Source organism: Chryseobacterium sp. A301 (genome assembly GCF_054489425.1).
Window position 1 is genome coordinate 1 of record NZ_JBTMWY010000003.1, and the last position, 57,671, is coordinate 57,671.

Below are 57,671 nucleotides of genomic sequence, written 5' to 3' on the forward strand. Positions count from 1 at the left end.
AAATCCTGGGAATCTCAAATTTGGAACATAGGATTTTATATCTCTTATTCAGAAGATTTGAGAAACATTTGACCTCCAATTCAAACACTAAATCATTTAATTACTTTCTGCTTCCTTTGTCATTTTAAAACTTTAATTCAATAAAATGAACAAAAAACAAATTTCAGAAGTCATTGGTCTGTGGAAAATAGACAAAAAGCAGTACGTAAAAAAATCGAGTTTCTCGGCTTATACGCTCTTAATTGAAAACCATCTACTACCTGTTTTTGGTGACAAATGTGCAATTGAAGAAGCCGATGTACAAAGCTTTGTATTCCAAAAACTGGAAACTGGTTTAAGTCATAAAACCATTAAGGATATTTTAATTGTCCTGAAAATGATTCTAAAATTTGGTGCGAAAAATAAATGGTTGGATTATACCCCTTTTGATATTCAGTTCCCAACTGAAAGAGAAAAGCATAATATCGAAGTTCTTACCAGAAATGATCAGAAAAAAATTATGAATTATATTCAGGAGCATTTTACATTCCGCAATTTAGGAGTTTATATTTGTTTGAGTGCTGGTATACGTATTGGGGAAGTATGTGCATTAACCTGGGAAGATGTTGATACAGATAATGGAGTTATTAGTGTTAATCAGACGATTCAACGTATATATGTGATAGATGAAGGAACTAGAAAAACGGAACTGATTCTTGACACTCCTAAAACTAAGAATTCTATCCGTGAGATCCCAATTAGCAAAGATTTGCTGAAGATATTGAAACCGTTTAAAAAAATAGTAAATCCTTCATTCTTTGTTTTAACAAATGATGCCAAACCGACAGAACCCAGAACTTATCGTAGCTATTACAAAAATCTAATGAAAGAGTTGAAAATGCCAGATCTTAAATTTCACGGGTTAAGACATAGTTTCGCTACCAGATGTATTGAAAGTAATTGTGATTACAAAACGGTAAGTGTATTATTAGGACACTCTAATATAAGTACAACCTTAAACTTATATGTTCATCCCAATATGGAGCAAAAGAAGAAAGCAATTGAACAAATGTTTAAAGCGTTGAGGTAGTTATGATTTATAACTTTTAAGTTTTCAAGCCCAAATAATTTATGCAATTCTAAAAAGTAAATTTATTTGGGCTTATTTTTATTATTTTAGCCATATAATCACATCGTATAGATAATGACCATAAAAGAGGCTATTTTAAAAAGTTTAGAGGATTTTAACACACTAGCAAATTCAATTGAAATCTGCAATCACATTCTTGAAAATAAATATTATGAATTTGCAGGTAAAACACCAGCTTCTACCGTTTCAGCTCAGTTAGGAGATTATATTCGTAATGGCGATACAAGGGTAAAGCGTCTTAAGCAAACAAATGGGACATATTCCTATTACCTGACAAAAAACGAGCAAAATATTGGTATTGATATTTTGAGTGGCGATATTGAAATGCAAAAAAATCCAGTTGTCAAAATTAAAAAGCCCAAAGTTTACGAAGAACGAGATTTACACAAGCTCCTGAGTAGTTATCTAAAAAATACAGATACTTATTCTAAGACAATTTTTCACGAACAGTCTAATGGTAAAGATAATAATCAAATCTGGACACATCCTGATATGGTTGGAATCAAATTTTTGCATTTACAGACTAGAGCCAGTCAGAATTTTTTAAAATCAATTAATCGTGTGGACACGTTCAAATTGAGTTCTTATGAATTAAAAAGAGAAATCAATAGTGACAGTGAGTTGAAAAAAGCTTTTTTTCAGGCAGTTTCAAATTCTAGTTGGGCAAACTATAGCTATTTAGTGGCATTTGAATTTAGTGATAGTTTGAATGAAGAAATGGCTAGACTTAATCAATCTTTTGGAATTGGAATTATCGAGCTTAACGGCAATCCATATCGAAGCAAGATATTATTTCCAGCTGTCTTTAGAGATTTGGATTTTAAAACTATTGACAAACTCTGTAAAATGAACAAAGAGTTTGAAAAATTTATCGAACAAACTGAAAAACTGATGACTGCAAGTGAAAAATATATTTCAGGAGCTGAAAAAGAACTTGATGAATTCTGTGACAGTTATTTTAATAACGATACGGAAGTTGAAACCTACTGTAATGAAAAATACATCCCTACCTACTAACGAAGGATAACAAGCATTTCTATTAACTACATTATACCTGATATTATTTTGAGCAAGCAGTCTGAACAAATTTTAGAAGAACAACTCGTTATCCAATTACAAAAATTGGGTTATAAATATATTACCATCACTGATGAAAAATCTTTGTTAGCAAACCTCAAAACTCAATTAGAAAAACACAACCATATACAATTCAGCGATAGTGAATTTGAAAAGGTATTAAACATTATCAATAAAGGTTCCGTATTTGAGAAGGCTAAAATATTACGGGAACAGAAACATCATATCATCCGAGATAATGGAGATAATCTATATTTTGAATTTCTTAATGTAGAACATTGGTGTCAGAATCAATATCAGGTAACTAATCAGATAACACAGGAAGGAAAATATCAAAATCGCTACGATGTTACTTTGTTGATTAATGGGCTACCACTTATACAAATAGAGCTAAAGCGAAGAGGTTTGGAAATGAAGGAAGCCTTCAACCAAATTAACCGTTATCAAAAACATAGTTTTGGTGCGGGAAAAGGTTTGTTCCATTTTGTACAGTTATTCATTATTAGTAATGGTGTCAATACCAAATATTTCAGCAATTTTGGAACACATAAACAGGAATATCTTCAAACTTTCCATTGGACAGACGAACAAAATAATCCGCTCAACAATATTCTGAATGGTTTCACAGATGCTTTTTTAGAACCCTGCCACATCAGTAAAATGATATGCAAATATATCGTACTGAACGAAACAGACAAACGCCTAATGGTGCTTCGTCCGTATCAGTACTATGCAGTAGAAAGCATTATCAAAAAGGTAACGGAAAATGAAATTTTGAACGGTTACAACATTGAAAAAAACGGATATATCTGGCATACCACTGGAAGTGGTAAAACGTTGACAAGCTTTAAAGCAAGTCAGATTTTATCTAAAATTCCGGCAATCAAAAAGGTAGTATTTGTAGTTGACCGAAAGGATCTGGATTACCAAACCAATCAGGAATACGACAAATTTAGCAAAGGTTCTGTCAGTTCTGCAACCAATACAGACGATTTAATTCGGAAATTCAATGACCCGAATGTTAGCATTATTGTTACGACCATTCAAAAGCTGAACAATGCTATTTCGGGCAGGAATTTAGTTAAAATGAAATCCATTCAAAACGAACGAATGGTCTTTATTTTTGATGAATGTCACCGTTCTCAGTTTGGAGATACGCATAAAAATATTATAAATTATTTCTCTAATATTCAATTATTTGGCTTTACAGGTACTCCAATTTTAGCTGAGAATGCAAATGGAGAAAAAACCACGGCAAGTTTGTTTGGCAAATGCTTGCATAAATATGTGATAACCGATGCGATAAGAGATGAAAATGTATTGAAATTTTCAATAGAGTACATTCAAACGTTCAAGAAAAAAGAACATATCATTGATTTGAAAATAGAACAAATCAACGAAACCGAAGTATTTGAAGCTCCTGAACGAAAAGAAGCGATCGTGGATTACATTATACAATACCATAATCAAAAAACACAATCCAAGAAGTTTTGTGCAATGATGTGCGTACAGGATATTGATGCAGTTATTCAATACTATGAAATTTTTAAACGTAAAAAATTAAATGGAGAGCATAATCTTAAAATAGCAACAATCTTCAGTTTTGCACAAAACGAGGAGGAAATGGAAGAATCAATTGTTTCTCAACTCAATATGGCTGCTGAACCTCAAGTAGCATACGGATATAAGCCTCATCGTAGAGAGTTATTGGAAAATTATGTACAAGACTTCAATGATTTATTTGGGGAGAAACAAAATATTAAAGACACCGAAAGTTTTTACAATTATTACAATGCAGTAGCGAAAAAATCCAAGCAGAATGAAACGGATATTCTATTGGTTGCTAATATGTTTTTGACAGGATTTGATAGTAAGTATCTAAACACCTTATACGTTGATAAGAATCTTCAATACCACGGGCTTATACAAGCTTTTAGCCGTACAAATCGTATTTTAGATAAGAATAAAACACAGGGAAATATTGTATGCTTTAGAAACCTCAAAGATAAAACAGATGAAGCTATTGCTTTGTTTAGCAACAAGGAGGCTATTGATGAAATTATTGTTGAACCTTATGAAACCTATGTTGAAAGATTCAATGAGACAACTCAAAAGTTATTAGAAATCGTTCCAAGGGTGGACGCTGTTGACAGTTTATATACCGAAGAAGATAAATTACAGTTTATCATAGCTTTTCGTGCTTTGATACGTTTGCATAAGAAGATGAGCCATTATTCGGAGTTCACATGGGATGATTTAGATATTGAAGAACAGCTTTTTGCAGATTATACTAGTAAATATTTAGATTTAAAAGATAGACTTGGGTCTGATCCTTCACCCGAAAAGACATCTATTTTGAATGATATAGATTTTGAATTAGAATTGATAAGACGTGATACTATCAATGTTACATATATTATTCAGTTGTTGATTAAATTCAAGTCAAAACACAGTGCGAAAGACAAAGAAAGTATTGAAAAAGAAATTGCCAACTTATTGAATACGGAAGTTTCATTAAGAAGTAAAAGAGAATTGATTGATAAATTTATTCAAGAGAGCCTACCAAATATTGAAGATACAGATACTATTCCCGAAGAATTTGAAAAATTCTGGAATATAGAGCAAGAAAAGGCACTCCAAGAATTAGTTAAAACTGAAAATCTGTCTGAAGAAAAAACAGAAAGATTGATCGAAAACTATCTTTTTACTGAACGTGAACCTTTGCGAAAAGAAATTTTAGCCCTTAGAGAAGAAGGAAGACCCAGTGTATTGAAATCTAAAGAAATCGGTGATCGAATCTTAAATAAAATCTTAGATTTTGTTGAGACTTTTGTAAACGGGATATCAGGAAATTGATGTTTCGATTCTCTCAGTTAATTAAACATTTTACAAAAATCAGAAATATCTAAGAATTATAAAAAGATAAGGATAGGAAATCTAAAACCTATCCTTTCATTTTTTTGTATATTTGTTATGAGCTAACGGAAACACGTTGAAAAACAAAGCAATAAGCACCGTTACTAAATCATTACCTGACTTCTTTGATTATCTCTATAAAAGCTTAGTACTAAACCGATACGGCTTTTCCCTGAAAACTTTAAAATAAAAAGAGAATGACCTACAAAATCACCCTAAGACTTCTAGTTGCAGTCTTTATGTGTCAATATGCAAGCGTTTTTGCATGGGGCACCACCGGGCACCGCATAGTTGCAGAAGTGGCCCAGAACAATTTAAAAGCTTCCACTAAGCATAAACTCAAAAAAATCCTGGGCAAACAAAAACTTGCCTACTGGGCCAACTGGCCTGATTTCATTAAGTCAGATACCACCGGACATTGGAAGCACACCGAGACTTGGCATTACGTCAATGTGAGTCCTCAAAGTTCTAAAGCGGATTTCATTCGCACCCTTGAGGCGCAAGAGGCTCCTACATTGTATACAGAAATCAAAGCAATCGCAAATCGATTAAAAAACGGCAACCTTTCCAAGGAGCAGAAAGAAATTGAACTTCGTTTTTTAATTCACATGGTGGGGGACTTAGCTCAACCCATGCATGCAGGCCGCGCAGAGGATCTTGGAGGCAACAAAGTTCGCATTAAATACTTTGGTCAGAACACCAATTTGCACTCCCTTTGGGATAGCAAACTCATTGATGCCAATCAATACAGCTATACAGAATATGCAGAAATCTTGGATGTAAAAACACGAAGAGAGAAAAAGAAGCTTATGAAAGGAAGTCTAGAGGACTGGCTCTATCAGTCGCACCAAGCGGCCAATTCGATTTATGCATACACCAAGCCAGATGAAAATTACTCCTATGGGTACCTCTATCGTTTTAATTCGCTTCTTGAAAAGCAACTTTATGAAGGAGGTCTTCATTTAGCGCAAGTTTTAAACGAGGTTCTATAAGAATTTTTGAGTAAGTAGGGCAAAGACCTTTTGGTCTACAGGCAATAGGAATGGATTTTCTTCTCGTAAGGAAATCCATTCTACTTTTTCGATGGAAGGCTCCTTAATTAATAGATCGGATTCGTTCGTAAGTTCACAGGTATAATAGACTGTAAAGAGCTGCTCATTCTTGCGAAATCGAGAAACCACAAATTCTTCTTGGGTGTAGAAATGCTCTATGCGATCAATCTTTAAATTCAGTTCTTCGAGAAATTCTCTTTCAAGACACTCGATACTCCCTTCTTTGAACTCAAGACCGCCTCCTGGCAATTTTAGTAACTTTTCTCCCGCATACATTTCATGAAGCGCCAAAAGATGACCATCTTTTAGGCAAAGTCCGTAAATGCGAATGTTAAATTGATTTGTCATACCTCTACTCAATTAAAGTTTACGCGCATTAATCATTTCTCTTTTGCCCGGAGGCCCAGGTTTCTTTTCTACTTCAAAGGATAAATCGAGTAGGGCACGTCTCAAACTGCCTTTGGAGCTGTAGGTGGTAAAGAGTCCACCGGCATTCATTTTGTTAGCGACCAGGGAAATTAGATCCATCTCCCAGAGTTCAGGCTGGACCCGCGCGCCAAAACAATCAAAGTAAACCAGGTCTATAGGCGGCATGGACAAAGACTTTAAGTCAAAAAAATCAGCTTCGATTTTCGTGACAAAAAAGTTCTCACAAACTTCCACTGCCTCACCCCAGGGCGCTTTGTGCAGCCTATCAAAATAGCCTGCAAGAAGCTTGTTTTCAAAAAGACTGGGGTACTCTAGCGCTACGAGCTCTTCAGGCAAAACGGGGAATTTTTCAAGACTAAAATAATTTACGACCTGATTTTGACCCGTTTTTAAAAATTCATCAATCGTAACCAAAACATTTAAACCTGTCCCGAATCCGAGTTCTAAAATATTAATTTCACAACGTTGTACGAGTTTGAACCCATTTTCTATAAATACGTATTTAGCCTCCTGCAAGGCGCCGTGCCCGGAGTGATAACCTTCATTTAATTCCTTGATAAACAAAGTTTTACTTCCATCTTCGGTGAACTTTACTTCTCTTTCCATAACAATATTTGTCAAATTTAAAATTAATATTTATATTTATCAATTAAATTCTATCGTAAAATATAAAAATATTTTTAATAAAATGATAATTCAAAAAACCACCAATTCAAAAATAGACTCCTTTGATACCGAAAACTATTCGTTTGGAGATCACTTTATCGACCACATGGTTCTATGTGAGTACGAGAATGGAAAATGGGGAGAGCCTAAATTAGTGCCTTACGGTCCTCTTTCTTTTTCTCCAGCCAACATGACGTTCAACTATGGACAGGCCTGTTTTGAAGGAATGAAAGCCTACAAAGACAAAGACGGACAGGTGTTTTTATTTAGACCGGAAAAGAATTTCACTAGAATAAACAAATCCGCTAGTCGTCTTGCGATGCCGGAAGTACCAGAAGAGGTGTTCATGGGAGGATTAAAAGCCTTAATTGACATTGACCGCGCTTGGGTTCCGTACGGAGAAGGGAAATCCCTCTACATTCGTCCCTTGATTTTTGCTACCGAAGAGGGATTAAAAGCAAGAGTTTCAAACAAATACATGTTTGCCATTGTAGCTTCTCCTGCGAAGAGCTATTACTCGGAGCCCGTATCTGTTAAAATTTCCGATTATTACTCTAGATCTGCCAGCGGAGGAGTTGGATTTGCAAAAGCCGCGGGAAACTACGCCGCTTCTTTCTACCCAACCCAACTAGCGAATAAGGAAGGGTATGAACAAATCATTTGGACCGACGACACCACGCATGAAAACTTTGAAGAGAGTGGTACTATGAACGTTTTTGTTCGCATCGGCGATACGATCTATACTCCTTCTACGTCTGAGAAAATTCTAGACGGAGTGACGCGTGATAGCTTTATCCAACTTGCGAAAAAAAGAAATTTAGAAGTAGTGATTGGAGATGTAAAAGTGAAAGACGTGATTAATGCTCATAAAGAGGGTACATTAAAAGAAGTTTGGGGAGTAGGAACCGCTGTGGTTACCTCTGCTTTCAAAGCGATTGGGTACGGAGAGGAGAAACTTGAGCTTCCCATCCTAAGCAAAGAAGACAGCTTCGCTCTTACCCTTCAAGACGATTTGGTTTCTATCCAATCCAACCAAAAGGAGGATCCTTTCGGATGGAGAGTTCTTGTGGAAGAAGGAATTGCAGATAAAATCTAAGACCTATTTTTGGACAAAACTAGCCGGGATTATTCTCGGTTATTTTGTTTCTGATAGTCATGAAAATTCATTAATTTCGCAAAACGTTTTCTTTAGCCTAAAGAAAACGGAAAACTTTCTCGCCACGGCATAAGAAAATTTAGAATGAAAATTAATAAAATCCTATTCGCATTAGCCGGTATCGTGCTAATAAATTGTACACCAATATATAAAAAAATGAACGTAGACAAAGAACTTTACGAAGGTCTAGACAATGGACTTTACGCAAACTTACAAACTTCAAAAGGAGCCATGCTCGTGAAATTAGAAGCGGACAAGTCGCCGGTAACGGTAGCCAATTTCGTGGGCTTAGCGCAAGGGAAAATTCAGAGCAACAAACCAAAAGGAACTCCATTTTACGATGGAACCATCTTTCACCGTGTGATTGAAAACTTCATGATCCAAGGGGGAGATCCTCAAGGAACTGGAATGGGAGATCCTGGGTATAAATTTGACGACGAAAAGAACGACCTACAACATACAGGGAAAGGAATCCTTTCTATGGCGAACTCAGGTCCTAACAGCAATGGATCTCAATTCTTCATTACGCAAGTGGCAACTCCTTGGTTAGATGGAAAACACACCATCTTTGGAAAAGTAGTAGAAGGGGAAAATGTAATCGATGAAATTTCTGAAGTAGAGAAAGGACATTCCGACAGACCTAAAACTGACATCGTTTTAGAAAAAGTGTCAATTTTCGGAAAAGGCGAACCTTACGAAAAATTTGATGCAGCGGAGGTGTTTGAAAATGGCAAAGCAAAAATTGCAGAAAACAACAAAGCATTCGAAGAAAAAAGAAAAGCAGAAGCGGAGAAAGAATTCGAAGCTTTAAAGGAAGGAATGCAAAAGACGGATTCGGGTCTTTACTACAAAATCACGAAAAAGGCAGAAGGCAAAAAAGCAGAAAAAGGGAACACCGTTTCTGTTCATTATGCTGGAAAACTTCTGGACGGGACTGAATTTGACAACTCTTTCAAAAGAGGAGAACCTATTGAATTCCCAGTGGGAACCGGAATGGTGATCCAAGGTTGGGACGAAGGAATCCTTCTTCTTAATGAAGGAGAGGAAGCGACCTTCCTAATTCCCCCTACATTAGGCTATGGAGCGCGTGGCGCTGGAGGCGTTATTCCTGCCAATGCATGGTTGTTATTTGACGTGCAACTTATTGAGGCAAAATAATTTCCCGCTCCTTACTCAATTAAAAAAGCAATTTCGTGAATTCACGAAATTGCTTTTTTTTAGGGTATAATAAAGAGGGAACTTCCTAAAAGGTTTACCAATTTTGGTCTACCATGTAAAGGAGTTGGGTCATGACCGTGGCTCCTATCAGAAGCTCTCTTCGGTTTACATTTTCAAAGACATCCTTCTCTGTATGGTGCAGATCAAAATAGCGCTGCGGATCTGGAGAAAGTCCGGCCAATGCCACGCCTACTTCTTTTAATGGACCTATGTCTACGCCACTATGCTCCTTTTCAAAATCATACACTCCGTAGGGCAAAAATAGGGGAGCCCAAGATTTAATTAGTGCTTTTTGTTCTGCTTTCATATCTAATGCAATTCCACGAGGGGAGAATCCTCCTGAATCGCTTTCAATGGCAAACAAATGAGGCTCTTTTGATTTCTTCACTTCTTCTAGGTATTTATATCCACCGCGAACTCCGTTCTCTTCGTTTGCATACAAAACCACCCGAATCGTATGGTTAGGCTTAATTCCTAGTTTCTTAAAGGTTCTTAGTGCCTCAATACTTTGGACCACTCCCGATCCATCGTCGTGTGCTCCTTCGCCCACATCCCAAGAATCCAGGTGTCCTGCCACCACAATCACAGACTTGTCCTTATTTCCGACAAGTTCTCCAATCACGGTAAAGGAACTTTTGTCTTCTTTCATCGTGCAATTGGAATTCAGTTTGGCCACCACTTTTTGAGTCTTCAAGGTTGCGGCAAGCTCATCAGCCGTTGTATTCCCAATGGCCACTCCTGGGATTTTTTTCGCATCGGAATCGTAGCGAAGCGATCCGGTATGAGGCACGGCATCAAAAGCGGACGAAAGGGATCGGATAATTACCGCCTTGGCTCCTTTCCGTGCTGCCTCGCTTGCGGTGGAGCGGCGGTAGATTCCTGCCTCGCCATACGCCTGAAAGGGTTGGATATGGTCGTGTCTCCAAGTGAAATTAAAAAAGACAATCTTGTCCTTCACCTTATTTTTATCCAGCGCTTTGAATTCGTCTAAACTTTGCACCGCGATAATCTCGGCCACAACATCCTTGCCATCGGTTCCCTCTGAGTTCCCAATGGAAAGCATCTTAATTTCTTTGTAGGGCTCATTTCCGATTTGGATTTGAAGCGATTCCTCACCCCGTTCCCATACAGGTACCATCACGGGTTGAAGATACACTTTGTCCGCACCGGCTGCTTTCAATTTAGCCTCTGCCCAATGAACCGACTTTTCATAAGCCTCAGACCCACTAAGCCTGTGGCCAATGGATTTGGTTAGTTCATGAAGGTCGTCGTAGGCCTTGCCGTGGAGAAGGATTTCATCAGAAATCCGTTTGAATTGGATGGAGTCTGCATTCTGAGAATGCAAAATTCCACCCCAAAGGAGTGGAATGAGAAAGATTTTCTTCATAGTTCTTTTATTTGGAAGAACGAATTTAGAAAAATATTTACAGAGGACAAACCCAATGGGCTCCTCATTTATTGGAATTTTACTTCATGTCGTACATTACCAGGGCGGTCACTAACTTAGGTTGAATGTATGTGCACTTAGGAGGCATGCTGATTTTATGGTCTGAAATTTTAATCATTTCATTAAAACTTACCGGATAAATTCCAAAACCTACTGTGAATTTGGTTGTGTCTACGATTTCTTTTATGCGGTTGATCCCCTCAATACTAGAGGTTCCTTTCACGTAGGCAATTCGATCGGAAGAATCCGTATCCTCAATTCCTAACAAATCGTTGAAAATTAGCTCATCCACCATGTGGTGGTCTACGTAGTTCACATTAATATCTTGAGAACGAAGTTCGTGCTTTACGTGAAGGGAGTAGAACTTTCCTTCGAGGTACATTGAGATGTGGTATTTCTGAGAAGGGAAGTACGGCGTGTCTCCTTTTTCGTGGATATTAAAGGTTTTTTCAAGAGACTTTAAAAAAGCGGCGGGTTTCATTCCGTTTAAATCTCTCACCACGCGGTTGTAATCGTGAATCTTGATGGATTGATTCGAGACGATGTAGCTGAATACAAAATTGTACGCCTCGTTTCCAGTTTGACGCTTGTTTCTTGCGCGCATATGCTTTGCATTGAGCGCGGCCGAACCAATTCGGTGGTGTCCATCTGCAATGTAAAACGAATCGATACTTTCCAAAACCTCTTTAAACTGAAGCATTTTAAGACGGTTGTCAATTCTCCAAATCTTATGCTTAATCCCCTGTTCGTCATCGTAGTTTAAAATCGGAACATTCTTCTCCTCGTGGTTCATTAAAAGCTCCACTTTGGAATTTGCAGGATAGGTGAGTAACACCGGTTCTGCCTGCACGTTTACTTTTTCTAAGTAATGCGCAAGTCTTTCTTTTTTTTGAGGGATTGTACTTTCGTGGCGTTTTATTTTACCACTCCAAAAGTCCTCCACAGAAGTAAGTCCTAAAAGTCCTCTATAAACCACCTTATCAGGGTGAATCTGTTCGTATAAATAATAGGCAGAAGGATCTTGCAAAAGTTTTCGATCCTGGAGCAAGTGCTCGTAATTGGTTCTGATTTTTCTTAGGTTTCGATCAATGTCTTTCGACTTAGAAAGAAGAGCCGGCTTAATCATCTGAATGTAAGAAGAATCTTCCTGCGCTTTTGCACTGATTTCTTCCATTGAAAAATTATCAAGTGGATGCGTTGGAAATTTGTCTACGTAATCTTCGACGGGTCTTACCCCTTTAAACGGTCTAAATACTGGCATATCGTTCTATCTGTCGTTATTATTGGATTAAACTTAGGATGCGCTCTGCGAGTTCACGCCCAATTTTCTCTTGCGCATCAAGGGTACTTCCCCCCAAATGAGGAGAAAGAGAGAGACTTGGGTTCATTAAAAGAGGTAGCTCAGGATGGGGTTCGCTTTCAAATACGTCGAGAGCAGCTCCTGTGACGATTCCCTCTTCAATTGCATCGAGCAAACTTACTTCGTTAATTACGCCCCCTCTAGCGGTGTTTACAATTCGAATTCCTCGCTTCATTCTTTCGAACTCGGGCGTATCCAGAAGATACGTTTTGGATTTAGGTGTGTTCACACTTAAAAAATCAAGGTCTTTCAAAAATTCGGGAAGGTCCTGCGTGGTTTGCAATTCAAAAGAAACGCGTTGCGAATCAAAAAATTCGATCTCTACGGTCTCCTTTCTTGCTGTACGGGTACAAACCTTCACTTTCATACCGAGAGAGAGTCCCATTTTGACGACTTCCTGTCCCACAGCACCAAAACCAATAACTCCCAGAGTTTTGCCTTGAAGTTCCACGGCCGTTGCAAATGACTTCTTGAGCGCATTGAACTGACTTTCTCCTTCTAAAGGCATCAGTCGATTGGATTCATGAAGAAAGCGAGCCAAGGTAAAAAAGTGCGCAAAGACAAGCTCCGCTACAGATCGAGCGGAACTGATTGGGGTATTTACGACTTGAATTCCGAGCTCACTCGCGTATTCAAGATCAATATTGTCCATACCAATTCCCCCACGTCCAATGATTTTTAGGGAGGGACATTGATCAATTAATTCTCTTGTGACCTGAGTCGCGCTACGAACGAGAAGAATTTCAATTCCATTTTCGTTAATAAAATCGGGCAGTTGCTCCTGCGCTACGCGGTGCTCAATCACCTCCAAACCAGCCTGCCTAAATCGCTCAAGCCCGCTTTTGGAAATTCCGTCATTCGCTAAGATTTTCATGAATATAGTTTTTTAAATTGATTTCATTACCTCAACCAACACCTTCACGCTTTCAAGGGGAAGGGCATTGTATAGACTTGCTCTGTATCCACCCACACTGCGATGGCCATTTAATCCTGAAATACCTGCGCTAGCCCAAGCCTTATCAAAGTTCTCTTTCAGACTCTCGTCCGTCAATACAAAACTTACGTTCATTAAAGAACGATCTTCGAGCTCCGCATAACCCTTGAAATGAGGGTTCCGGTCAATTTCATTGTAAAGAAGTTCCGCTTTTTGTTTATTTCGTTCTTCTGCCGCCGAAATTCCGCCGTGCTGTTCCAAATACTGAAGTGTAAGTAAACTTGTATAAACATTAAACACGGGTGGTGTGTTAAACATGGATTCTTTTTGAATGTGCAAACTATAATCTAAATAGGAGGGTAGGTCTCTACCTGTGTGTCCTAAGATCGATTTTTTTACAACCACAAGAGTCGCTCCTGCAGGACCCATATTCTTTTGAGCTCCCGCATAAATTAAATCAAATTTTGAAAAATCGATTTCACGAGAAAAAATATCACTACTCATGTCGCAGACACTAAGAGTATCCACGGTGGGAAACTCCTTCATTTGAGTCCCATAAATGGTATTGTTCGAGGTACAATGAAAGAAATCGTACTGAGATCCTACAGAGTATCCTTTTGGAATGTAATTGTAATTCTTATCCTTTGAGGAACCTACCACATCCACTTCTCCAAATTTCTTCGCTTCTTTGATGGCATTCGCCGCCCACGTGCCCGTATCCAAATACGCAGCTTTCCCGTTTTGCGCTTTCATTAAGTTGATTGCACTCATCAGAAATTGAAGCGAAGCTCCGCCTCCCAGATAAAGCACTTCATACTGATCGTCAAGATTCATAAGTCTTTTTACGATTGTGCGCGCTTCTTCCATGACAGGGACAAATTCTTTACTACGATGAGAAATCTCTAGAAGCGACAGGCCAATTCCATTGAAATCAAGCACCGCCTCCGAGGCCATTTGAAAGACTTCTTGAGGTAAAATACTAGGTCCTGCGCTAAAATTGTGTTTTTTATTCATGAGTAATTGGGTCTTGATTTGCCGCCGAGGCGACAAAGGGTGAAACAGAAAAACCTTCTGCCAAATCTTTTCTATCTTTTCTAGACGAGCGACAACAAGGTTTGAAAAAAAAGCCTCAATACTTTGAGGCCTTACTAATTATTCGTTGTGCAAGAAAGCCTTCTTCGCTAGTAAGCTTTCCTCCGACTCTACGTGGTCTTCATCCGGTATACAGCAGTCTACCGGACATACGGCAGCACACTGTGGTTCTTCATGGAATCCCATGCATTCTGTACATTTGTCCGTGACAATAAAGTATACATCATCACTTACGGGCTCTTGCGGAGCATCCGCATCCACGGTTAACCCGGATTTAAGGGTTACCTTTCCTTTGAGGGAAGTCCCCTCGGAGGCTCTCCAATCCACTGCACCTTCATAGATTGCATTGTTTGGACATTCGGGTTCGCAAGCGCCGCAATTTATACATTCATCCGTTATTCTAATCGCCATTGCTGTTGTTAATTTTTATATAAAGTTGCACAAATATACAAAGAAATCTCGGCTCAAGACGAATTTTAGCGAGATTCTAAACCTAAAATAGATCAGGTTTTGGCCCTAACTCTGAGCAAGCTAGCTCCTGGCGTAAGGTGGTGCGACCCATTTGTCTTTTCGCCCGTGATTGCGTATCTTTGTCTTTGCTAAAAAAGAGGGCCTTGAGCCCCTTTTTAGAGTCTTATCCAACGACGAGAAACATTTTTAATGGCATTAGATTTACAAATACAAGGCCTTGCGAAATTAGGGGAGTTTATACAGAATTATCTCGATACAAGAGAGAATCTTTCCCCTGAACAAACCGCACTTGAAGAGGTGCTATCTAGAACCACGGCTGAAAATTCGTGGTTTACGAAAGAATCGCTCACACAGAGCCTTTCCCAGTGGGCAAGTGTTTTAAATGAACCTGCAATCAAAGAGTGGCTTTCTTCCTACAAACGAGCCAGTACCCCGCGTAGAGTAGGGCTAATCCTTGCCGGGAACATTCCACTGGTTGGATTTCACGATGTGATCTGCGTACTTTTAAGCGGTCATTTTCCTGTCCTTAAGCTCTCGTCTAAGGACAAGCGATTACTTCCTTTTCTGCTTACAAAATGGAATGAGTTTTCTCAAGGAAATGTGAGTTATGAATTGACTGAGAAACTAGAAAATTTTGACGCAGTCATCGCTACAGGAAGCAACAATACGGCTCGTTATCTCGAGTATTACTTTAAGGAGTACCCAAGCATTATTCGAAAGAACCGAACCTCCTTAGCGGTGGTGAGTGAGAACGACAGTGATGAGGATTTGCAAGCTCTAGGAAAGGACGTCTTTAGTTACTTTGGGTTAGGCTGTCGAAACGTAACCTATTTATTACTTCCCGAAGGTTTTAAGCTCGAACGAATCTTTGAGAACCTTTTGCCTTACTCAGAGATTATCAACCACAATGGCTACGCGAACAACTACGATTACAACAAAGCCATTTACCTTCTGAACCAAGATCTTTTTTGGGACAACAACTTTGTCATGCTAAGAGAAAGCCCTGAGCTTTTCAGCCCTTTGTCCGTACTTCATTTTTCAACCTATAAATCGTGGGAAGAGGCGCAAAGCTTCCTTGAAACCCACAAGCTCGAAACGCAGTGCGTGGTTTCTAACCTAGAGCAAATTGAAGACAGAATTAAACCCGGAGAGGCTCAAAATCCAACCCTAGCGCAATACGCAGACCACGTGGACACGATGGCCTTTCTCGAAGGACTCTAGATCAAAAACGACTTTTAGAAGGATTTAACGCGGTCACAAACACCATGACTTCGTCCTGAAATCGCTTTTCGACGTGTTCCACCAAATTGACAAGTTCATTTTCCATAAAACTAGAGCGAATCTCTTGGGTTTCAAAGACTAAGAGCAAATTCGTGTTTTGCCCCTCCGTTACGCGTTCGGTTTCCACAGAGGAGATAATATACTTCTCCACATCATACAGATTTTCAACCATTTGATGTAGCTCATTTTGTAAATAAGAATCCCACGACTCGAGCGAAGAGGCAATCGTGTGAAAAGTTATGCTCAGTACCGTCATTTTTGTCTATTTTTATAAGAAATGTGGATAATTTTGAGGGCAAAAATCGGGAATTTTTTCTTAAATTAGCACGTTATTATATTTTGAACGTAAAAAATAGAAATCACAGGCCTTGGCCTTGAAAAACATTTTAGATTTTATATGAATACAGAAGGAGAAAGGTTAATTCCAATTAACATTGTGGATGAAATGAAATCCTCGTACATCGATTACTCGATGTCGGTGATTGTATCCAGAGCATTACCGGACGTGAGAGACGGTCTTAAGCCCGTCCATAGAAGGGTATTATACGGGATGTATGGACTTAACGTGTTTTCAAATAGAAAGCACCTGAAATCTGCGAGAATCGTAGGGGACGTACTGGGTAAGTATCACCCACACGGGGATAGTTCCGTGTACGACGCAATGGTACGTATGGCGCAGCCATGGAGTTTACGCTACACCCAAGTGGATGGACAAGGGAACTTTGGTTCCATGGACGGAGACCCGCCCGCAGCCATGCGATACACAGAGGCTAGATTAAAGAAAATTTCGGATGAAATCTTAGCCGACTTAGACAAGGACACAGTGGACTTCCAAAACAACTTTGATGATTCCATGACCGAGCCTACGGTAATGCCTACGCGTATACCCAATCTACTGGTCAATGGAACCTCAGGGATTGCGGTCGGAATGGCTACCAACATGGCACCCCATAACCTTTCGGAGGCAGTAGATGGAATTTGTGCTTATATAGATAACAACGAGATTACCATTGACGAGCTCATGCAGCATGTCGTAGCGCCCGATTTCCCTACAGGTGGGATTATCTATGGATACGAAGGCGTGCGCGCCGCATTCCATACAGGAAGAGGTCGCGTGGTCACTCGCGCAAAAGTAAACTTCGAAGAAATTGGAAATCGCAACGCCATTGTGGTGACCGAGATTCCTTACCAAGTAAACAAAGCGGAAATGATTTCTCGTACCGCAGAACTTGTGAAAGACGAAAAAGTACCCGGGATCTACGAAATTCGGGACGAATCGGACAGACGCGGGATGCGAATTGTTTACGAACTTAAAAATGACGCCATTCCGAATGTCGTTTTGAATCTACTTTACAAATACACGGCACTTCAGACTTCTTTTAGTATCAATAACATTGCCCTTGTTCACGGAAGACCAGAGCAATTGAACTTAAAGGACATGATCGTGCATTTCGTGGATCACCGTCACGTGGTGATTGTACGACGTACCGAGTTTGAACTTCGCAAAGCGCAAGAAAGAGCGCATATCTTAGAGGGTTTCATGAAGGTCATAGGAACCCAAGACTCTCTAGACAAAGCCATTGCAATCATTCGTCATTCCTCTACGCCAAACCAAGCGAAAGAAGGGCTGATTAGTGAATTTGAACTTTCTGAAATTCAAGCCCAAGCGATATTAGATCTACGACTCGCTCGACTTACCGGAATGGAACTCGACAAGATTCGTGCGGAATACGATGAAATCATGGCCTTAATTAACGACCTAGAAGACATCCTTTCGAACGAACCTAGACGATTTGAAATCATCAAAGCGGAAATGCTTGAAATCAAAGAAAAATACGGAGACGAAAGAAGAACCGAGATTGATTACGCCGGAGGGGATATGTCGATCGAAGACTTTATTCCAGACGACACCGTAGTGGTTACCATTTCTAATTTAGGGTACATTAAGCGTACGAGCCTTTCGGAATACAAAATTCAAAGCAGAGGAGGCGTGGGTAACAAAGCCGCGACCACAAGAGATACGGACTTTTTAGAATACATAGTTTCCGCGACAAACCACCAGTACATGTTATTTTTCACAGAGAAAGGAAAATGTTACTGGCTGCGTGTTTTCGAAATCCCTGAAGGATCTCGAACTGCGAAGGGGAGAGCGATTCAAAACCTTATTAATATAGAACCCGACGACAAAGTTCGCGCCTATATTAAAACAGACGATCTAAAAGACGAAGACTACGTAAATCAAATGTACGTGGTAATGATCACGAAGAACGGAACGGTGAAAAAGACTTTGCTTAAAGCCTACTCACGTCCAAGAACCAACGGAATTAACGCCATTGAAATTAGAGACAACGACCTTCTCTTAGGAGCCCGTTTGACTCAAGGTGATTCTGAAATCATGATTGCGACTCAAAAAGGAAAATGCATCCGATTCCCTGAGGAGAAAGCGCGCGCCGTAGGCCGAGGCTCTATCGGAGTTCGAGGAATCTCCTTAGAAGATAGCGATGAGGTAATTGGTATGATTGTTGTGAATGATGTGCAGCAAGAAAGCGTATTAGTGGTTTCTGAAAAAGGATATGGGAAACGTTCAGCGGTGGAAGACTACCGTGTGACGAACCGAGGCGGAAAAGGGGTAATCACCCTGAATGTCACGGAAAAAACCGGAAACCTGATCGCCATTCAAAACGTTGTGGACGGAGACGGTCTTATGATTATCAACAAATCAGGGGTTGCCATTCGTATGAGCGTCGATGAACTTCGTGTGATGGGTAGAAATACACAGGGGGTTAAATTAATAAACCTCAAGAAAAACGATGAAATCGCGGCCATTGCGAAAGTGCAAATGGACGATGAAATAGCAGAATCTGAAGAAGAATCTACACAACCACTTCCAGGCGCAGTTCATAGCGATCTTGTAGAATTCAGTGGGGCGCCACAAAGTGGAGACAATGCGGTAACGACTCTAGGCGATGAAGCTTACTTACGCAGCATTGAAGAGCAGGAAAAGAAGGAAAATGAAGAGATAGAAAAAAGGGAAGCAGACGATTCCTCTGATCCTAGCGAAGAATAAAGTAAATAACGTTAAAAAAGTATAGGAATGAAAAAAATAATTTTAAGTGTAGCAATGGTTTCTATGACCTTTGCATTCTCGCAGAAAAAAGAAGTTTCTGCGGCATTTAAGGCGATTGAGGCAGGTAATACTGCAGAAGCAAAACAAAACATTGCTCAGGCCGAAGCTCTAATGAATGGGAAAGTATATGTCCTAGAACCAAACATTCAAGAACAGTACTATTACACCAAAGGTCTTGTGCTTATTAAAGAAGGGAAAGCCGTAGAAGGAGCAGCACAACTTGCGAACATTACGGATTTAGGGAAAAACAAAATCTACGCAGGGAAAGAAGGAAAAACCAAAGTTTACATTTCTGGAAAAGCCAAAGCGGACGCTTCTGGAATTTCAAACTTGAAAGAAGAGGCTTACAATCCGGTATTGACTGGACAAATTATTGGCCAGGTAAACCCTTTAATTCAAGCGGCTAATACAGCAGCACTCGAAGCCAACAACAAGGAGAATTTCGACGTTGCAGGTCCTAAGTTTTTAGAAGTTTACAACCTTTTAAAAGCGGCAGGTCAAGATAACAAACAGTATTTATATTTTTCTGCCATCACCTACGCTCGTTCTTCAGACAAAGCAAAAGGAATTGAAATCTACAAAACCCTTATAGATTCCAATTACACAGGAGTTGAGACTCGTTACTATGCAAAGGACAAGTCGGGGCAACAAGTGGAATTTGATAAGGCCACATGGGATTTAATGAAAAAGACTCAAAATGCGGACTATACCGAGTATAAAAACGAAACGAGTCCTAACATTGAACAGGAGCTTTACGAATCGGCTGTCGGTCTAATGATTGAAGCAGAAAGATATGACGAGGCGATTGCGTACTCTCAGAAAGGAATGGATAAATTCCCGAAAAACACCAAACTAACTGAATTAAAAGGTCTTGCTTATTACCGCGCGGGTAGAACGGATGAGTTTATGGCAAGTTTGAAAGAACTAGTGGCCAAAAACCCACAAGATAAAATCAGTTGGTACAACTTAGGGGTTCTATCAAGCAAAGACCCTAGCAAAAGAGCGGAGTCGGAATCTTATTTCAAAAAAACAGTTGAAATTGACCCGAGTTATGCACCGGCTTTTCAGAACCTAACGTACATGACAATGGACATTGACAACGATCAAAAACACATTGATCAGTACAATGACTTAAGAAAAGCAGGAAAGATGAACGAGGCGAACAAAGTAATGGAAGATCGTAGAGATCGTTTTGCCAAAGCGGTTCCTTACGCAGAGCAGTGGTACAAAGCCGCGCCTGAGGATATCGATGCCGTTACCATTCTAAAAGGGCTTTACCAAAGCACGAAGAATGAGGTAAAATTCCAAGAGTTCAAAGCAAAAGAAGCCGCTTTAAAAGCGAAGCAAAAATAAGCGCTAAAAACATAAAAGCGATAAGCCGTCTCGATTTTGAGACGGCTTTTTATTTGATAATTGTCTCCTCACGAAAGGCATATCGTAGTTATCAATTTGAACCAACGCTTATTCGAACAAGTAACAATTTTGTAATCCTTTCTTATGCTTTCTCCATCAGAAGTCGCTGCGTAACCTTTTCGCTAAACTCATGGGTTTCACCTCCATAGCTCACCTTCATACTTCCGTCAAATTCTTCGACGGAATCAATTCTAAGCTTTGTACCTAAGGCCAAGTTTTTTGCGTTCAAATATTTTAAAAACTCACTGGTCGATTCCGTTAAAGCGCAAAAGACCAAGACGTCTCCTTTCTTACCTTGGTTAAGGCTTTTGTAATTAAAGCGCTCAATGGAGCCGCTTTTGTCGGGGATGGCAGATCCATGGGGATCGGTTTTAGGGTAATCCAAAAGCTCGTCAATTTTCTCAAAAAACAAACTCGATTGAATGTGTTCGATTTCTTCTGCGATTTCATGTACTTGCTCCCAACCAAATCCCATTTTTTCTACGAGAAACATTTCGGTTAAACGATGCTTTCTAACAATAAGTGCAGCCTCTATCTTACCCTCACTCGTAAGCAAAAGAGGTTTATACGGCTCATAACTAACCCAGCTTTTTTTCTCGAACTTCTTCATCATGCTGTTTACACTAGGCATCTTGATACCCAGAATTTTACTGAGTTCATTTACACTAGCGGGTTGATTTTTCTCTGTCAAATGATAGAGAGCCTTTAAATAATTTTCTTCTGTACGCGTAGTCATGCCTCAAAAGTACAAAAAGTTAGACTCTCAAAAAAACCTATCTAACATAAGAACTTTCTCTACAGACCAAAATTAAAACCTTAAATTTGCAATTCTTATGCACTATATATGGGTATCGAATTAATACTAAAATACTTTCCTGAACTTTCCAAAACACAAATTGAGCAGTTCACACAACTTGAAGCACTTTACACGGAATGGAATTCTCAGATTAATGTCATTTCCAGAAAAGACATGGACTCTCTTTACGAGAAGCACATCCTTCATTCTCTTGGCATTGCGAAAGTTATTGAGTTTGCCCCGGGCACGAAAGTGCTAGACGTAGGAACTGGGGGGGGATTCCCTGGAATTCCTTTAGCGATCTTATTTCCAGAAACGCAGTTTACCCTTGTGGATTCCATTGGGAAGAAAATTCTCGTGGTCAACGAAGTCTCCACGGCACTTGGGCTCATCAATGTGCGAGGGATCCATGGTAGAGCAGAGGGTATAAAAGAGAAATTTCACTTTGTGGTAAGCCGCGCAGTCACTCGTATGCCTGAGTTTTTAAAATGGCTAAAAGGGAAATTTGAAAAAGAACAAATTAACAGCAAACACAATGGGGTTCTTTACCTAAAAGGGGGAGACCTGGGAGAAGAACTTGCAGGCCTTCGCTGTGAACTTACTTCCTTAAGTAAACATTTCGAAGAAGAATTTTTTGAAACCAAAAAAGTAGTGTACCTTTCCAAAGGCCACTTTAATTCCTAATATAGACCATGCAGAGTTCTAAGTTCTTTCTTTTTACAATTTTTACTGCGCTTGTTTCCCTAACAAGTTGTCAGAGATCTGACGATCCCACGTTTGCTCAAAAGATTGAGTTAAGCACCGACAGTGTATCGCTGCCTAGCGAATCAATTACTCTTGGCAATACTGTACAAATCACAACCTATCATAAACTTGCTGCCAATTGTGAACTTTTTCATGGTTTTTCTGAAGTAGAGGTAGGTGAGGAAAAACAAATAACCGCTTATTACCTTAAAACGGACAGCGTATGTGGCGCAACTTCCGTATCACAGGCTTTTATAAATTTCACGCCAAAAAGAAGCGGAACCTTTCGTCTCAAGTTTTGGAAGGAAAATAACCAGTGGGTTGAGAAAACCCTTGAGGTTCTTCCAAGCCCTGCCCCCTAAGGATAGAGGAACACTCCAACAAAAAGACTTGAAACGAAGGACGCCCGCTCCTTCTTTCAAGTCTTTTTCTTATCTTGGCTCTACCTAAAACAGAACCTTTGGACTTTTCTTTTCTAAATAAAATTACGCTGGAACTTCTTGAACAGAGTTCAAGCCTCAAAAACTACACCTTGATTTTTCCTGGGAAACGTCCCACTGTCTTTTTTAAAAAGCACTTGGCTGAGAATGGCTATACGGGTTTCTTACCCGAGTTTTACACCATTGAGGAGCTAATGGAAGAAATTGCCGGGGTTCCAATGGTTCAAGGCCTGTCTTTATGGCTCTTTGCCTATGATGTCTACAGTACTCTTTATACCGAGGACTTTAACCAGTTTTTAAAATGGTTTCCCACGGCCTTAAAAGACTGGGACGACATCCTAAAATACAAAGCAAGCGATAAAGAGGTCTTTAGCTATATGCACGAAGAAGAGAGAATCAAAAACTGGGGAGAATCTCTTGGCGATCCTACAGAAACCCAAATGAAAAACCTTAATTTCTGGCGTCGATTGGCACATTTCTTTCCAATCTTAAAACAGAAGCTAATTGAGAAAGGGTGGTATAGTTATGGAATGGTCTATGAAAAAGCCAGTGAAAATCTAGAAACTTTTATTGCAAATGTCGATCAGCGCTACGTATTTTGCGGGTTCAATGCTATTACTCCCATTGAAAAGGATTTAATGCGTGGTCTTTTGCAATGGAACAAAGCTCAGTGCTTTTTCGATGCAGATCAATACTACCTTAACGACAAAAGACAAGAAGCTGGAAAATTTCTTCGAAGCTCTTTTCAATGGAAAGAATTTGGAGATCATCGAAAATTCAATTGGATTGAAAATGAGTTCATTCAACCAAAAGACATTGAGATTATTGAAGTATCGGGAAACGTATCCCAGACCAAAGTACTTCCTAGCCTCTTAGAGAACCTATCTCCTTTAGAAGTCTCAAAGACTGCAGTCGTCCTTTTGGACGAAAATTTACTGCCTGCAACCCTTGAGAGCCTGCAGTTTGTTGAGAGTCTCAACATTACGATGGGATTTCCGATAAAAAATTTAGATTTTTCACTTGCCATTAAAAAGATATTTCATCTTCATAAGCAATTGGCGAAGTCCAAATCCTACTACTACCGAGACGTAAATGCCATTATCAATGCCATTGAAAGTACAAAAGAGGACAAAACAATCACGCATGAATTCCAAGAACAACTGCGCTCCAAAAACCTGGTCTATCTATCACAAAAGCGACTGCAAGAATTGTTAGGGAACCTTAGTTACCTCAAAATCCTTCAGCCCTATGATTCTCCAAAAGCTCTTCTCAAAGAATTAATTGAATTCTGCCTTTCTTTAAAATCCACGACACAGAACGATTTGCTGTACGAAAACATCACCCTCTTTGAGAATGCATTCAAAATTGCCGCCAATCAATTGGAGGGCTACCAATTTGAAGTAAGCATGGAAACCCTCGAGGTGATGATGAACCATTTGATTGGAAGCGAAGAAATCAAGTTTCAAGGGGAACCTTTGGAGGGACTGCAAGTGATGGGACTTTTAGAAACGAGGCTTTTAAGCTTTGAGAACATTATTTTGCTCTCAACAAACGAAGGAAACCTTCCTCAAGGAAGCTCCCAAAACTCGTATCTGCCATTTGACGTTAGATTAACTCGAGGACTTCCAACGTATCTTGAAAACGACAGTATCTACGCCTATCACTTTTACAGGTTGCTACAAAAAGCAAAGAAAGCAACCTTCCTTTACAACAGTTTAAGCTCAGGGGTCAATACAGGGGAGAAGTCAAGGTTCCTAACGCAAATTGAACTGGAAAGTAAACATGCCATTAAACATACCGTGGTTGACGCGGATTCATTGCCGGTACAAAAGTCGTTAATGACGATTGAAAAAACACCATCCGTACTTGAACGATTAGAGGAGTGGAAATCAAAAGTGGCTGCTACCCACCTCACTTCGTATATGTATTATCCTATTCAATTTTATTTAAAATCGATTTTAAAACTCTCGGAAGAAGATGACATTGAAGAAGAAATTTCTCGTAAAAGCTACGGAACACTCGTCCATTATGCACTTCAAGTACTTTATGAACCACTTAAAGGTAAAGTGCTTTATGAAAAGGACTTAAATGGACTTTTCTCAAAAATAGATGAAGCAATTGAAGAAGCTATTATTAAGCTTGATCACCCCCTTGAAGCTTATGAAAAGGGAATGAATTTCGTACACAAAACCATCGCTCGCGATGCCGTAGAATCGGTCATTAAGTACGATCTTGCTTTGGTTAAAGAGGGAAGTAAACTTGAAATTCTTGCCCTTGAACATCCTTTTAGCAACCTTGCATTTGATCTTGAAAACGAGAACGGTGACCAAGTTTTTTTCAAGGGATTCATTGACCGAATTGACAGGTTAGATGGCGTCATTCGGGTCACAGACTATAAATCCGGAAAATTGGAAAACCTTAATTTAGAATTTAAAGACTTGAGCGAAAATTACCTAATTGAAAAAAGCTTAAAACAAGCTATTCAGTTAAGCATCTATCTTTGGTTTTTGAAGTCAAGTGGGGAATTTAAAGGCATTGAAACCAGAGCCCATATTTGGTCGTTTATTAACGCAAAGAAAGGACCTCAGCCTCTTACCTTTGTCGATGGGGATCTTAGCACTGCGATGAATTCCATTCGAACCCTGATTCTAGAGATTCTAAATCCCGAAATCCTATTCGAGCAAAAGGAAATTCCCGTTTATAGCAAATCCTACTGAACGAAATAGAAAAAGGAACTCATTTCGAGTTCCTTTTTTGTTTTGAAATAAGAATGTTTTTTAAGAAAAGGCATTAATTCCTGTGATATCATGGCCTGTAATCAACAAATGAATATCGTGGGTTCCTTCGTAGGTAATGACGGACTCTAAATTAGCCGCATGACGCATCATTGGAAATTCTCCCATAATACCCATTCCTCCGAGCATCTGTCTACTTTCTCTTGCGATGTCTATAGCCATCTTAACATTATTTCGTTTTGCAAGTGAAATCTGAGAAGGGGAGGCCTCATCTGCATTTTTCAAATTCCCAAGTCTCCAAGACAAAAGCTGCGCTTTTGTAATCTCAGTTAAAAACTCGGCAAGCTTTTTTTGTTGCAATTGAAACGAAGCAATGGGCTTTCCAAATTGCTTACGTTCTAAACTATACTGCAGAGCGGTGCAATAGCAGTCTATGGCCGCTCCAATCACACCCCACGAGATTCCGTAGCGTGCTGAGTTAAGACAGGAAAGCGGTCCTTTTAATCCAGAAACACCCGGAAGTAAATTTTCCTTTGGAACTTTTACGTTATCAAAAACAAGTTCCCCTGTTTTTGACGCACGTAGGGACCATTTGTTTAGCGTTTCCGGTGTTGAAAAGCCTTCCATAACTCTTTCTACCACTAATCCTCTTACTTTTCCATCGGGTCCTTTTGCCCAAACCACTGCAATATCACAAAGGGGAGCATTGGTGATCCACATTTTGCTTCCATTAAGGAGGTAATGGTCAGACTCTTCTGTAAAATGAGTTTCCATTGCCCCTGGATCTGACCCGTGGTTGGGCTCAGTTAAGCCAAAGGAACCAATAAAATCCCCAGAAGCTAGCTTAGGCAAGTATTTCTTTTTCTGCTCCTCTGAGCCAAACTTAAAAATTGGAAACATCACAAGAGAGCTTTGTACAGATGCCGCTGAACGAACAGCGGAGTCTCCGCGTTCGAGTTCTTGCATGATAAGTCCGTAGGAAACTTGATCTAGGCCCATCCCTCCGTATTCTTGTGGAATGTAAGGACCTAGCGCGCCAATGGCGCCTAATTCTTTCATTAAACCGGGAAGGTCCTCGTGGTCCTGAGCCGCCTTGTCAATTTTAGGGAGGACAAAAGAGTCGACCCAACTGCGAACAGAATCTCGAATAAGCAGGTGTTCCTTAGTTAAGAGCTCATCAATTAGGTAGTAATCGGGTATTAAAGTAGAAGGATAATAGGGCATTTTATTTTTTTTCTAAATTAGGAATTTGTTCTCAATCTCGAAAATCAACCAAATCATCTTTAAAGCGATACAGATATGGGGCTTTGTTGGCCGATCCGTCGAAGAATTTCTCTAGTCTTTCGAGACGGTTAAAGCTAAGCATTTTTCGCTGAAAATTATTACGTCGAAACGGTTCTCCTAAAACAATCTCATAGAGCTTTTGAAGTTCCATCATGGTGAATTTTTCAGGAAGCAGGTTGTAGGCAACAAGCTGTGTGTCCAAATTCCGCCGAAGGTGATCGAGGCCCACATGAATCATGCGTTCGTGATCAAAGGCCATTTTGGGAAGTTCATTTACATCAAACCAAGCAATCGATTCATTTAATGCATCCGGAAATGTTTTGGAAATCGTGTAATCAATCAAACTGCAATAGGCCACGCTGATAAAGCGCTGAAAGATCCAATGGTCCTTCGGGACTTCAATCCCCCGGTTTTCCAATAGGATTTGATGAACGTTGTTTTGTGTTCTTTCCTTCCGACCAAAAGTATGGAACTGGTCCAGGAACAAATTATCAAGATGCGTTCGCTCATAGAGAACGCGCGCTGCCGCTTCTCTTAGATCCTCGTGATGGAATACAAAACCGCCAGGAATGGACCATAGGTCCAGATCGTGGTATTTTAACAAAAGGACGCGGAGTTTCTCCTTGTGAAAGCCAAAGATGGTACAGTCTACGGAAATTTGAGGAATAAATCCGTCCGTATCAATAAGATCTTGTAAAGATTGTCTGTTTTTAGAATCATCAATGACACTCATGCACTACTCGTTTTTTCCAAAGTTAAGACTAATTATCTTTTTGAGAGATTAATATTTTAAAAAATACAAGAAGAAGTCCTAAAAACAAAATAGGAACCAAAATAAACACTGAATATAAGGAAGTTAAATCAAAATGAAAGGCCCACGAAATGTAAATCGAGCCTAAGGCACTCCCTAAAGAAGAAAAGACCACAAGCGCAGAAATCAATCGATTTACCTTCTGAGAATCGTAATGAAGAAGCATTCGGGCATTAATAATGGGATAAAGAGGCGATAGAAACAGTCCAATGGCCGGAATTAAATAAATCAAATACAAATTGTGCTCAGGGGCAAAATTGATAAAAAGGTACATCGTCACTAACATTAACACCAGCAATGCAAGGCAGCTCCCAACGTATTTATACCAAGAGAAACGATAAATCAGTTTGCTCGTTAAATACCTTCCTACAAACGAAAAAAGTGCGAGAAAGGCCGTACTCTGTAGGGCAAACTGCGAGGAGACATTAAAATGGCCTTTGTAGAAAGTCGGGAGCCAGGAATTAAGGCACTGCTCAACAAATACAATCAAAAGCATAATTAGAAGGAACACCGTCGTTTTGCGATCCATTTGCTTGACAAATCCAACCCATAAATTGGATTTTTGTACCTCTTCACTTTCTTTTATTTCCTCGTAGGGCATTCTCCAAAGCAGAATGAAGGTGAAAATCGAGAGAAGAGCAATCATCCAAAACCCAAACATCCAATGCTCCTTAAAAGAAGAGCCCAAGAGCCAGCCGAATCCCATATTCACAAGAAAGATCCCAAGCATAAAAGAAGCCTCCACTTCGTTCATTACCTGAGCTAAATGCTTCTCTTTAAAATTACTTCGAAGAAGCGAGAAGGTGCTAATTTTCCCCACTGCAAAACCCAATCCGATAAAGACGAACCAGATTTTCATGATCCAAAAGCTTCCAATAAAAGGGACACTTAAACAACAGATAGCCACAAAACCCACTGTGAAAAGAAGCGCATACTTAGAGCCAAAGCGATTAATGTATCGAACGGCAAAAAGCGAGGCAACGGCAATGGGCAAATCTTTAAACGCTTCTAAGAATCCCAGCCCTTGAAATGAAATTTGCTGCTGTGAAAATTGGAGAATCATAATGCCCATGCAGTTTAACAACATGGAGAAAATTAGAAAGACGAGAACAAGGGGATAGTGGGATATTTTTTCGGAGTGCACCATGAAAATTAACGTTTTAGTAACAGTTTTTGTGAAATTTTAAGCTATAAACGCACTCAAATTAATAGTAATTTTCCTTTGTTTTTTGCTCTAAAGCACTGCAAATAAACAAATTTTAAAAAAAATAAAAAAATAAAACTCAATGTTAATAATTTGTTATAGATTTATTGTCTCATTATGAGATAAAAAAATCAAAATAATATGAAAAAACAAATTCTTAGTGTTTTGAGCTTATCCATGCTTCTCTCTGCCACCGGTTTAATGGCGCAGCAAGCGGAGAAGGATACAGTTCGCGAGGAAACTATTGAAGAAGTAGTTTTAGTGAACGTCGGATACGGCGTACAAAAGAAAAGCGTGGTCACAGGAGCTATATCTAAGGTGACCTCTGAAGATTTCGAAAATGCGCCCAACGGGGGTATTGGACAAATGATGCAGGGGCGTAGTGCCGGGGTAACCATCGCAATGAACTCCGGTGCACCGGGATCCTCATCCACCATTCGTGTCCGTGGGGTTACTACTTTCTCCGGAGCTAACGACCCGCTATGGGTTGTGGATGGTGTTCCACTTGAAAATGCAGATATTGCTACCTTAAACCAAGGGGATATTGAATCCATTGAAATCCTAAAGGATGCAGCCTCTGCTGCCATCTACGGGGTTAGAGCCGCGAAAGGGGTTATTCTAGTAACCACCAAGAGCGCCAGAAAAGGAAGAATGACCGTAGCCTATAATGGGTACACTTCGTATTCCGCACCTTCGAGAATTCTTCAATTGTTAAACGGTACTGAATACGGAGCCTTAATGAATGAACGATCTATCAATGGAGGCGAAGGACTTCTTTTTAATGATCTCTCTACTTTAGGTGTAGGAACCGATTGGCAAAAAGAAGTATTCAATACCAGTGCATTTGGACAAAACCATGAACTAAGTTTTAGTGGACGAAACGACACTTCTCAATTCTACGCTTCTTTCGGGATTCAAGAACAAGAGGGGATCGTAGCAACTCCTATTTCTAATTATAGAAAACAAACGGCTAGAGTAAATTCTACGCACAAGTTTTTAAACAATATTTTAACTTTCGGTCAGAATCTCTTTTATACACATCAAAAAAACGTGGGAATTGGAGATCAAAACCGTGAATTCGGTGGAGTACTTGCAGACGCACTTATGCTCGACCCTTTAACTCCCACGATTGAGTATGATCCAGTTCGAGCCAACTCGGCGCCGTACACGGCCTCTCCATGGATTGTTCGCGATGCGAATGGAAACCCTTACGGGATTTCCAACATGCAACAATCCGAGATTGTAAACCCTCTTGCGTACATTCAAACTCGTATGGGGAATTACAGTTGGAGTGATGTAATCGTAGGAAACGCGTACTTGCAAGCGGAACTGATTCCGGACTTAAAACTTCGAAGTACACTCGGGGCAAAAAAAGCCTTTTGGGGTGATTACAGTTTCAACCCACAGTATTATTTAAGTTCCCTTAATTTAAATGTGGTTCGAAACAACCTAAACCGCGGAAATGGCAATGGATTAGATTGGAACCTAGAAAACACATTAACTTACGATAAAAAGATTTCTGACCATGATTTCGCCTTTTTATTAGGACAAGGGGTTTATGTCACTGGAATAGGAAACTTCAGTGGAGCCACCCATTACAATGTACCCACAAACGACTGGAGAGAAGCTTCCTTCAATATGGCGGTCGCTCCTACAGACCAACTAGGGTATAGTTATAACTTTAACGAAGTAAGAAGAACTTCTCTTTTTGCAAGGTTAAATTACAACTACCAAGAAAAATATCTTTTAACCGCAATCGTTCGTCGCGATGGATCTTCCTTATTTGGCCCTAACAACAAATACGGGACTTTCCCTTCTGTTTCTGCAGGATGGGTGGTTACAAAAGAAAACTTTTGGCCAGAGAACTCTTTCGTAAACGAACTTAAAATTAGAGCGGGGTACGGGAAAAACGGGAACGACGGATCGCTTGCCCCAAATCAATACGAATCTCTAATCGCAAACGGATACAACTACTATTTTGGAACCGGTCCATCCGTCATCATTGGTAGCGCACCTGAAACGCTTTCTAACAACGATTTACACTGGGAAACCACGACGCAAAAGAACATTGGGATCGATACCCGTCTCTTTAATAACTTTACTTTAACGGCGGAATACTACCAAAAAGTAACCGAAGGGATTTTACTTCAATACCAAATCCCGGGCTATGTAGGGGTAACCAACAACCCGTGGGGGAATATTGGGGATATGAAAAACGACGGTTTTGAACTCGAACTATCTTACCGTAAGAAATTTGGAGATTTGAAATTTGATGCGTCCGCCAATTTCGCAACGCTTAAAAACGAAGTCACCAAATTAAATGGTCTTGATTTTATCGGAATGGCTAGCTTTCAATCCTTAAATGGTGAAGTCGCCAGACTTATGGAAGGTCTTCCTTATGGAAGTTTCTACGGATGGAAAACCAACGGAATTTTCCAAAACTGGGACGAGGTAAATTCTTACACTTCAGCCGACGGTTCTGTAATCCAGCCGGATGCAAAACCAGGGGATTTCAAATGGATGGATACCAATGGGGACGGAACCATTGATTCCGAAGACCGAACTTTCCTAGGAAGTTCTCTTCCAAAAAACACATTTGGATTAAGTTTAAATTTCGAATATAAAGGATTTGACTTAAATGCTATGTTCCAAGGAGTCTCAGGAAACAAAATCTTCCAAGGCCTGAGAAGACTAGACGTAAGTAGAGCAAACTATCAAGCCGAAGCGCTTCAAAGATGGACGGGAGAAGGCACTTCAAACAACTATCCTAGACTGACCTCAGACGATACGAACGGAAACTTCACGAACATGTCCGATTTCTACTTGCAAGACGGGGACTATGTGAGACTAAAAGTTCTCTCTCTAGGGTATTCTCTACCTGCGAAATTAACGAATGCCATAAGCGCTCAAAAAATTAGAGTTTATGTCACTGGAAACAACGTATGGACCCTGACCGATTACAATGGATACGATCCAGAAATTGGAGGGGATGTTATGGGGGTTGACAAAGGGTATTACCCACAACCTAAAACTTTAATCTTTGGTATCAACTTACAATTCTAAAACAATGAAAAACAAACGATACATATACATTGCTTTAATAGGAGCCCTCAGCTTTAGCGTCGGATCCTGCTCGGAGGAGTACTTAAACGTACCCAACGACGGAAAGCAGACCGAAACCAATTACTACAAAAACGAAAGTGAAGCCTTTTCAGGACTCGTTTCTATCTACGATGTTTTAAGAAAGAACACTGGAAGTTTTGACAACATCCTTACTTTCATGAATGCGGGATCGGATGATCACTTCGCCGGAGGTGGAGGGGAAACCGATGGAGTCGGAATCCACAAGTTTGAAAATTTCACAATCGATCAATTTACGATCCACAGAAGTTACTGGAGTGATCATTACCAAGGAATTTTCCGTGCAAACATTCTTTTACAGAAATTGCCAAACGTTCCTATGGCAGACACGACTAAAGAACAATTTGCAGCGGAAGCCAAAACGCTTCGTGCGATCTATTATTTCAACCTCGTGAGAATGTTCAAAAACGTTCCTTTAATCTTGGAACCGATTGATCCTGCTGCTATGTACGACATTTTACAAGCGCCAAGTGAAGAGGTTTATGCACAAATGGAAAAGGATCTTGAAGAAGCCATTCCAAACTTACCATTGAATGCCTCAGCGCAATATCCAGGTAGACTTTCTCAAGGAGCTGCAAGAGCTGTACTAGGTAAAATTTACCTTTACAACGGTAAGAAAGCCGAAGCCGCTGCACAACTTGCCTTAGTAAACGGTACGCCGGGAGGAACAAGTCAGTACGGATATAAATTACTCGATTCTTTTGATGATTTATGGGTGACAGACAACAAGTTCAACTCAGAATCCATTCTAGAATGCTCACACACCAACCTAAGTAACGCCGGATGGGGGAACTGGGGGAGTGGAACAGACGAAGGAAATACCACGGGCGTAATGGTAGGCCCAAGAGGGTATACAAAAATTGGAGCGAACGCACCGGATCTTCCTACAGGATGGAGTTTCAACAACTGGACTCAAGGGTTCTACGATGCGATTAAAGGAGATCCAAGATTTGAGGCTACTGTCCTTGACTTAAAAGCGCTTAAAGCAGCGGGGCAAGCAGATTACACTCCAGGATATCGCGACACGGGATACTTCTTAAATAAGTTCGTCCCAACCAATGATGATGTAACAGACGGAGCCGGAGATGCGGTTTTAAATTACCGTCAGAATTCTTATATCATTCGTTTGGCAGATACTTACCTAATGGAAGCGGAAGCTTTAGGCGCCACGGGCGCAAGGGCTCAGGCACTTTTGGATGCAGTTCGTAAGAGAGTAGGCCTTCTTCCTGTCCCTGTCACCATGGATGCCATTAAGAAAGAAAGACGAATTGAACTCGCAGGTGAAGGGCATCGTTTCTTTGACCTTGTTCGTTGGGGGGATGCCGCAAGTGTACTCGCTTCCAAAGGATTTGTCGCAGGGAAAAATGAAATCTTACCGATTCCTTACCAAGAATTGCAAGGAACCAAGATTGAACAAAATCCAAATTACAAAGATTAATTCCTAAGATATGAAAGCATTTAAAATTACAACAGGCCTTTTGGCCCTTGCCTTACTCATTACGGCATGTGATGTGGAGGGCATTGACCAAAACGTACCGGAATTAACCGATCCCAATTCAGGTACCTACGATAAGATTTTTGACCTAAGTACAGACAACTCTGGAACGGTTCGAATCACACCGGTAGGAACTGGAATCTCTAAATCCATTGTCGACTTTGGCGACGGTACAGGAGCTGCGGCCTCTGCCGTTGTAAACGCGGGTCAAAGTATAACGCACGTGTATCAAGAAGGAGACTATACGGTAAGTATTACCTCAATTGATCTTTCTGGAAAAGAAACGGTAAACACGTATCCATTGAGCGTAATTTACGCCACACCAACGGATCTTAGTATTGGCGTTTCCGGTGGAGGACTTACTTTAACCGTGAAGCCGGAAGCGAAGCTTGCGAGTGGTGGGTATAAAATCCTATTTGGAGAGGGAGCCACTGAAGTTCCCACTGCTATCGCGAACGGAGCGTCTGCGACCCATACCTATGCCACAGCAGGGGAGTACACCATAACTGTAACGGCATTGAGTGGGGGAGCGGCTACCGCGAGCACTACTTTAGATGTAACGGTTAACAACCCGCTTGGACTTCCTATCGATTTTGAGACCCCTTACACGAATTACGGGGTAGCAGGCGTTTTTGGCGGTATGGGAATGGGCTTTGTCGACAATCCAAACACGGAAGGCTTAAACGTTTCAAACAAAGTACTTACACTAAGCAAATCCGTTGGAGCAGAAACTTGGGCTGGTATTTATATTCCACTCGGAGAGCCAGGAGGCATTCCTATTAATATTGACAATGGAAAGGTATTTAAAATATTAGTCTATTCGCCAACCATCGGAACCTCTGTGCATTTCCAATTGGAAGATGGGAGTGATTACAAACCCTTTGTGGAGGTTTTAACAACGAAAGCAAACAAGTGGGAAGAACTTACGTTTGACTTTACAGACCAAGACATAGCCAGCGGCTATCGCTTCACGCAGGTTGTTTTCCTAGTTAATGCTAGTAGTGTTGGCAATGGTGAAGTCGTTTATTTGGATGACATTACACAAATTAATTAAAATATTATGACAACTAAATCCCTACTAAAAATTTCAGGACTCCTTTCTTTTGCACTTGTATTTTTATTCTCGTGCAAGGAGGACGAGTATACAATGGGAGCTCTTAGCTCTCCAACCAATTTAAATATTGTTACCGAGATTTCAGGACAAGATGCTCAAAACCCTAACGGTGACGGATCAGGAGTCGTGAATATTATCGCAAGTGCAGACAACGTTCTTAGCTATCGTGTCGCATTTACAGAGATTAACAATTTAGGAAGTGAACCAGAGTATGTGGTTATGCCCGCAGGCAAAATCACTAAAAAATTCAGTTCACTTGGCGATGTTAATTACCGAATTTCGGTTATGGCATACGGTGCTGGAGGTACCTCTACAGTAGCGACAAAAGATATCACTGTAAAAAGTGTGTACAATCCAGATCCTGTCGTGGTAGAAAACCTAACAGGCGGAACGTCCAAAACTTGGGTCGTAGCAAAAGCGCAACCTGCGCACATGGGAGTGGGTCCTTACACACCTGCCTCAATTGAACCCGAATGGTGGGCAGCCGCACCTTTTGAAAAAGAAGGAATAGCAGACTGTCTTTATGCCGCAAGCTTTACCTTCACGCAAGAAGGAACAACCAGCTTTAGTATGAAATCCACAACTCCACAAGGAGCCTTTACAAAAACAGGTGCGCTCGCTGGAATTCCAGGCATCCCAGGTTCTGGAGACGAAGGGTGTTACCCATACGCTGGAGGTAGCTCTGCCTTTGCTTTCATTGAAGCCACAAGTGGAGTCGCTGCTTCGGCATCAACGACCACCAGTATCTTGCTTTCGGGAAACACGACCTTTATTGGATACGCGGCCACGAAAAAAGAATATGAAATCCTATCCATTACACCTACCACCATGCACCTAAGGGTACAGGGGACGGAAACGGGTAATGCATGGTATGTAAAACTAGTTGCTGTTGAGTAACTATAGTTTCTCTCTTGGGAAGCGGTTTGAAAATAGCCGCTTCCTTTTTTATTTTTAACCGATTCAAATCATGAGAAAAAGACTGAATATAAACTTTATAGCACTTGGAACTTTCCTGGTGTTTTTCCTTGTTTCTTGCTCCTCTGGTGGCGGCGACAATCCAGGGACACCAGAACCCAAACCGACACCGAGCAACCTTGTGGTTAGTTCTTTAATTGTGGGCTCCAATGCTCAGAATCCAGAAGGAGACGGAAGTGGGGTCGTTAATTTCACTGCGAAAGCAGACCATGCCACAAGCTACAAAATGCTAGTCAACGGAGAAACCCTTAGCTCAAGCACAGGCGCATTTACCTATACGTTTACCGCTCCCGGATCCCATGTTTACAGCGTGTTTATTTCCGCCTATAACGGAGATAAATTTGCTTCTAAAACTCTTGAAATCCGAGTGAAGGTTGCCTCCAAATTAGTTTGGTCTGACGAATTCAATGTGGACGGCGCCCCGGATGCAAAAAAATGGACCCATGAGACAGGAACTGGAGATGGCGGCTGGGGAAATAACGAGCTACAATATTACACCAACCGAAGAGAAAACTCGGAGGTTAGTAACGGTACACTTAAAATTCATTTGATTAAAGAAGCATTTCAAGGAAGCTCCTTTACCTCGGCCCGAATGGTGACCAAAGGTAAATTTGATTTCAAATACGGAAAGATTGAATTCCGAGCCAAGATTCCTACCGCAAAAGGAACATGGCCAGCGCTTTGGATGCTAGGGGCCAATATAGACACAGTCCCTTGGCCTGGCAGTGGAGAAATTGATGTCATGGAACATGTGGGAAACCAACAGAACCGAATCTTCTCCACTTTGCATTATCCTGAACACTTCGGTGGAAATGCAGTAGGTGGAAGTATGATGCTTCCAACAGCATCAAGCGAATTCCATATTTATTCGGCCGAATGGACTCCAAGTTCAATCATTTTCTCCGTGGACAACAAACCTTATTTCACATTTAGCAATTCAAGTTCTTTGCCTTTCAATCATAATTATTTCATTATTATGAACATGGCAATGGGCGGAAACTTTGGAGGCGCGATCGATCCTTCGGTTCAAGGGGCTACCTTTGAAATTGATTATGTTCGCGTATACCAATAACCTTAAACCTTCCCAAATGAAAACCCGTCTTTTAACCACTATTTTCACAGGCATGCTTGTGGCAACTTCACTTTCTTGTTGCTCTCGCTCCTCGGAACCCGGAGGGAAAAACCCTCCCGTAGATCCACCCGTGAATCCACCGACCGCGAAAAATGAAGTAGATGTGTGGATTACGAAATCGGATCAGTCTGCTTTGCTCCAAAAACAAACAAACGTGATCGCCTTTTCATCCCAGACGAATTCCTATCCTTTTATTGATATCAATACCAATCAAAAATTCCAATCTGTCGATGGATTTGGATACACCCTTACAGGGGGTAGTGTGGAGGTTATTAATAAGTTAAGCGACTCTAAAAAAAATGAACTTCTGCAGGAACTATTTGGACAAGGGGATAACAGCATAGGAGTAAGTTATATTCGACTAAGCATCGGCGCATCGGATTTGAATAGTTCTGTATTTTCTTACAACGATTTACCGGCAGGTGAAACCGACGTAACTTTAGCCAAATTTTCACTCTCGAAGGACCAAGCTTTAGTGGATATGCTTAAGCGCATTCTCGCGATCAATCCTAACATTAAAATTATGGCTACGCCGTGGTCTCCACCGACCTGGATGAAAACCAATAAGAGCAGTATTGGAGGTGAACTTCTACCGGAGTACTACGGGGTCTACGCTCAGTATTTTGTAAAGTACATTAAAGCGATGAAAGAAAATGGCATCACAGTCGATGCAATCACGCCGCAAAATGAACCTTTGCACCCTGGGAACAATCCTAGTTTATCCATGTCGGCAAAGCAGCAAGCAGAATTCATTAAAAACCATTTAGGACCTGCGTTTCGCACAGCAGGCGTTCAAACCAAGATTGTAATCTACGATCACAATTGCGATCGCCCTGACTATCCAATTGAAATTCTTTCGGATACCGAAGCAGCGCAATACGTGGACGGAAGTGCATTCCACCTGTATGGAGGAGACATAAATGTTTTGCAAGGAATTCACGATACCTTCCCGTCCAAGAATCTTTACTTCACAGAACAGTACACGGCATCAACAGGAGAATTTGGAGGAGATCTTAATTGGCATGTGAAGAACGTAATCATAGGATCGATGAGAAACTGGAGTAAAAACGCACTCGAATGGAACTTAGCGAATGACGGTCGTTACGAGCCGCATACGCAGGGCGGATGTGACACGTGCAAGGGCGCAATTACGATTAACGGAAGTAGCAACTTCACCCGCAACGTTGCTTATTACATTATAGCGCACGCCTCGAAATTTGTCCCTCAAAACTCGGTTCGGATTCAGTCTACCCAAAATTCAAACCTTAGTACCGCAGCTTTTCAAACGCCTAGTGGGAAACTGGTTTTAATTGCACAGAACGGCAGTGGAAACGCTGAAATCTTCAATTTAAGAATTAATGGAAAATGGGCCACCTTATCTCTCGATGCAGGTGCGGTCGGAACCTTTGTATTTTAGAGCGTATAATCCAAGGAAAATAAGGTATGAAAAGTTTAATTGCAGTTTTAGTACTTGCCACACTCACTTCTTGTCAAACCAAAGTCCCGCTGGAGAAAGACGGCTTAAAACTCGTCTGGAGTGATGAATTCAACTACCAAGGACTTCCTGATTCATCAAAATGGGAATTTGAAGAGGGGGGAAGTGGCTTTGGAAATCATGAACTCCAGTACTACACGAAAAACAGACTCAAAAATGCGCGCGTCGAAAAAGGAAGCCTTGTCATCGAAGCGCACAAAGAGCCTTGGGATAAGAATGAGTATACGTCTGCCAAACTGCAGACAAAATCCACGCAGACATGGACCTACGGACGAATAGAAGTTCGTGCAAAGCTTCCGAAGGGGAGAGGGACTTGGCCTGCAATCTGGATGATGAGCGAGAAAATGAAATCCTGGCCTAAGGACGGAGAAATTGACATTATGGAACATGTAGGTTACAATCCTGGTTTCATTCATTCCTCGGTACATACGCAGAAATACAATCACGTCATCAACACCCAGAAAACGGATACTTTATATGTAAAAGACGCCATGGACAAGTTCCACGTCTATACGCTAGATTGGACGCCTGAAAAAGTGGATGTATACGTTGATGACGTTAAATTCTACACCTACGAAAATCAGGAAAAAACCTATGAAGCTTGGCCACTAGATCAGCCCTTTTACCTCATTTTAAATCAGGCCGTGGGAGGTGACTGGGGTGGGAAAGAAGGGGTAGACCCAAGTATTTATCCTCAGAAATTCTATATTGATTACGTTCGCGTTTATCAATAAAAAAACACCCAATCTATAGCAATAGATTTTCGAAACAAAAATGCAAGCCTTTTCGCTTGCATTTTTATTTTAATCTACTTGTACTTACCTTTTTAAGAGAGGTAATCTAAGGCTTTAGTTTCGATGCAATCAGATTGCAATCGGCCTCTGTTAAGCTATGACCACTTTCAAATTTCACAACTTTAGGAGTCGCGTAACGCTCTCCAGAATCATCATAATCACCAATTCCTTCGATGAGTTTACCGTCTTTTTGAAGAAACCAGATTTCACGCGTGGAAGTAGTTCCTTCAGCCTGAAATACATAATCCACCTTTAGGGTATCTCCATTTGCAATTCCAGCTAAATCTCCGAAAGAGCTATCTTTCTCAAAGTTTTTATACCTTAAACTCCCTGTGATTGTTCCCAGATTGTTGTTAATCTTTGCAAAGAGCGTATCCTTACCAATCACTTCAAAATAACAAGTGCTAGTACTGGCAAGTGTAGAATCGGTTACATTGGCTTCATCAATAAAAATTCCACTGGAGTCAATAGGTTCCACAGTAGTGGTTTCTGTTTTCTTATTACACGACACAACGGCTAAAACCATTGCACCTATTAAAACTAAATTTTTCATAAGTCTAGGGTTTAAATGAGTTTTCAATTTAGTAATAATCTAGAAATGCCACAAATGGGACCTGAAAGCGTCATTGTGACTGGCTTTATTTTTTCCATCAATATGAGGGATAGCATTAAAAAGATAAGTCTTTTAAGGTAACGAACATCAATGTACAGGACCATTCTCCATGCTATATATAATTCCTATAATTTATATTATGTTAAATAGGATTGGTTTCTGAATTCAAGGACCAATCTGTTTATTTCGTAAGCCAGACCCTATTTTCACGCAGACAATCCTGTGCTTCAATCTTGAATATCAAGAACATAAAAGTCGCCTTTTCACGAATAAACACCTCGAACATTGTCATCCTTTCAACTACAAATGGCGAAATTATTCTTTTTCTCAGCAATACGGTTAAATGCTTTTAATCTATTTTCTTCAGGTAAATTTAGATAGATTCGGCGATTTTTTCTGTTGTTTGTGAAATTATACCCAAGTAAGGATCTTTTTCTAAATAGCAAAGATTCCACTTGCAACTCTAGAAAGTTCACTTTCATTCACCAACCATTTTAAGGCTGTAGAAACAGCTTTATAATTTCCATATGAAAGAAAATTTTCCGTATAAAAAAGCGAACCCCTCTTCGCTTTTTTATTTTTTCAAGTATTTTAAAATCAATGCTTTACATATTTATTTTCATGCATTATTGTTGCAAATTTAGGAAACATTTGCGACCAAATTCAATTTAAATAAATAATTTAATCACCTCGATTCTTTCCCTTTCTTCAACTGATGTATTAAGTATATCAGTTGGTGTACTAAGGACATTAACTAGTGTATTACGTATATCACCTATTATCAAAAAATAAAACGGTTGTAAAGCATTTATTACAACCGTTTTTCTTGAATAATCTATAATGTATTTTACTGCAGTACTATTTTAGACATTTGTCTAGGAACTGCTCTTGCTCCCAAAGAGTGTGTAATACAGATTCCTTCGCTGCATATCCATGCGCTTCTAAAGGAAGTAATACCATTCTTACAGGCGCTCCAAGATTCTTTAGAGCTTGGAAGTAACGCTCAGTCTGCAAAGTAAAGGTTCCTGGATTATTATCCGCATCTCCGTGAATTAAAAGCATTGGAGTTTTCATTTTATCCGCATGCATAAACGGCGACATGGTGTTGTACAAATCTGGATTGTCCCAATAGTTCCTCTGCTCTCTTTGGAATCCAAAAGGCGTTAGGGTTCTATTGTAAGCTCCACTTCTTGCAATTCCACAGGCGTAGTCTTTAGAATGGGTCAAAAGATTTCCAGTCATAAAGGCACCATAAGAGTGACCTCCTACTGCTACTTTCGTACGGTCGATATACCCTAGTTTATCCACAGCATCAATAGCGGCTTTCCCATTGGCCACAAGTTGAGTAATAAAGGTATCGTTAGGCTCTGTAGTCCCTTCTCCTACAATTGGGAAGGCTGCATCGTCTAGAACCGCGTAGCCTTTGGTCACCCAATAGATAAACGATCCGTAGCTTGGGAATGTGAAATCGTTAGGATTCTGAGTGATTTGACCCGCTGTTTTCTTGTCTTTGTACTCTGTTGGGTAAGCCCAGATAAGAAGAGGTAATTTTTCTTTCTTCCCTACTCGATCGTAATTCGCAGGCAAATAAAGCGTTCCACTAAGTTGAACTCCGTCTGGACGGGTATAAGAAATCACTTCCTTATAGACATTGCCCAAACTTTCAAAAGGATTTTCAAAGTGAGTCACAGCTGTCCCTTTGCCATTCTTTATATTTCTTACATAGGTATTTGGATATTCTTTGGCCGACTGCTGAGATACGAGAATGGTCCCTTTCTTAATATCAATGATATCTATAATATCTTCTTTCGCTCCTTTTAGAGAAGAGGTGTAGAGTCTTTTCTTCGCAAGCGTTTTAAAATCCTGCTCATCTACGAAAGGCTTCTGCCCCTCTTTTGTGAATCCATCTCCAATGAGAAGAACTTTCCCATTCTGAACATCGACCACGCTCTGACCAAATTCATTCCGAGTACGGCTATAGGATCCTGGATCACTGTAAACATCCTGCGAGTTTCTATCCTCAATGACTTTAGAGTCCCCTGTCTTTAAATCCACTAAGAAGGATTTAGTATTACGGGTATCGTACCAGCCCTCATGCACAATGGCAAAATTCGAATTGGTCCAAGTAATTCCGGAATAACGCTGCTGAGTCTTAAAGAAAGGCACTGGATTTTGCGTAAAAGGAGCATCCCAAGTGGAAATTTGATCTCTGTACTCCACTTTTTTCGCAGGATCACCTCCATCAAGCGCTTCTGTAAAAACTAATGTGGAAGGTTTATCGCTTCTCCAATACATACTTCTTTTCCCCATTCGAACGGCAGAAAATCCTTTTGGCATGATTTCGTTTCTTGGGACTTCATTTACGACTTTCACTTCTTTTCCGCTCTCATCATAAACCGTACTCACCATTGGGAATCGGCTAAGAGGAACGATATAAGAATAAGGTTTTTGAATGGTCGTAGAGAGAAGATACTTTCCATCGGGAGAAAAGCTTAAAGAAGAATAAATGGCTTTGTTTTTATAAGGACTGGATTCTCCATTAAGATTCACTTTGTGAAGCTCAGAATGGGTAAGAGCATCAAAATTAGCTTCGTCTTGAGGGTTGCTTAGTAAATCCTGGTACGTTCTATTCTGAGAGACTCTTCCGTCCGAGTTGGAAACGATTGGACCCGTAGGTAAGTCTTTCGAAGGATCGATTAATTGCGGACGATTAGAAGGAATTACTTTGATCAATAGATTTTCTGAATCTCTAAACCAAAGATAAGGAGACCCTAAATTCGCATTTAGATTGTCAGGAGTGATTTTCTTTGCGCTAGCCGACTTCTTATCCACAACCCAAAGCTCTACTCCACTTGCTGTCGTGTTTGTAAAGGCAAGTTTGGTCTCGTCCGGTGAGAATCCAAAATTAGCAATTTTTGCATTCGAAGGAAGTCCTTTCACTTGAACTTCGGACTTATCACTAAGCTTTCTTACTTTGATATTGTTGACATACGTGGTGCTACTTGAGATGTTGGTCACGGGATTGATCCTTAGACCTCCTAAGCGCATTTCCTCTTGGTTTAATTCGTCAAGAGTTTTGTAGGTGTTTCGGTACGAGAATACCATCCACTCTCTTCCACTGTCCATAAAGACCGAAGGAGCTCTTTCGTAATCCGCAAGCTTAAGAATTTCTGCAGAAGGTTTTTGATAAGTAATGTTTTCCTGGGCCGTGGAAAGACCCATGAATGCCAGTAAAACGGCAGTTAATTTTAACTTCATAGTTTATACAATTTGCACGAAAATAGGAAAATTAAACCAAACTATGAGTATATGCATAACAAATTGCCCAAAACTTATCAAAGTGTCGCTAATTCTTTAGAATAGATGGGTTGAGGCCTTAAGTCAAGCCTCTAAAAAGGTTCAGGTATGCCGTCGCGAAAATGCCGTTTTAATCAAAATAAACGACTAAGAAATTCAGGCTTTGAGAGACATGCTCCCCTAAAAAGGTCAGTTAAAAAAGAAATGTAATAAAATTTTTACCAAGCAGAACTCGCTCTTTTCTTTGTAATCATTCCGTCAATGGAATACTTTCCGGGACCAAAAGCCATTAGCAAAAGATAAATGCTTAGGTAAAGAAGTCCCATTTCTTGGTCACTAAATAAATCTCCACCGTGCACCACGAAGGATATTACTGCAGTTAAAGCTATTAGAAATAAAAGTGCTCCCCTAGTGAAAAGTCCTAGTATGACAAAAATCGAACATACCACTTCTACAAAAACGCAAAGTCCTAAGGTAAACTCAGATCCTAATCCTAGAAAGTTATAGAATTCGATCGGCTCCCCAGAGGACAACTTCATAATCTTTGGAAATCCATGGGAAATCATTCCAAAGCCGATAAAGAGTCGTACCACTAGTAAAATGAAGTCATTAACACGGGGATGGGTGTGGATTGAAGTTAGAAAATTCATAGAAAGTAGTGATTTGGTAACAAAACTAAGAAAAAACCTTTAAACCGCGCAGCAAAAAAGCATTATCCTTCTAACGATAGCCGAAACTCTTGAGATCTCGCTCGTTTTTACGCCAATCTTTTTTGACTTTGACAAAAAGGTTCAAGTGAATTTTTTTATCAAAAAATTTTTCGAGATCAACCCTTGCCTGAGTCCCTACTTTTTTAATGGCTTCTCCTCTATGTCCAATGATAATCCCTTTTTGGGTTTCTCTCTCTACATAAATGATGGAATCAATGACAATAGCTCCCTCCTTTTCGATAAACTGCTCGGTAACGACTTCCACAGAGTATGGAATTTCCTTCTCGTAATTCAGAAGGATTTTCTCCCGAATGGCCTCGTTTACAAAGAAGCGCTCCGGCTTGTCCGTGTATTGCGTTTTATCGTAATAAGGCGGGCTATCAGGGAGTAATGACTTTAGTTTCGGAAGAATTAAAGCGGTGTTCACGCCTTCAATCGCAGAGATCGGAAGAATTTCTGCTTTTGGAATTTTCCCATGCCAAAAGTCGATGACAGCTTCCATTGCTTTTTGATCTGAAACATCGATCTTGTTCACAAGAATAAGGACAGGAACAGGAATTTTGTTGAGTTTGTCAATCAAAAATTCAGAAGGTTCCGTTTTGTCGGTGATGTCGACAATAAAAAGAAATACGTCTGCATCTTGAAGAGAATCCTTTACAAAATCCATCATCTTTTCTTGAAGGCCGTACTTAGGATCAAGCACTCCAGGGGTATCCGAAAAAACGATCTGCACGTCTTCTTCGTTGTAGATACCAAAAATTCGATGGCGGGTGGTTTGCGCCTTCTGCGTCACGATGGCGAGCTTTTCTCCCATCAGTGCATTCAAAAGGGTTGACTTCCCTGCATTGGGTTTCCCCACGATATTAACAAATCCAGCTTTGTGCGTATTCACAGCAATAATTTTAAGTAAGGGCAAAGTTAAGGATAAATTACCGATTTATTTTTTTCGAACGATCGGTAGAATTTCGTTCTCGCTGAGCCCATAGCGCTTTTGCTCTTGTTTTGAGAAGTTCTTAGAGTACTCAAGTACTTCCACTTCGAATCCCACGGATTCAAGACGCGTAAAGTAATCCATTCCGTACCAACGCACATGGTCGTATTGTCCAAAATGAATTTGTCTTTCTTTCGGATCGGTAATGGAAAAGTCTTCATAGGTTTGCTTTTCACTTCTTTTTAAAGGAACTTGCAAAATTCCCCAACCGCCCGGCTTTAAGACGCGATAGAGTTCGCTCATGGCCTTTCTATCTTCCACAATATGTTCAAGAACATGGTTGCAGAAAACCACATCAAATTCTTCGTTCTCAAAAGGCAATTGAAGTAAATCGGCTTTGACATCGACAATGGGTGAATACAGGTCCGCCGACACATAATGAAGGTTCTTCATTCGTTTGAAACGCTTAAAAAAAGCCTGTTCTGGCGCCATGTGAAGGACTTTCAAGGAATCCGAAAAGAACGAGGTCTCTTTCTCTAGATAAAGCCACATCTGACGGTGTCTTTCTAGACTTAAAGTTCCTGGGGCCAACGCTCCGGGTCTTGGGGTTCCATACCCATAGGGAAGAAACTTCCGGTAGGATCGTTTGTCAATGGGATCGGTAAAGTCTTTTCCCCGAAACCAAAGATAAAGCAAGGGTCTAAGTGCTAAACTCAGTCGAATTAATATCGGCCGAGGCAACGCATTTAGAAGGTATTTTGCTAGTTTCTGCATCTAGAAATCCAGCGTAAAAGGAGCTTCTTCGTCAGACTCAATTCCTAACGCTTCGTAAATAAATTTATAAGTGGACAGCAACACGGGTTTTCCCCCAATGATGCATACATCGTGTTCAAAATGAGCCGAGGGTTTGTTATCTAATGTAGTCACGGTCCATCCGTCTGAATGAAACTTCACTTTTTCAGTTCCTAGGTTAATCATAGGTTCAATAGCAAGTGCGATCCCGTCTTTTAATACTTTCCCACTCCCCTTCTTCCCATAGTTAGGGACTTGAGGATCCTCGTGCATTTTGCGGCCTAGTCCATGCCCTACCAACTCACGAACCACACCATAGCCGTGAGATTCACAATACGTTTGAATTGCATAAGAAATATCCCCTACACGCTTCCCTCTAACGCACTGCTCGATTCCTTTGTAAAGAGATTCTTTTGTAACCTTTAGGAGCTTTTTAACTTCTTCATCCACTTCTCCCACTTCAAAGGAATACGCGTGATCTCCGTAAAAGCCATTCATGTACACACCGCAATCCACAGACAAAACGTCGCCTTCCTCTAAGGGCTTATCGTTCGGAATCCCATGTACCACTTCTTCATTCGGAGAAATACAAAGGTTCTTAGGAAATCCATACTGTCCGAGGAAAGCAGGAATACCCCCGTGATCACGGATGAATTCGTCGGCAATTTTGTCTATGTAATTGGTGGTAACCCCTGGTTTTATTTCGCTGGCCACCATTCCTAGCGTTTTCGAAACCAACTGTGCACTCTCGCGCATCAGTCTTAGTTCTTCTATGCTTTTTAGTTGTATCATATTCGTTTACCAAAAAAGGCCTTTTTTCTTATCTTTTTTCATTTTTGAAAATGCGAGGACTTCTCCTCCTTCTACACGAAATTCAATCTTTTCATCGAGAATTCTGTAAATCTCACCCCAACCTGGAAATCCTCCTAGATTGCGATCGTCAATAAACAAATCTGCATCAATTTTTCGCGACGCATTCTGTTCATCAAAGACTTCCCCTTCAAAGCTTGAATTGACGCTGTAGAATTCAAGTCCTTGCTTGCGGCAAAATTCAATCGCCTCGTCGAGTTCTTTGCCGCTTCGGTAGGTCCATAGAATTAGGCGATACCCCTCACTTTGAAGTTTTTTCAAGGTGTCGAATGCAAATATTTTAGGTTTTCCGATACTAGGATAAGCATCGTCTACAATAGTACCGTCGAAATCTATCGCCAGTTTTTTATTGCTTTTCATCATGTTCAAACTATTTTCCGAGTGCAAAGGTACAAAAAAAGAGCCGGATGTTTAGGAAACTCCAGCTCTAATAGAATGTTTAGACTCGCTCTGTTAACTGCGTACCCATTTGAATTTGTACTCCTGGTCCGGAGTGGAAATTCGATCGGTTACGCGTTGAAGTCGAGAGGGCAGTTTCATTAGGTACTCCTGCGCTTTTTGAGCCGACTCATTTAAGTTGTCAAAATGCTCAATTTTCCAATCGTCAAGAAGTTGTTTAAGGATATCAATATAGTCCTGAGCCGTATACACCATGCAACGCTGCGCCGCATCCGAAAAATGAGACCAAAGCTCTCCTGCTTTCTGTCCACTTTCTCTCATCATATGGGCAGGCATGACAATTTTCTTTCTCATCATGTCTTCAAAAGCAAGCATCATTTCGGAAGGATCCATTTCAAAAATACGCGTTACAAAATGCTTGTATGCCTTGGCATGTCTCGCTTCATCCGCTGCAATGACGGCGCACATTTTGGCTAGTTTTTTATTCCCGCTTTGCTTCGCAAAAGTTCCTACTCGTCGGTGGGAGTAATTGGTGGCTAACTCTTGAAAACTTGTATAGACAAAGTTTCGGTAAGGATCGGCTGAGGTTCCCAAATCAAATCCATCTTGAATCAGGTATTGAGTGGTAATCTCTACTTCACGCATATTTACTCTTCCACACAGATACAAGTACTTGTTAAGCAAGTCTCCGTGTCTATTTTCTTCTGCGGTCCACGATCGAACCCATTGGCTCCATCCTCCACTTTTTTCTTGTTCAACGCCATCGATTCCCATAATCCAACTTTCGTAACTGGGTAGGGCCTCCTCTGTGATACAATCTCCAATAAGAGTCACAAACAAATCGTACTCCATGTCCTGCGCAAAATGCTGCAATTCTTGGACCTCGTCTTGAAAGGAGTCACTAGTTGGATCCGGTAGAAAATCAGTAGGTTGCCATATTTTTTCTACAGGCGTTAAATAAGTATCGATAAAAGAATTGACTTCTGGACTTAAGGATCGCATGACCTCTAGTCGCACTAATTTATTATACATCGGGTTGGTTTCTGAGGTGCAAGATAGTTAAATAATTATTTTTAGCATAACACATTGATGGGAATTTAAGGCTCAATCAGAACCTCTCCCGTCATTATTTCTGGAATTTCGATTCCCATAGCTTTAAGGATCGAGGGAGCAACATCCCCAAGTTTCCCTGGTTTTAAGTTCCAAACTTGGTCTTTGTCCATGACAATTAAAGGAACCAGATTGGTTGAATGCTGTGTATTGGGCGAACCGTCCTCGTTTTTCATCACATCGCTGTTCCCATGGTCGGCCAAAATAAAGACACAATATCCATGCTCATAGGCTGCAGTGGCTACTTTTTCGATGCAGGAATCGACGGTCTCGGCAGCTTTCACTGCCGCTTCAAACACACCTGTATGACCGACCATATCGGTATTGGCAAAATTCAAACAAATGAAATCCGCACTTTCGTTGTTAATCTCAACCAAAATATTTTCGGTTATCTCGTAGGCGGACATTTCCGGTTTAAAATCGTAGGTAGGAACGTCCTTCGGACTTGGGCATAAAATTCTCCTCTCCTTAGCAAAGGGTTCTTCCCGTCCCCCAGAAAAGAAAAAAGTAACATGAGGGTATTTTTCTGTTTCCGCGACGCGAATTTGAGATTTGCCATTGTTTTCAAGAACTTCTCCCAGTGTACCTTGCAAAACTTCTTCATCAAAAACCACTTTTACGTTTTTAAACCCTTTGTCGTAATTCGTAAGCGTAACATAATACAAATCTAATGCATGCATATTGTACTCTGGAAAATCCCTTTGGCACAAGACTTCCGTGATTTCGCGTCCACGGTCCGTGCGAAAATTAAAACTAATTACCACGTCGCCTTCTTCAATTAAGGCCATCGGAAGATGACTTTCCTTTTGCATTACGATTGGCTTTAAAAACTCATCTGTGATTTCCTCGTCGTACGAATGCTGAATGGATTCAAGAGCATTGTAAGATGGTTCTCCGATTCCTTTCACCATGGCATTGTAAGCTAATTTGACTCTTTCCCATCGTTTGTCTCGGTCCATGGCATAATATCTTCCTACGACAGAGGCTAACCTTCCTCCTGTGGTTTGCATATGCGTTAAAAGCTCATCTATGAAATGCACGCCCGATTGCGGATCGCAGTCTCGTCCATCTGTAAAGGCATGGACAAAGGTACAATCTGAAAGTCCATTTTCATGAATGGCCGTTAAGAGTCCTTTTAGGTGGTTGATATGAGAGTGCACTCCCCCATTGGAAACCAGTCCAATCAAATGCACTTTTTTGTGGTTTTTCTTTGCGTACTCAAAAGCCTCTGTGATTGCATTTTCTTTTCCTAACGTGGCACTTTCCACAGCCATATTTAATTTCACCAAATTCTGGTACACCACTCGGCCGGCGCCTAGGTTCATATGCCCTACTTCTGAATTTCCCATCTGACCGATGGGAAGTCCCACAGCTAGTCCGCTTGCCTCTAAGGTGGTGTGTGGGAAATTTCTATATAAACTGTCCATAAACGGAGTGGAGGCCTGATCGATGGCAGAAACGCTAGGATCCGTTCCGAGTCCCCAACCGTCGAGTATGGCAAGTATTGCTTTTTTTGACATGATGTACTAATTTTACTTTTACAAAATTACCAAAACAATTCCCAACCTTCCTACTTTATCAGCGAAAATCGAATTGGAAGAGGCGAAATAAAGAGTTGTAGAGCGTGAAAACCTTTCGCGTTTCTTGCTCTACCTTTCCATTGAAGCATAATCTTTATTAATAGGAGGAACTTTCCAGATTAATTCCTAATTTTGACTGATGGATTTAAGAGATCAATTAAAAAATTTGTTTCCCGACCATGAGGAACAAGAATTAGAAGAACCGATCGAAGTCTTTGAGCAAAAGTCAGCTTTGGTCTGCAAATTTGAAAAGAAAGCGCGAGCAGGAAAACCGGTCACGTTAATCGAAGGATTTGAAGGCCCTCAATCGGAACTAAAAGCCTTATCCAAAACCCTAAAAACTCGCCTCGCGTTAGGTGGATCAGAAAAAGACGGCGTCATCATAATCCAAGGCGATCACCGGGAAAAGATTATGACGCTTCTTAAGGAATTAGGGTACAAGACAAAACGTGTGGGAGGATAAACCCCTCTACTTTCTCTTTTTCTAATTCGAAAATAAAAATCAATTTCAACTTATGATAAACAAACTTGCAGCCTCCGAACTGGTTTTAAACCCAGACGGAAGTGTATACCATCTCAATTTATTGCCTCAGGACATTGCCACGAAAATCATTTTAGTGGGCGATCCCGATCGAGTTCCCAAAGTATCCTCTTTTTTCGATACGATTGAACTTAAGAAAAATAAACGAGAATTCTATACCCACACAGGTACGCTTCGTGGGGAAAGAATTACAGTCATGTCTTCAGGGATTGGAACTGAGAACATCGACATCGTTCTAAACGAGCTTGATGCTTTAGTGAATATCGATTTAGAGAAAAAAGAGCTTAAGACCTCTCATACCTCATTAGAGCTTTTTCGCTTAGGAACCTGCGGATCGGTGCATCCCGATATCGAAGTTGACCAAATGCTGGTCACAAAAAACGTCGTAGGACTCGATGGACTTCTTCATTTCTACCCCGATTATGAATTTGAGAATAAATTTTCAAAAGCCTTTTTAGAAGGATTCCCATACGAACGTATTAAAGGAATGCTCTATTTTGCGGAACAGTCCAAAGAAATTGCACATTACTATAAGGATGCCCCATACCATGGAAATACAGCCACATTCCCGGGCTTCTATGCACCTCAGGGAAGACAACTGCGACTTCGAAGTGTGGATGAGAAATTCTTAGAAACTCTAAACGATCTTGGCGTTTCCAATTTTGAAATGGAAACCTCCGCCATTTATGGGCTTTCGGCCCTACTAGGTCACAAAGCCTTAACCGTGAATAACGTGGTGGCCAACCGACGACGAGGAGAATTTGTTGCGGACCATCATGCCTCGGAAAAGAGAATGATTGATTGGGTGCTAGAACGAATCATTAACTAAGCAAAATAAGGATTTCAATTTTGAAATCCTTATTTGTTTTTAAAGGAGCAGGAAATCAAATGATCGTTAACCATTCCTGTAGCCTGCATGTGAGCATAGACCACTGTAGAGCCCATAAATTTAAATCCTTTCTTTTTTAGGTCTTTGGAAAGTGCGTCTGAAATTTCCGTAGTAGCGGGTACCTCACTAAGCGTTTTTGGAAAATTCACGATGGGCTTTCCGTCCACAAAAGACCATAGGTATGAAGAAAAACTTCCATACTCTTTTTGAACCTGCATGAAGCATTTGGCATTGTGGATCGTCGCTAAAATTTTTAGACGATTTCTAACGATCCCAGCATCTTGCATCAGCTGCTCTACCTTCTGCTCCTTGTACTGAGCAATTTTTTGATAATCAAAAAAATCAAATGCCTTGCGGAAATTCTCACGCTTGGAGAGAATGGTATACCAACTTAGTCCTGCTTGAAAACTCTCTAAGGTTAGAAACTCAAAAAGCTTCTCGTCGTCTCTTACAGGTATTCCCCATTCGTTATCGTGATAATCACGGTAAAGTTGATCTTTTTCACACCAAGCACATCTCTCTTTGTTCATTTTTAGTCATTGTTGTCCGATTTTAAGCGGTCTTAAATAAGTAATTGCTCCTGATAAGCATCCTTTACACCCACAGGAATTCCATTTTTATCAATACCCATTACCCCACCTTCTCAGAAATCAATAAAGCTACTACTTCTTTTTCTCGTTCGCGCATTACTATTAGTTTGAACTCAGTGTGCTAGTTTTCATTCATTTATTGTTAAGAATGGAGTTAAAACAAAATTAAGGATTATTTAGGTTAGATGAGACAAAAGATACATTCTGCACCAATTAATACTAGACGCAAGCCAAGAAAACATTAAAATATTATTGAATACTATTTGCAATTGTAGCGTTGCTGATAATTTTGAGATTCGTATTTAAATTGGTTTTTTGTTGAACTGATATCCAAATTCTTTTAATAATAATATCCATTTAAAAACCAATTCAGTTGTGTGTATCCGTTGAATCAGAATTTTGTATCGCTTTGGTTTGTAAATCAGCAATGCATTTTTCTCTGATCTTCCAAATTGTATTTAAATCAAAACGAGGATGATTTATAAGCCATTTTCTTAAAAATTTTTGATGGAGCTCAATTTTATATTGATTTACTTGATCAAATTCAATTATGAATTCTTCCACTACTTTATTTTCGAAATCTGAATATTTCGAATTTGGTTTTGTGAAGTCAAAATATTGATTTTCTATTTTCAAATAGGTGTGGGCTTCTGGAATATATGCTAATTGATTTTGACATAATGTATTCTCTATTTGTCGCGCGTAATGTTTATCCATTTTAAATATTCCGACAATGAGCTTTATCTCAAAATGGTTATTTTCAACCGCTAATTTTCGTAAAGTTGAATGTTTTGTACTGCAGGTACCCGATTGATCTTTGAAAACGCATAAAACATCTTCTTTGTTTGAATTACGTTTGTATCGCATTTGTGAAATATATCGACAAGCTTCTTCAAAAGTTGAAATTCCTAGGTCTAAGAATGCTTTGGATACCTCACCTTTATTTTTTATTTCGAAATTCATTTGTCTATATATTTTAAATTTATTTAAATACGTATAGGGGTATGTAATCTTACCTATTTCACCTCGATTTCATCTATTTAGAGATCAAATAAACCACAGTTCAAGTATAGCCCAATTTTATATTAAAGTGTTTTAATCAATTTACGTATTAATTCTCGATTGGACATACGAACTCCAAATTTTTTTGACAGGCATGATCATTTACTAAGGGCGGAATTTGTTTGCTCAGTAACCGTCCGCCAATGAGAATGATTTTTAATTATTGAGACCTCAATTTACATAATTTCCACTTCCAATAGGTTTAACATAATATTAACAATCTCAGGAATACTTCTTGCAAATCTATAACTACCAAATAACAATTAAATACATTATATTATGGACAGACAAGATTATAACAAAGCAGAAAACGCAGTGAACAAAGCAAAATGGACCGTAAACGATTATGCGGACAGAGCTAAAGATTACATTCGCGAACAGAAAGAAAGAAATGCAGAGCCTACTCAGGAAGGATGGATGGAAAGAGCAAAAGAAAATGTTTCTGATGCTTGGGAAGACACGAAAGACGCAGTAAGCAATGCTTGGGATCAAACCAAAGACTGGGCCGATAAAACATGGGAAAACACCAAGGATGCGGCAAAAGATGCAACCGACAAGGCGAAAGATGCTACGGAGGATGCAAAAGCTGAATTTAATAAGAGAACGAACTAAGGCTCTATTTCATTAAATACCTTTATAGGTATCCTTGGATTGAATGGGGAACTTCGCTACTGTGAAGTTCCCCATTTTGTAATAAAATACTTTAAACCAATTTATTAACCAATCGTTTGTTTTTAAATCTAGTCAAATACAAATTCTTTACTATACCTTAATGAGAACCGGTAACTCAAAATTTGGTTGATTATTGCTTTAATTTAATTTCGAAATAACAAACATCAGCATTTTCATAATGGGATGGTAAATTTGAAAAAACTTCTAGCTTTTTAATACCCAAGAAATCAAATCCACAGTTTTGATAGTGCTGTATCAACTTGTGGTTTTCCCCACAAGTGTCCATCCGGATAAATTTCTTATCTGTTGCAAATTCTTTAGCCCAATCCACGATAATTTTCACATAATTGTTGCCTCTAAAATTCGGGTTCGTGGCTATTCTATGAATGTAAAGTGAAGATACTCCATCGTCCTGTTTCCAAATTTCTGGATCGCTGTATGTGATTGCCCAAACACAGGCAATCTCATCATCAATCATTAACTTGAATTGTCTGTTCTCTGCAATTTCGTCTTCTATTAATTTTCTATCAAATTCTGGCCATTGGTTTTCGGGAAACCTTTCCTTTTGAAATTCGGTGGCCAATTTATAAAGTCTAAAAATTTCAGATATATCTTTTTCGGTACTATTTGCAATATTCATTATTTATAATTTGATTGATCGCATTATTCTATTATCCTAGTCATCTAGCGTCGGTTCTTCCATCGCGAAGCTAAAGTGCTCCAAGTTTGTCGATAAATTCCTGGATTTTCTCCTCAGGCGTGGCCCAAGAGGTAATCAAACGAATGGCATATCTATCCTCAGATATTTTCTTCCAATGATAAAATTCATAATCTTGTTCTAGCTTCTCGATCTCATTTATTTTCAGAATAGGAAACAGTTGATTTGTATAGGTATCACTTAAAAAAGTATAGCCTTTCGACGTAAATGCTTTTTTGAGTGTCATGGCCATTTGGTTGGAGTGAGAAGCAAGTTCAAAAAAGAGCCCGTCTTTAAAGAGTTCAAGAAATTGAACGCCCAAAGCCCGACCTTTCGCGAGCAAAGCTCCTCTTTGCTTTAGAATAAACCCAAAGTTTTTCTGAATCTCTGGGTTTACAAGGACAATGGCCTCTCCCATCAAAGCTCCATTTTTTGTACCTCCAATATAGAAAGCATCACAGAGGCAAGCGAGGTCGCTAAACTCCAAATCATTCGGTTCTGCCGTTAAAGCCTGACCAAGCCTTGCGCCGTCCATAAAGAGATAGAGATTCTTCTTTTGACAGAATTCGTAAAGCGTGGTCAATTCCTTTTTTGAATAGAGAGTACCCAGTTCTGTCGAATTGGAAATGTACACCAATTTAGGTTGGACTTGATGCGGCAAGTTGGTATGCATTTCTAGCAATTCTTCAATCGCTTGACAGGAAATTTTCCCTCCCGGACTTTCTATGCCATGAACTTTATGTCCGGAGGCTTCTATTGCACCCGCTTCATTTGTGAATATATGTCCCGTTTGTGCACTGATGACACTTTCATAGGGACGAAGTGCCGCTGCAATCACAAGTAAATTCGCCTGAGTTCCGCCGGAGGTAAAATAAATCTCAGCAGACTCCCTCTTTAACTTGTCTTTAATAATTTGTTTCGCCTCAGTGCTGTACTGATCGAGTCCGTATCCGGGTTCTTGGGTAAGGTTGGTCTCCAGTAATTTTTGTAGTATTCTTGGATGGACCCCTTCGGAATAATCGTTTTTGAAGGAATACTTCATTTGTTTTGCATTATTAACAGGGTGCGAGCCTCTCGCGAATGTAAAAGTAACAATAACTTTGTCATTTAGAAAATTAAATGTTCTTATCTTTGTTCGAATTGAATCAAAAAACTATGAAAAAATTCTCGGACCGTCTTGAGCGCTTGAGCTATTCTCAAACCTTTGTGATGTCAAATAAAGCGCGCGAAATGAAAGCAAGCGGCATCGATGTTATCAGTCTTACCCTTGGAGAACCTGATTTTGATGTTCCTCAAAACATAAAAAAAGCGGCCCAAGAGGCCATTGATCAAAACTTCTCCCACTACTCTCCTGTTCCCGGATTTCTAGATCTAAGAGAAGCGATTTGTGAAAAACTTAAAAGGGACAACGAGCTTGATTTTAAACCAAGCCAAATTTGCGTATCCAACGGGGCCAAGCAGGCTATTGTCAATGTATTGGGAGCCCTATTAAACGACGGGGATGAGGTTATCCTTCCCGTTCCCTTCTGGGTCAGTTACGATGAGATGGTTAAGTTAATGGGCGGGAAATCCGTTTTTATTAAAACCTCTTATGTGAATGATTTTAAGATGACGGCAGAGCAGCTAGAAGAGGCCATCACACCGAACACAAAAGTACTGCTCTACAGTTCCCCATGCAATCCTTCAGGAAGTTACTATACGTATGATGAGCTTAAAGCTTTAGCGAAAGTAATAGAAAAACACCCTCATTTGGTGGTCATTTCCGATGAAATTTATGAATACATCAATTACGAAACCACACACAAATCCATTGCCGTGTTCCCCGAAATTAAGGACCAAGTGGTCGTGATCAATGGAATGTCAAAAGGATACGCCATGACGGGCTGGAGACTTGGATACTCGGCTGCACCGCAATGGCTTGCTGGCGCACTTGATAAAATCCAAGGGCAAATGACAAGCGGAGCGAACACGGTAGCACAAAGAGCGGCAATTACAGCGCTAAAAACGAATCCCAAAGAGTATCACTATATGATTGAGGCCTTTAAATCTCGTCGAGATTTGGTCTACGATCGAATGAAATCCATACCTGGCTTTAAAGTATTGCTGCCTAAATCCGCATTTTACTTTTATCCAGATATTTCTTTTTATCTCGGCAAAACTCTTAATGGAACCCAAATTAACGATGCGGACGATTTTGCCATGTTCCTTCTTGAAAATGCGCATGTAGGATGCGTGGGAGGAGTCTCTTTTGGTAGCCCGGAATGTGTTCGATTTTCCTATGCGGCCTCCGAAAATGATCTTAAAAAGGCCATGGATCGAATTTCTACCACTTTAGAAAATGCAGAAATACGCTAACAAAATAAAGCGGCTTCCTTTTGGGAAGCCGCCTTACTAGATTTTTATCTAATGTTGGTTGTTCTTATTTTTTCTTTTGTCATTTGATTTCTTATAATAGGAATTGTTTTTCTTATAATTTCCTTTCTTGTAAGAATTCTTCTTCTGACCGTAGTACACGGATTGTCTCTTCTTTACTTGACCTGGCGCATAATCTTTTGCGTTACCTCCGTATATTTTCTTGGCTTGTCCTGGTGGAAGTCTTCTCGCGTTATAAGACTGAGCACGACGTATAATTCCCGGACGCCCGTATACGTTTCCACGTTCGATTACGCGTCCATCGCGGTATATGTTTCCATTCCGGTCTCTATAAACATCCCCTTGTCTATAAACCGTTCCTTCAGGAGTTCTATACACTCCTCCATTTCCGTAGGTACCAGAAGGATATCGGTTGCCTCCATAATAAGGATCCATTGCACCACAAGAAGCCACACTTACAGCAAGTGCACCGCCTAAAACTATTTTCAGTATTTTATTCATTTTGTTATTTGTTTAGCATTACAATAAATCTCAATCATTGTGCCAAACCCGAAATAGATAGACAAAAGCGTTATAATAAAACCGTACTTCTACGCTCTAGAAGGGAAACATCCCTCCATGTTTCCTCTAATTTCGCAATCTTTCTTCTTGTACCCACAAGTCTAAAACCTGCTTTTTGGTGCATTCGGATGGAGGCCTCGTTCTCAGGAAATATGCTCGACTGCAGGGTCCAGAATTGATGCTCTTCACTTGCCAGCGCCAATTGACGAAGTAGCATTGTTCCTAAGCCTTTGCCTTGAAACAAAGAATCTACATAGACACTCACTTCTGCCACGCCACTATAACAGGCGCGGGTACTAATGGGTTTGAGCGCAGCCCAACCAATGATCTTGCCCTCATCCCCTTGCAAGACAAGTCTTGCAACCCGATGGTAATTCATATCCCAACTCTCCCAGGAAGGAGCCTGCGTTTCAAAGCTTGCCAGATGGGTATCAAGGCCCTGTTGAAAAATCTCAAGGATTCTTTGCCCGTCACTGGGCTGCATTTCGCGTATGGTAAAATTCATGTACTTTTTCTTTTGAACGTGTTAAAGTCCTTGATGGACTCTAACGAAAATAGAAAAAAATCCACACTTTGCGGTATGGATTTTTTATTTCTTTTAATTAGCGTCTGTATGTAATTTGCCTATCGGTTTGCAATCAAAACTTGCACAGGCATACGGAATACAGTAAGATTGGGATCTGATTTTAAATCTTCCATTTTTACTTTATAGTGCAATTGTGAAAGCACGGTTTCCAATTCTTTTTTCACAAATTTGCAATCGCTTTTCGCATTAACATGGGTGATTTTTCCTTGCTCAGACAATACAAATGAAAGTTCTGAATTAACCAATCCTTGCTGCATCTCAGGGTTTGTAAAATCAAAATGCGTTACAATTAGGTTTCGAAGTTGATTAAATCCATCGTTATTGGATAATTCCACGGTCGCGATTTCGTTATTTGATTTTTCTGTTTGGGCATTTGCCACTGAGAACAGTGCACTTAACGCAAAAACACCAAAGGATAAAACCTTGATTTTAAGACTATTGTATTTTTTCATTGTGTTGTATTTTTTATT

The 57,671-nt window shown here is 40.2% G+C and carries 51 protein-coding genes and 1 pseudogene; 23 read left to right on the plus strand and 29 right to left on the minus strand.

Going from position 1 to position 57,671, the window contains the following annotated elements:
* Positions 1-145 precede the first annotated feature (145 nt).
* The 4 genes from ACX3PU_RS05930 (at position 146) to ACX3PU_RS05945 (ending at position 6,114) form a co-directional block, all read left to right on the plus strand.
* A complete protein-coding gene (locus ACX3PU_RS05930; RefSeq protein ID WP_459084017.1) occupies positions 146-1,069 on the plus strand; it encodes a tyrosine-type recombinase/integrase in 924 nt (307 codons plus the stop codon).
* A 114-nt stretch (positions 1,070-1,183) separates the two neighbouring features.
* Entirely contained in the window at positions 1,184-2,146 is a 963-nt protein-coding gene (locus tag ACX3PU_RS05935; protein ID WP_459084018.1) for a hypothetical protein, read from the plus strand.
* A gap of 48 nt (positions 2,147-2,194) precedes the next feature.
* Positions 2,195-5,062 carry a type I restriction endonuclease subunit R gene (locus ACX3PU_RS05940; protein ID WP_459084019.1) on the plus strand — a complete coding sequence of 956 codons (2,868 nt, stop codon included), beginning with the start codon at positions 2,195-2,197 and terminating at the stop codon, positions 5,060-5,062.
* A 257-nt stretch (positions 5,063-5,319) separates the two neighbouring features.
* On the plus strand, positions 5,320-6,114 hold the full coding sequence (locus tag ACX3PU_RS05945) for a S1/P1 nuclease (protein ID WP_459084020.1): 795 nt from the start codon (positions 5,320-5,322) through the stop codon (positions 6,112-6,114).
* On the opposite strand, the gene ACX3PU_RS05950 is transcribed toward ACX3PU_RS05945, so the two are convergent.
* Together ACX3PU_RS05950 and mnmD are read right to left on the minus strand one after the other, a co-directional pair.
* Positions 6,109-6,522, minus strand: a complete 414-nt coding sequence (locus tag ACX3PU_RS05950) for an NUDIX domain-containing protein (RefSeq protein WP_459084021.1) — start codon at positions 6,520-6,522, stop codon at positions 6,109-6,111. The two genes, ACX3PU_RS05945 and ACX3PU_RS05950, sit on opposite strands and share 6 nt — an antisense overlap.
* Positions 6,523-6,534: 12 nt before the next feature.
* Positions 6,535-7,209 (minus strand): tRNA (5-methylaminomethyl-2-thiouridine)(34)-methyltransferase MnmD, encoded by a 675-nt coding sequence (gene mnmD / locus ACX3PU_RS05955; RefSeq protein WP_459084022.1) that lies wholly within the window; start codon positions 7,207-7,209, stop codon positions 6,535-6,537.
* Between the two features lie 82 nt (positions 7,210-7,291).
* Here mnmD and ACX3PU_RS05960 point away from each other — a divergent pair, with 82 nt between their 5' ends.
* The gene (locus ACX3PU_RS05960; protein ID WP_459084023.1) at positions 7,292-8,365 is read left to right on the plus strand and encodes a branched-chain amino acid aminotransferase; all 1,074 of its coding nucleotides are present in this window, start codon (positions 7,292-7,294) and stop codon (positions 8,363-8,365) included.
* 216 nt (positions 8,366-8,581) lie between these two features.
* Positions 8,582-9,583, plus strand: coding sequence for a peptidylprolyl isomerase (locus ACX3PU_RS05965; RefSeq protein ID WP_459084024.1), 1,002 nt, complete (start codon positions 8,582-8,584; stop codon positions 9,581-9,583).
* A gap of 94 nt (positions 9,584-9,677) precedes the next feature.
* On the opposite strand, the gene ACX3PU_RS05970 is transcribed toward ACX3PU_RS05965, so the two are convergent.
* The 5 genes from ACX3PU_RS05970 to ACX3PU_RS05990 form a co-directional block, all read right to left on the minus strand.
* The gene (locus ACX3PU_RS05970; RefSeq protein ID WP_459084025.1) at positions 9,678-11,030 is read right to left on the minus strand and encodes a M20/M25/M40 family metallo-hydrolase; all 1,353 of its coding nucleotides are present in this window, start codon (positions 11,028-11,030) and stop codon (positions 9,678-9,680) included.
* A gap of 79 nt (positions 11,031-11,109) precedes the next feature.
* On the minus strand, positions 11,110-12,351 hold the full coding sequence (locus ACX3PU_RS05975; RefSeq protein ID WP_459084027.1) for a DUF1015 domain-containing protein: 1,242 nt from the start codon (positions 12,349-12,351) through the stop codon (positions 11,110-11,112).
* Positions 12,352-12,370: 19 nt separating this feature from the next.
* Positions 12,371-13,324, minus strand: coding sequence for a D-2-hydroxyacid dehydrogenase (locus tag ACX3PU_RS05980; RefSeq protein WP_459084028.1), 954 nt, complete (start codon positions 13,322-13,324; stop codon positions 12,371-12,373).
* Positions 13,325-13,336: 12 nt separating this feature from the next.
* Positions 13,337-14,398, minus strand: coding sequence for a 3-phosphoserine/phosphohydroxythreonine transaminase (gene serC / locus ACX3PU_RS05985; protein ID WP_459084029.1), 1,062 nt, complete (start codon positions 14,396-14,398; stop codon positions 13,337-13,339).
* Between the two features lie 138 nt (positions 14,399-14,536).
* Positions 14,537-14,887: a 4Fe-4S dicluster domain-containing protein gene (locus ACX3PU_RS05990; RefSeq protein ID WP_459084031.1), complete on the minus strand. Its 351-nt coding sequence runs from the start codon at positions 14,885-14,887 to the stop codon at positions 14,537-14,539.
* Between the two features lie 249 nt (positions 14,888-15,136).
* On the opposite strand from ACX3PU_RS05990, the gene ACX3PU_RS05995 reads away from it, so the two are divergent.
* A complete protein-coding gene (locus tag ACX3PU_RS05995; RefSeq protein ID WP_459084032.1) occupies positions 15,137-16,168 on the plus strand; it encodes an acyl-CoA reductase in 1,032 nt (343 codons plus the stop codon).
* A 1-nt stretch (position 16,169) separates the two neighbouring features.
* On the opposite strand, the gene ACX3PU_RS06000 is transcribed toward ACX3PU_RS05995, so the two are convergent.
* Complete coding sequence (locus ACX3PU_RS06000; protein WP_459084034.1) at positions 16,170-16,484, minus strand: DUF4286 family protein; 315 nt, start codon at positions 16,482-16,484, stop codon at positions 16,170-16,172.
* A gap of 141 nt (positions 16,485-16,625) precedes the next feature.
* Between ACX3PU_RS06000 and gyrA the strand changes: the two genes are divergently transcribed.
* The gene (gene gyrA / locus ACX3PU_RS06005) at positions 16,626-19,295 is read left to right on the plus strand and encodes a DNA gyrase subunit A (RefSeq protein WP_459084035.1); all 2,670 of its coding nucleotides are present in this window, start codon (positions 16,626-16,628) and stop codon (positions 19,293-19,295) included.
* Between the two features lie 27 nt (positions 19,296-19,322).
* Positions 19,323-20,708 (plus strand): tetratricopeptide repeat protein, encoded by a 1,386-nt coding sequence (locus tag ACX3PU_RS06010; RefSeq protein WP_459084036.1) that lies wholly within the window; start codon positions 19,323-19,325, stop codon positions 20,706-20,708.
* A gap of 142 nt (positions 20,709-20,850) precedes the next feature.
* Here the strand turns inward: ACX3PU_RS06010 and ACX3PU_RS06015 are convergent, their stop codons facing one another.
* On the minus strand, positions 20,851-21,504 hold the full coding sequence (locus ACX3PU_RS06015) for a metal-dependent transcriptional regulator (protein ID WP_459084038.1): 654 nt from the start codon (positions 21,502-21,504) through the stop codon (positions 20,851-20,853).
* A gap of 108 nt (positions 21,505-21,612) precedes the next feature.
* On the opposite strand from ACX3PU_RS06015, the gene rsmG reads away from it, so the two are divergent.
* The 3 genes from rsmG to ACX3PU_RS06030 all read left to right on the plus strand — a co-directional run bounded on the left by rsmG (position 21,613) and on the right by ACX3PU_RS06030 (position 25,465).
* On the plus strand, positions 21,613-22,248 hold the full coding sequence (gene rsmG, locus ACX3PU_RS06020) for a 16S rRNA (guanine(527)-N(7))-methyltransferase RsmG (RefSeq protein ID WP_459084039.1): 636 nt from the start codon (positions 21,613-21,615) through the stop codon (positions 22,246-22,248).
* A gap of 8 nt (positions 22,249-22,256) precedes the next feature.
* Positions 22,257-22,670, plus strand: coding sequence for a hypothetical protein (locus ACX3PU_RS06025; protein ID WP_459084041.1), 414 nt, complete (start codon positions 22,257-22,259; stop codon positions 22,668-22,670).
* Positions 22,671-22,768: 98 nt separating this feature from the next.
* Positions 22,769-25,465 (plus strand): PD-(D/E)XK nuclease family protein, encoded by a 2,697-nt coding sequence (locus tag ACX3PU_RS06030; RefSeq protein WP_459084043.1) that lies wholly within the window; start codon positions 22,769-22,771, stop codon positions 25,463-25,465.
* Positions 25,466-25,525: 60 nt separating this feature from the next.
* Here ACX3PU_RS06030 and ACX3PU_RS06035 read toward each other — a convergent pair whose 3' ends face one another.
* The 3 genes from ACX3PU_RS06035 to ACX3PU_RS06045 are packed head-to-tail and all read right to left on the minus strand — an operon-like array spanning position 25,526 to position 28,725.
* Positions 25,526-26,707 carry an acyl-CoA dehydrogenase family protein gene (locus ACX3PU_RS06035; RefSeq protein WP_459084045.1) on the minus strand — a complete coding sequence of 394 codons (1,182 nt, stop codon included), beginning with the start codon at positions 26,705-26,707 and terminating at the stop codon, positions 25,526-25,528.
* A 31-nt stretch (positions 26,708-26,738) separates the two neighbouring features.
* The gene (locus ACX3PU_RS06040) at positions 26,739-27,500 is read right to left on the minus strand and encodes an NUDIX hydrolase (RefSeq protein WP_459084047.1); all 762 of its coding nucleotides are present in this window, start codon (positions 27,498-27,500) and stop codon (positions 26,739-26,741) included.
* A 28-nt stretch (positions 27,501-27,528) separates the two neighbouring features.
* Positions 27,529-28,725, minus strand: a complete 1,197-nt coding sequence (locus tag ACX3PU_RS06045) for an MFS transporter (RefSeq protein WP_459084048.1) — start codon at positions 28,723-28,725, stop codon at positions 27,529-27,531.
* A gap of 198 nt (positions 28,726-28,923) precedes the next feature.
* Here ACX3PU_RS06045 and ACX3PU_RS06050 point away from each other — a divergent pair, with 198 nt between their 5' ends.
* The 7 genes from ACX3PU_RS06050 to ACX3PU_RS06080 all read left to right on the plus strand — a co-directional run bounded on the left by ACX3PU_RS06050 (position 28,924) and on the right by ACX3PU_RS06080 (position 38,868).
* Positions 28,924-31,845, plus strand: a complete 2,922-nt coding sequence (locus ACX3PU_RS06050) for a SusC/RagA family TonB-linked outer membrane protein (RefSeq protein ID WP_459084049.1) — start codon at positions 28,924-28,926, stop codon at positions 31,843-31,845.
* Positions 31,846-31,849: 4 nt separating this feature from the next.
* On the plus strand, positions 31,850-33,361 hold the full coding sequence (locus ACX3PU_RS06055; RefSeq protein ID WP_459084050.1) for a RagB/SusD family nutrient uptake outer membrane protein: 1,512 nt from the start codon (positions 31,850-31,852) through the stop codon (positions 33,359-33,361).
* A 10-nt stretch (positions 33,362-33,371) separates the two neighbouring features.
* Entirely contained in the window at positions 33,372-34,472 is a 1,101-nt protein-coding gene (locus tag ACX3PU_RS06060) for a PKD domain-containing protein (protein ID WP_459084051.1), read from the plus strand.
* Between the two features lie 6 nt (positions 34,473-34,478).
* Positions 34,479-35,429: a hypothetical protein gene (locus ACX3PU_RS06065; protein WP_459084052.1), complete on the plus strand. Its 951-nt coding sequence runs from the start codon at positions 34,479-34,481 to the stop codon at positions 35,427-35,429.
* Between the two features lie 70 nt (positions 35,430-35,499).
* The gene (locus ACX3PU_RS06070) at positions 35,500-36,579 is read left to right on the plus strand and encodes a glycoside hydrolase family 16 protein (RefSeq protein WP_459084053.1); all 1,080 of its coding nucleotides are present in this window, start codon (positions 35,500-35,502) and stop codon (positions 36,577-36,579) included.
* A gap of 16 nt (positions 36,580-36,595) precedes the next feature.
* A complete protein-coding gene (locus ACX3PU_RS06075; protein WP_459084054.1) occupies positions 36,596-38,056 on the plus strand; it encodes a glycoside hydrolase family 30 protein in 1,461 nt (486 codons plus the stop codon).
* Between the two features lie 26 nt (positions 38,057-38,082).
* Positions 38,083-38,868, plus strand: coding sequence for a glycoside hydrolase family 16 protein (locus ACX3PU_RS06080; protein WP_459084055.1), 786 nt, complete (start codon positions 38,083-38,085; stop codon positions 38,866-38,868).
* A 106-nt stretch (positions 38,869-38,974) separates the two neighbouring features.
* On the opposite strand, the gene ACX3PU_RS06085 is transcribed toward ACX3PU_RS06080, so the two are convergent.
* The 10 genes and pseudogenes from ACX3PU_RS06085 to gpmI form a co-directional block, all read right to left on the minus strand.
* On the minus strand, positions 38,975-39,481 hold the full coding sequence (locus ACX3PU_RS06085; RefSeq protein WP_459084056.1) for a hypothetical protein: 507 nt from the start codon (positions 39,479-39,481) through the stop codon (positions 38,975-38,977).
* 495 nt (positions 39,482-39,976) lie between these two features.
* A pseudogene (locus ACX3PU_RS06090) lies at positions 39,977-40,057 on the minus strand (hypothetical protein); the annotation flags it as partial.
* Between the two features lie 342 nt (positions 40,058-40,399).
* Positions 40,400-42,799 carry an alpha/beta hydrolase family protein gene (locus ACX3PU_RS06095; RefSeq protein ID WP_459084057.1) on the minus strand — a complete coding sequence of 800 codons (2,400 nt, stop codon included), beginning with the start codon at positions 42,797-42,799 and terminating at the stop codon, positions 40,400-40,402.
* A 257-nt stretch (positions 42,800-43,056) separates the two neighbouring features.
* Complete coding sequence (locus tag ACX3PU_RS06100) at positions 43,057-43,488, minus strand: DoxX family protein (protein ID WP_459084059.1); 432 nt, start codon at positions 43,486-43,488, stop codon at positions 43,057-43,059.
* Between the two features lie 70 nt (positions 43,489-43,558).
* A complete protein-coding gene (gene era, locus ACX3PU_RS06105; protein WP_459084060.1) occupies positions 43,559-44,440 on the minus strand; it encodes a GTPase Era in 882 nt (293 codons plus the stop codon).
* A 45-nt stretch (positions 44,441-44,485) separates the two neighbouring features.
* Entirely contained in the window at positions 44,486-45,253 is a 768-nt protein-coding gene (locus ACX3PU_RS06110; RefSeq protein ID WP_459084061.1) for a class I SAM-dependent methyltransferase, read from the minus strand.
* The gene (map, locus tag ACX3PU_RS06115) at positions 45,254-46,063 is read right to left on the minus strand and encodes a type I methionyl aminopeptidase (protein WP_459084062.1); all 810 of its coding nucleotides are present in this window, start codon (positions 46,061-46,063) and stop codon (positions 45,254-45,256) included. It abuts the gene before it with no gap.
* Between the two features lie 6 nt (positions 46,064-46,069).
* On the minus strand, positions 46,070-46,501 hold the full coding sequence (locus ACX3PU_RS06120; protein WP_459084402.1) for a BT0820 family HAD-type phosphatase: 432 nt from the start codon (positions 46,499-46,501) through the stop codon (positions 46,070-46,072).
* Positions 46,502-46,594: 93 nt separating this feature from the next.
* Complete coding sequence (locus ACX3PU_RS06125) at positions 46,595-47,572, minus strand: acyl-ACP desaturase (RefSeq protein ID WP_459084063.1); 978 nt, start codon at positions 47,570-47,572, stop codon at positions 46,595-46,597.
* A 65-nt stretch (positions 47,573-47,637) separates the two neighbouring features.
* Positions 47,638-49,170 carry a 2,3-bisphosphoglycerate-independent phosphoglycerate mutase gene (gpmI, locus tag ACX3PU_RS06130; RefSeq protein ID WP_459084064.1) on the minus strand — a complete coding sequence of 511 codons (1,533 nt, stop codon included), beginning with the start codon at positions 49,168-49,170 and terminating at the stop codon, positions 47,638-47,640.
* 199 nt (positions 49,171-49,369) lie between these two features.
* Here gpmI and ACX3PU_RS06135 point away from each other — a divergent pair, with 199 nt between their 5' ends.
* Together ACX3PU_RS06135 and ACX3PU_RS06140 are read left to right on the plus strand one after the other, a co-directional pair.
* Positions 49,370-49,693, plus strand: coding sequence for a translation initiation factor (locus ACX3PU_RS06135; RefSeq protein WP_459084065.1), 324 nt, complete (start codon positions 49,370-49,372; stop codon positions 49,691-49,693).
* 52 nt (positions 49,694-49,745) lie between these two features.
* Entirely contained in the window at positions 49,746-50,600 is an 855-nt protein-coding gene (locus ACX3PU_RS06140; protein WP_459084066.1) for a nucleoside phosphorylase, read from the plus strand.
* Between the two features lie 29 nt (positions 50,601-50,629).
* On the opposite strand, the gene ACX3PU_RS06145 is transcribed toward ACX3PU_RS06140, so the two are convergent.
* Both ACX3PU_RS06145 and ACX3PU_RS06150 read right to left on the minus strand, forming a co-directional pair.
* Positions 50,630-51,190: a DNA-3-methyladenine glycosylase I gene (locus tag ACX3PU_RS06145; RefSeq protein WP_459084067.1), complete on the minus strand. Its 561-nt coding sequence runs from the start codon at positions 51,188-51,190 to the stop codon at positions 50,630-50,632.
* A 429-nt stretch (positions 51,191-51,619) separates the two neighbouring features.
* A complete protein-coding gene (locus ACX3PU_RS06150; RefSeq protein ID WP_459084068.1) occupies positions 51,620-52,213 on the minus strand; it encodes a hypothetical protein in 594 nt (197 codons plus the stop codon).
* Positions 52,214-52,591: 378 nt separating this feature from the next.
* Here ACX3PU_RS06150 and ACX3PU_RS06155 point away from each other — a divergent pair, with 378 nt between their 5' ends.
* Positions 52,592-52,924, plus strand: a complete 333-nt coding sequence (locus ACX3PU_RS06155; protein ID WP_459084069.1) for a hypothetical protein — start codon at positions 52,592-52,594, stop codon at positions 52,922-52,924.
* A gap of 190 nt (positions 52,925-53,114) precedes the next feature.
* Here the strand turns inward: ACX3PU_RS06155 and ACX3PU_RS06160 are convergent, their stop codons facing one another.
* Entirely contained in the window at positions 53,115-53,624 is a 510-nt protein-coding gene (locus ACX3PU_RS06160; protein ID WP_459084071.1) for a GNAT family N-acetyltransferase, read from the minus strand.
* Positions 53,625-53,694: 70 nt separating this feature from the next.
* Complete coding sequence (locus tag ACX3PU_RS06165) at positions 53,695-54,723, minus strand: threonine aldolase family protein (RefSeq protein ID WP_459084072.1); 1,029 nt, start codon at positions 54,721-54,723, stop codon at positions 53,695-53,697.
* A gap of 113 nt (positions 54,724-54,836) precedes the next feature.
* Between ACX3PU_RS06165 and ACX3PU_RS06170 the strand changes: the two genes are divergently transcribed.
* The gene (locus ACX3PU_RS06170) at positions 54,837-56,036 is read left to right on the plus strand and encodes a pyridoxal phosphate-dependent aminotransferase (protein WP_459084073.1); all 1,200 of its coding nucleotides are present in this window, start codon (positions 54,837-54,839) and stop codon (positions 56,034-56,036) included.
* A gap of 48 nt (positions 56,037-56,084) precedes the next feature.
* Here the strand turns inward: ACX3PU_RS06170 and ACX3PU_RS06175 are convergent, their stop codons facing one another.
* The 3 genes from ACX3PU_RS06175 to ACX3PU_RS06185 all read right to left on the minus strand — a co-directional run bounded on the left by ACX3PU_RS06175 (position 56,085) and on the right by ACX3PU_RS06185 (position 57,653).
* Positions 56,085-56,555: a hypothetical protein gene (locus ACX3PU_RS06175; protein ID WP_459084074.1), complete on the minus strand. Its 471-nt coding sequence runs from the start codon at positions 56,553-56,555 to the stop codon at positions 56,085-56,087.
* Positions 56,556-56,625: 70 nt separating this feature from the next.
* On the minus strand, positions 56,626-57,120 hold the full coding sequence (locus ACX3PU_RS06180) for a GNAT family N-acetyltransferase (RefSeq protein ID WP_459084075.1): 495 nt from the start codon (positions 57,118-57,120) through the stop codon (positions 56,626-56,628).
* Positions 57,121-57,239: 119 nt separating this feature from the next.
* Complete coding sequence (locus ACX3PU_RS06185; protein WP_459084076.1) at positions 57,240-57,653, minus strand: hypothetical protein; 414 nt, start codon at positions 57,651-57,653, stop codon at positions 57,240-57,242.
* Positions 57,654-57,671: the final 18 nt, after the last annotated feature.

Bases quoted from the DNA above. Each gene is read 5' to 3' on its own strand.
- mnmD (WP_459084022.1), bottom strand. From the start codon at position 7,209: ATGGAAAGAGAAGTAAAGTTCACCGAAGATGGAAGTAAAACTTTGTTT.
- ACX3PU_RS06180 (WP_459084075.1), bottom strand. From the start codon at position 57,120: ATGAATTTTACCATACGCGAAATGCAGCCCAGTGACGGGCAAAGAATC.
- ACX3PU_RS06075 (WP_459084054.1), top strand. From the start codon at position 36,596: ATGAAAACCCGTCTTTTAACCACTATTTTCACAGGCATGCTTGTGGCA.
- ACX3PU_RS06175 (WP_459084074.1), bottom strand. From the start codon at position 56,555: ATGAATAAAATACTGAAAATAGTTTTAGGCGGTGCACTTGCTGTAAGT.
- ACX3PU_RS05970 (WP_459084025.1), bottom strand. From the start codon at position 11,030: ATGAAGAAAATCTTTCTCATTCCACTCCTTTGGGGTGGAATTTTGCAT.
- ACX3PU_RS06120 (WP_459084402.1), bottom strand. From the start codon at position 46,501: ATGAAAAGCAATAAAAAACTGGCGATAGATTTCGACGGTACTATTGTA.
- ACX3PU_RS06060 (WP_459084051.1), top strand. From the start codon at position 33,372: ATGAAAGCATTTAAAATTACAACAGGCCTTTTGGCCCTTGCCTTACTC.
- ACX3PU_RS06150 (WP_459084068.1), bottom strand. From the start codon at position 52,213: ATGAATTTCGAAATAAAAAATAAAGGTGAGGTATCCAAAGCATTCTTA.
- ACX3PU_RS06095 (WP_459084057.1), bottom strand. From the start codon at position 42,799: ATGAAGTTAAAATTAACTGCCGTTTTACTGGCATTCATGGGTCTTTCC.
- ACX3PU_RS05930 (WP_459084017.1), top strand. From the start codon at position 146: ATGAACAAAAAACAAATTTCAGAAGTCATTGGTCTGTGGAAAATAGAC.
- ACX3PU_RS06110 (WP_459084061.1), bottom strand. From the start codon at position 45,253: ATGCAGAAACTAGCAAAATACCTTCTAAATGCGTTGCCTCGGCCGATA.
- ACX3PU_RS06065 (WP_459084052.1), top strand. From the start codon at position 34,479: ATGACAACTAAATCCCTACTAAAAATTTCAGGACTCCTTTCTTTTGCA.
- ACX3PU_RS06040 (WP_459084047.1), bottom strand. From the start codon at position 27,500: ATGAGTGTCATTGATGATTCTAAAAACAGACAATCTTTACAAGATCTT.
- ACX3PU_RS06055 (WP_459084050.1), top strand. From the start codon at position 31,850: ATGAAAAACAAACGATACATATACATTGCTTTAATAGGAGCCCTCAGC.
- rsmG (WP_459084039.1), top strand. From the start codon at position 21,613: ATGGGTATCGAATTAATACTAAAATACTTTCCTGAACTTTCCAAAACA.
- ACX3PU_RS06050 (WP_459084049.1), top strand. From the start codon at position 28,924: ATGAAAAAACAAATTCTTAGTGTTTTGAGCTTATCCATGCTTCTCTCT.
- ACX3PU_RS06165 (WP_459084072.1), bottom strand. From the start codon at position 54,723: ATGAAGTATTCCTTCAAAAACGATTATTCCGAAGGGGTCCATCCAAGA.
- ACX3PU_RS06125 (WP_459084063.1), bottom strand. From the start codon at position 47,572: ATGTATAATAAATTAGTGCGACTAGAGGTCATGCGATCCTTAAGTCCA.
- serC (WP_459084029.1), bottom strand. From the start codon at position 14,398: ATGAATAAAAAACACAATTTTAGCGCAGGACCTAGTATTTTACCTCAA.
- ACX3PU_RS06145 (WP_459084067.1), bottom strand. From the start codon at position 51,190: ATGAACAAAGAGAGATGTGCTTGGTGTGAAAAAGATCAACTTTACCGT.
- ACX3PU_RS06070 (WP_459084053.1), top strand. From the start codon at position 35,500: ATGAGAAAAAGACTGAATATAAACTTTATAGCACTTGGAACTTTCCTG.
- ACX3PU_RS06080 (WP_459084055.1), top strand. From the start codon at position 38,083: ATGAAAAGTTTAATTGCAGTTTTAGTACTTGCCACACTCACTTCTTGT.
- ACX3PU_RS05965 (WP_459084024.1), top strand. From the start codon at position 8,582: ATGAACGTAGACAAAGAACTTTACGAAGGTCTAGACAATGGACTTTAC.
- ACX3PU_RS06170 (WP_459084073.1), top strand. From the start codon at position 54,837: ATGAAAAAATTCTCGGACCGTCTTGAGCGCTTGAGCTATTCTCAAACC.
- ACX3PU_RS05975 (WP_459084027.1), bottom strand. From the start codon at position 12,351: ATGCCAGTATTTAGACCGTTTAAAGGGGTAAGACCCGTCGAAGATTAC.
- ACX3PU_RS06045 (WP_459084048.1), bottom strand. From the start codon at position 28,725: ATGGTGCACTCCGAAAAAATATCCCACTATCCCCTTGTTCTCGTCTTT.
- ACX3PU_RS05935 (WP_459084018.1), top strand. From the start codon at position 1,184: ATGACCATAAAAGAGGCTATTTTAAAAAGTTTAGAGGATTTTAACACA.
- gpmI (WP_459084064.1), bottom strand. From the start codon at position 49,170: ATGTCAAAAAAAGCAATACTTGCCATACTCGACGGTTGGGGACTCGGA.
- ACX3PU_RS05950 (WP_459084021.1), bottom strand. From the start codon at position 6,522: ATGACAAATCAATTTAACATTCGCATTTACGGACTTTGCCTAAAAGAT.
- ACX3PU_RS06025 (WP_459084041.1), top strand. From the start codon at position 22,257: ATGCAGAGTTCTAAGTTCTTTCTTTTTACAATTTTTACTGCGCTTGTT.
- ACX3PU_RS06155 (WP_459084069.1), top strand. From the start codon at position 52,592: ATGGACAGACAAGATTATAACAAAGCAGAAAACGCAGTGAACAAAGCA.
- ACX3PU_RS06010 (WP_459084036.1), top strand. From the start codon at position 19,323: ATGAAAAAAATAATTTTAAGTGTAGCAATGGTTTCTATGACCTTTGCA.
- ACX3PU_RS06015 (WP_459084038.1), bottom strand. From the start codon at position 21,504: ATGACTACGCGTACAGAAGAAAATTATTTAAAGGCTCTCTATCATTTG.
- ACX3PU_RS05980 (WP_459084028.1), bottom strand. From the start codon at position 13,324: ATGAAAATCTTAGCGAATGACGGAATTTCCAAAAGCGGGCTTGAGCGA.
- ACX3PU_RS06100 (WP_459084059.1), bottom strand. From the start codon at position 43,488: ATGAATTTTCTAACTTCAATCCACACCCATCCCCGTGTTAATGACTTC.
- ACX3PU_RS05995 (WP_459084032.1), top strand. From the start codon at position 15,137: ATGGCATTAGATTTACAAATACAAGGCCTTGCGAAATTAGGGGAGTTT.
- ACX3PU_RS06160 (WP_459084071.1), bottom strand. From the start codon at position 53,624: ATGAATATTGCAAATAGTACCGAAAAAGATATATCTGAAATTTTTAGA.
- ACX3PU_RS06185 (WP_459084076.1), bottom strand. From the start codon at position 57,653: ATGAAAAAATACAATAGTCTTAAAATCAAGGTTTTATCCTTTGGTGTT.
- ACX3PU_RS06085 (WP_459084056.1), bottom strand. From the start codon at position 39,481: ATGAAAAATTTAGTTTTAATAGGTGCAATGGTTTTAGCCGTTGTGTCG.
- ACX3PU_RS05990 (WP_459084031.1), bottom strand. From the start codon at position 14,887: ATGGCGATTAGAATAACGGATGAATGTATAAATTGCGGCGCTTGCGAA.
- map (WP_459084062.1), bottom strand. From the start codon at position 46,063: ATGATACAACTAAAAAGCATAGAAGAACTAAGACTGATGCGCGAGAGT.
- gyrA (WP_459084035.1), top strand. From the start codon at position 16,626: ATGAATACAGAAGGAGAAAGGTTAATTCCAATTAACATTGTGGATGAA.
- ACX3PU_RS05960 (WP_459084023.1), top strand. From the start codon at position 7,292: ATGATAATTCAAAAAACCACCAATTCAAAAATAGACTCCTTTGATACC.
- ACX3PU_RS06000 (WP_459084034.1), bottom strand. From the start codon at position 16,484: ATGACGGTACTGAGCATAACTTTTCACACGATTGCCTCTTCGCTCGAG.
- ACX3PU_RS06140 (WP_459084066.1), top strand. From the start codon at position 49,746: ATGATAAACAAACTTGCAGCCTCCGAACTGGTTTTAAACCCAGACGGA.
- ACX3PU_RS06135 (WP_459084065.1), top strand. From the start codon at position 49,370: ATGGATTTAAGAGATCAATTAAAAAATTTGTTTCCCGACCATGAGGAA.
- ACX3PU_RS05945 (WP_459084020.1), top strand. From the start codon at position 5,320: ATGACCTACAAAATCACCCTAAGACTTCTAGTTGCAGTCTTTATGTGT.
- ACX3PU_RS06035 (WP_459084045.1), bottom strand. From the start codon at position 26,707: ATGCCCTATTATCCTTCTACTTTAATACCCGATTACTACCTAATTGAT.